At 71.1% G+C, this 57671-nt stretch carries 43 protein-coding genes (1 of these 43 running past the window's edge); 25 read left to right on the plus strand and 18 right to left on the minus strand.

Annotation, left to right across the window (positions count from 1 at the left end; all coding sequences use genetic code 11):
• Positions 1 to 400: 400 nt before the first annotated feature.
• Genes ACIBH1_RS47685 through ACIBH1_RS47700 form a run of 4 tightly spaced genes read left to right on the plus strand, consistent with a single transcriptional unit; the run spans position 401 to position 4097 of the window.
• Positions 401 to 1324: a hypothetical protein gene (locus tag ACIBH1_RS47685; protein ID WP_397320780.1), complete on the plus strand. Its 924-nt coding sequence runs from the start codon at positions 401 to 403 to the stop codon at positions 1322 to 1324.
• A gap of 52 nt (positions 1325 to 1376) precedes the next feature.
• Positions 1377 to 2777: a sugar porter family MFS transporter gene (locus ACIBH1_RS47690; protein WP_397320781.1), complete on the plus strand. Its 1401-nt coding sequence runs from the start codon at positions 1377 to 1379 to the stop codon at positions 2775 to 2777.
• 45 nt (positions 2778 to 2822) lie between these two features.
• The gene (gene mug, locus ACIBH1_RS47695) at positions 2823 to 3359 is read left to right on the plus strand and encodes a G/U mismatch-specific DNA glycosylase (protein WP_397320782.1); all 537 of its coding nucleotides are present in this window, start codon (positions 2823 to 2825) and stop codon (positions 3357 to 3359) included.
• A gap of 3 nt (positions 3360 to 3362) precedes the next feature.
• Entirely contained in the window at positions 3363 to 4097 is a 735-nt protein-coding gene (locus ACIBH1_RS47700; protein WP_397320783.1) for a HEAT repeat domain-containing protein, read from the plus strand.
• Here ACIBH1_RS47700 and ACIBH1_RS47705 read toward each other — a convergent pair.
• Together ACIBH1_RS47705 and ACIBH1_RS47710 are read right to left on the minus strand one after the other, a co-directional pair.
• Complete coding sequence (locus ACIBH1_RS47705; protein ID WP_397320784.1) at positions 4069 to 5049, minus strand: DUF1707 domain-containing protein; 981 nt, start codon at positions 5047 to 5049, stop codon at positions 4069 to 4071. The genes ACIBH1_RS47700 and ACIBH1_RS47705 overlap by 29 nt on opposite strands.
• A gap of 7 nt (positions 5050 to 5056) precedes the next feature.
• Positions 5057 to 5818 (minus strand): PadR family transcriptional regulator, encoded by a 762-nt coding sequence (locus tag ACIBH1_RS47710; protein WP_397320785.1) that lies wholly within the window; start codon positions 5816 to 5818, stop codon positions 5057 to 5059.
• A 330-nt stretch (positions 5819 to 6148) separates the two neighbouring features.
• Between ACIBH1_RS47710 and ACIBH1_RS47715 the strand changes: the two genes are divergently transcribed.
• Positions 6149 to 6877, plus strand: coding sequence for a metal-dependent hydrolase (locus ACIBH1_RS47715; RefSeq protein ID WP_397320786.1), 729 nt, complete (start codon positions 6149 to 6151; stop codon positions 6875 to 6877).
• Here ACIBH1_RS47715 and ACIBH1_RS47720 read toward each other — a convergent pair whose 3' ends face one another.
• The 3 genes from ACIBH1_RS47720 to ACIBH1_RS47730 are packed head-to-tail and all read right to left on the minus strand — an operon-like array spanning position 6878 to position 15190.
• On the minus strand, positions 6878 to 9847 hold the full coding sequence (locus ACIBH1_RS47720; protein ID WP_397320787.1) for a glycosyl hydrolase family 95 catalytic domain-containing protein: 2970 nt from the start codon (positions 9845 to 9847) through the stop codon (positions 6878 to 6880).
• The gene (locus ACIBH1_RS47725) at positions 9844 to 12375 is read right to left on the minus strand and encodes a ThuA domain-containing protein (RefSeq protein WP_397320788.1); all 2532 of its coding nucleotides are present in this window, start codon (positions 12373 to 12375) and stop codon (positions 9844 to 9846) included. Before ACIBH1_RS47725 ends, ACIBH1_RS47720 begins: the two co-directional genes overlap by 4 nt.
• A gap of 49 nt (positions 12376 to 12424) precedes the next feature.
• Positions 12425 to 15190, minus strand: coding sequence for a carbohydrate-binding protein (locus tag ACIBH1_RS47730; protein ID WP_397320789.1), 2766 nt, complete (start codon positions 15188 to 15190; stop codon positions 12425 to 12427).
• A 308-nt stretch (positions 15191 to 15498) separates the two neighbouring features.
• On the opposite strand from ACIBH1_RS47730, the gene ACIBH1_RS47735 reads away from it, so the two are divergent.
• The 3 genes from ACIBH1_RS47735 (at position 15499) to ACIBH1_RS47745 (ending at position 22835) form a co-directional block, all read left to right on the plus strand.
• The gene (locus ACIBH1_RS47735) at positions 15499 to 19110 is read left to right on the plus strand and encodes a CARDB domain-containing protein (RefSeq protein WP_397320790.1); all 3612 of its coding nucleotides are present in this window, start codon (positions 15499 to 15501) and stop codon (positions 19108 to 19110) included.
• A gap of 197 nt (positions 19111 to 19307) precedes the next feature.
• On the plus strand, positions 19308 to 22034 hold the full coding sequence (gene acnA, locus ACIBH1_RS47740) for an aconitate hydratase AcnA (RefSeq protein ID WP_397320791.1): 2727 nt from the start codon (positions 19308 to 19310) through the stop codon (positions 22032 to 22034).
• 81 nt (positions 22035 to 22115) lie between these two features.
• Entirely contained in the window at positions 22116 to 22835 is a 720-nt protein-coding gene (locus ACIBH1_RS47745) for a TSUP family transporter (protein ID WP_397320792.1), read from the plus strand.
• Here the strand turns inward: ACIBH1_RS47745 and ACIBH1_RS47750 are convergent.
• The gene (locus ACIBH1_RS47750; protein ID WP_397320793.1) at positions 22832 to 23662 is read right to left on the minus strand and encodes a neutral zinc metallopeptidase; all 831 of its coding nucleotides are present in this window, start codon (positions 23660 to 23662) and stop codon (positions 22832 to 22834) included. The two genes, ACIBH1_RS47745 and ACIBH1_RS47750, sit on opposite strands and share 4 nt — an antisense overlap.
• A gap of 41 nt (positions 23663 to 23703) precedes the next feature.
• The gene (locus ACIBH1_RS47755) at positions 23704 to 24480 is read right to left on the minus strand and encodes a neutral zinc metallopeptidase (RefSeq protein ID WP_397320794.1); all 777 of its coding nucleotides are present in this window, start codon (positions 24478 to 24480) and stop codon (positions 23704 to 23706) included.
• A gap of 177 nt (positions 24481 to 24657) precedes the next feature.
• Between ACIBH1_RS47755 and dxs the strand changes: the two genes are divergently transcribed.
• The 9 genes from dxs (at position 24658) to ACIBH1_RS47800 (ending at position 35582) form a co-directional block, all read left to right on the plus strand.
• Positions 24658 to 26538 carry a 1-deoxy-D-xylulose-5-phosphate synthase gene (gene dxs / locus ACIBH1_RS47760; RefSeq protein WP_397320795.1) on the plus strand — a complete coding sequence of 627 codons (1881 nt, stop codon included), beginning with the start codon at positions 24658 to 24660 and terminating at the stop codon, positions 26536 to 26538.
• A 38-nt stretch (positions 26539 to 26576) separates the two neighbouring features.
• The gene (locus ACIBH1_RS47765) at positions 26577 to 27134 is read left to right on the plus strand and encodes a TetR/AcrR family transcriptional regulator (protein ID WP_397320796.1); all 558 of its coding nucleotides are present in this window, start codon (positions 26577 to 26579) and stop codon (positions 27132 to 27134) included.
• A 72-nt stretch (positions 27135 to 27206) separates the two neighbouring features.
• Positions 27207 to 28865 (plus strand): alpha/beta fold hydrolase, encoded by a 1659-nt coding sequence (locus ACIBH1_RS47770; RefSeq protein WP_397320797.1) that lies wholly within the window; start codon positions 27207 to 27209, stop codon positions 28863 to 28865.
• 28 nt (positions 28866 to 28893) lie between these two features.
• Positions 28894 to 30345 carry an amino acid permease gene (locus ACIBH1_RS47775; protein ID WP_397320798.1) on the plus strand — a complete coding sequence of 484 codons (1452 nt, stop codon included), beginning with the start codon at positions 28894 to 28896 and terminating at the stop codon, positions 30343 to 30345.
• A gap of 107 nt (positions 30346 to 30452) precedes the next feature.
• Entirely contained in the window at positions 30453 to 31583 is a 1131-nt protein-coding gene (locus ACIBH1_RS47780) for a sugar ABC transporter substrate-binding protein (protein WP_397320799.1), read from the plus strand.
• A 67-nt stretch (positions 31584 to 31650) separates the two neighbouring features.
• A complete protein-coding gene (locus ACIBH1_RS47785) occupies positions 31651 to 32418 on the plus strand; it encodes an ATP-binding cassette domain-containing protein (RefSeq protein WP_181613243.1) in 768 nt (255 codons plus the stop codon).
• A complete protein-coding gene (locus ACIBH1_RS47790; protein ID WP_397320800.1) occupies positions 32415 to 33641 on the plus strand; it encodes a sugar ABC transporter permease in 1227 nt (408 codons plus the stop codon). The genes ACIBH1_RS47785 and ACIBH1_RS47790 overlap by 4 nt, the downstream gene beginning before the upstream one ends.
• 34 nt (positions 33642 to 33675) lie before the next feature.
• On the plus strand, positions 33676 to 34881 hold the full coding sequence (locus tag ACIBH1_RS47795; protein WP_397320801.1) for an ROK family protein: 1206 nt from the start codon (positions 33676 to 33678) through the stop codon (positions 34879 to 34881).
• 44 nt (positions 34882 to 34925) lie between these two features.
• Positions 34926 to 35582, plus strand: coding sequence for a hypothetical protein (locus tag ACIBH1_RS47800; protein ID WP_397320802.1), 657 nt, complete (start codon positions 34926 to 34928; stop codon positions 35580 to 35582).
• Here the strand turns inward: ACIBH1_RS47800 and ACIBH1_RS47805 are convergent.
• The 4 genes from ACIBH1_RS47805 to ACIBH1_RS47820 form a co-directional block, all read right to left on the minus strand.
• Positions 35570 to 35956 carry an SSI family serine proteinase inhibitor gene (locus tag ACIBH1_RS47805; protein WP_397320803.1) on the minus strand — a complete coding sequence of 129 codons (387 nt, stop codon included), beginning with the start codon at positions 35954 to 35956 and terminating at the stop codon, positions 35570 to 35572. The two genes, ACIBH1_RS47800 and ACIBH1_RS47805, sit on opposite strands and share 13 nt — an antisense overlap.
• Positions 35957 to 36067: 111 nt before the next feature.
• On the minus strand, positions 36068 to 38119 hold the full coding sequence (locus tag ACIBH1_RS47810; protein ID WP_397320804.1) for a 3-hydroxyacyl-CoA dehydrogenase NAD-binding domain-containing protein: 2052 nt from the start codon (positions 38117 to 38119) through the stop codon (positions 36068 to 36070).
• A complete protein-coding gene (locus ACIBH1_RS47815; RefSeq protein ID WP_397320805.1) occupies positions 38116 to 39300 on the minus strand; it encodes a thiolase family protein in 1185 nt (394 codons plus the stop codon). Before ACIBH1_RS47815 ends, ACIBH1_RS47810 begins: the two co-directional genes overlap by 4 nt.
• Positions 39301 to 39355: 55 nt before the next feature.
• Positions 39356 to 39652 carry an ArsR/SmtB family transcription factor gene (locus ACIBH1_RS47820; protein WP_397320806.1) on the minus strand — a complete coding sequence of 99 codons (297 nt, stop codon included), beginning with the start codon at positions 39650 to 39652 and terminating at the stop codon, positions 39356 to 39358.
• Between the two features lie 80 nt (positions 39653 to 39732).
• Here ACIBH1_RS47820 and ACIBH1_RS47825 point away from each other — a divergent pair, with 80 nt between their 5' ends.
• Positions 39733 to 41124 (plus strand): MFS transporter, encoded by a 1392-nt coding sequence (locus ACIBH1_RS47825; RefSeq protein ID WP_397320807.1) that lies wholly within the window; start codon positions 39733 to 39735, stop codon positions 41122 to 41124.
• Positions 41121 to 42605 carry an FAD-dependent monooxygenase gene (locus ACIBH1_RS47830; RefSeq protein WP_397320808.1) on the plus strand — a complete coding sequence of 495 codons (1485 nt, stop codon included), beginning with the start codon at positions 41121 to 41123 and terminating at the stop codon, positions 42603 to 42605. Before ACIBH1_RS47825 ends, ACIBH1_RS47830 begins: the two co-directional genes overlap by 4 nt.
• Here the strand turns inward: ACIBH1_RS47830 and ACIBH1_RS47835 are convergent.
• Positions 42572 to 45373: a TIR domain-containing protein gene (locus ACIBH1_RS47835; RefSeq protein WP_397320809.1), complete on the minus strand. Its 2802-nt coding sequence runs from the start codon at positions 45371 to 45373 to the stop codon at positions 42572 to 42574. The genes ACIBH1_RS47830 and ACIBH1_RS47835 overlap by 34 nt on opposite strands.
• 135 nt (positions 45374 to 45508) lie before the next feature.
• On the opposite strand from ACIBH1_RS47835, the gene ACIBH1_RS47840 reads away from it, so the two are divergent.
• From ACIBH1_RS47840 to ACIBH1_RS47860, 5 genes are all read left to right on the plus strand, one after another.
• Complete coding sequence (locus ACIBH1_RS47840; RefSeq protein ID WP_397320810.1) at positions 45509 to 46687, plus strand: hypothetical protein; 1179 nt, start codon at positions 45509 to 45511, stop codon at positions 46685 to 46687.
• A gap of 82 nt (positions 46688 to 46769) precedes the next feature.
• The gene (locus ACIBH1_RS47845) at positions 46770 to 47762 is read left to right on the plus strand and encodes a LacI family DNA-binding transcriptional regulator (RefSeq protein WP_397320811.1); all 993 of its coding nucleotides are present in this window, start codon (positions 46770 to 46772) and stop codon (positions 47760 to 47762) included.
• Between the two features lie 11 nt (positions 47763 to 47773).
• Entirely contained in the window at positions 47774 to 48547 is a 774-nt protein-coding gene (locus ACIBH1_RS47850; RefSeq protein WP_397320812.1) for a sugar phosphate isomerase/epimerase family protein, read from the plus strand.
• The gene (locus tag ACIBH1_RS47855) at positions 48540 to 49505 is read left to right on the plus strand and encodes an alkaline phosphatase family protein (RefSeq protein WP_397320813.1); all 966 of its coding nucleotides are present in this window, start codon (positions 48540 to 48542) and stop codon (positions 49503 to 49505) included. Before ACIBH1_RS47850 ends, ACIBH1_RS47855 begins: the two co-directional genes overlap by 8 nt.
• Positions 49506 to 49586: 81 nt before the next feature.
• On the plus strand, positions 49587 to 52223 hold the full coding sequence (locus ACIBH1_RS47860; protein WP_397320814.1) for a PEP/pyruvate-binding domain-containing protein: 2637 nt from the start codon (positions 49587 to 49589) through the stop codon (positions 52221 to 52223).
• A gap of 7 nt (positions 52224 to 52230) precedes the next feature.
• Here the strand turns inward: ACIBH1_RS47860 and ACIBH1_RS47865 are convergent, their stop codons facing one another.
• From ACIBH1_RS47865 to ACIBH1_RS47890, 6 genes are all read right to left on the minus strand, one after another.
• A complete protein-coding gene (locus ACIBH1_RS47865; protein ID WP_397320815.1) occupies positions 52231 to 53061 on the minus strand; it encodes a sugar phosphate isomerase/epimerase family protein in 831 nt (276 codons plus the stop codon).
• Positions 53058 to 54185: a dihydrodipicolinate synthase family protein gene (locus tag ACIBH1_RS47870; protein ID WP_397320819.1), complete on the minus strand. Its 1128-nt coding sequence runs from the start codon at positions 54183 to 54185 to the stop codon at positions 53058 to 53060. The genes ACIBH1_RS47865 and ACIBH1_RS47870 overlap by 4 nt, the downstream gene beginning before the upstream one ends.
• A 2-nt stretch (positions 54186 to 54187) precedes the next feature.
• The gene (locus ACIBH1_RS47875; RefSeq protein ID WP_397320816.1) at positions 54188 to 55300 is read right to left on the minus strand and encodes a Gfo/Idh/MocA family protein; all 1113 of its coding nucleotides are present in this window, start codon (positions 55298 to 55300) and stop codon (positions 54188 to 54190) included.
• A 90-nt stretch (positions 55301 to 55390) separates the two neighbouring features.
• On the minus strand, positions 55391 to 56602 hold the full coding sequence (locus ACIBH1_RS47880) for an HRDC domain-containing protein (protein WP_397320817.1): 1212 nt from the start codon (positions 56600 to 56602) through the stop codon (positions 55391 to 55393).
• Between the two features lie 12 nt (positions 56603 to 56614).
• A complete protein-coding gene (locus ACIBH1_RS47885; RefSeq protein WP_181613262.1) occupies positions 56615 to 57199 on the minus strand; it encodes a DUF3000 domain-containing protein in 585 nt (194 codons plus the stop codon).
• Between the two features lie 60 nt (positions 57200 to 57259).
• Positions 57260 to 57451: a hypothetical protein gene (locus ACIBH1_RS47890; RefSeq protein WP_397320818.1), complete on the minus strand. Its 192-nt coding sequence runs from the start codon at positions 57449 to 57451 to the stop codon at positions 57260 to 57262.
• Positions 57452 to 57644: 193 nt separating this feature from the next.
• Between ACIBH1_RS47890 and ACIBH1_RS47895 the strand changes: the two genes are divergently transcribed.
• Positions 57645 to 57671 carry part of the coding region annotated (locus tag ACIBH1_RS47895) for a uroporphyrinogen decarboxylase family protein (RefSeq protein WP_397320820.1) on the plus strand (this coding region is incomplete at its 3' end). Its footprint extends 140 nt past the window's final position, so 27 of the 167 annotated nt are shown.

The following is a 57671-nucleotide window of genomic DNA, read 5'->3' on the forward strand; positions in this document are numbered from 1 at the left end:
GGGCTCCTGCGAGCGGGCCGCGAAGCCTGACCAGCACGGGCCTCCCATGGCGGGCGCTTCGCGCCTAGCGGGGTCGGGCTCCCCTCATTGGGGGGGCCCCCCCCCCCCCACCCCCCCCGGGGGGGGGGGGGGGGGCCCCCCCCCCCCCCCCCCACCGCTCCTCGGGCACCTCGTCCTAAGCCGCCGCCCCCGGCCGCTCCCCCGGTCATCACCGCCGGTCACCGCGCCTGGTCACCGCGCCTGGTCACCGCGCCCGGTCATCGGCCCCCGGGTCATCGCCCCCGGTCATCGCGCCCGGTCATCGCGCCCCGGTCACCGCCCCCCGGTCATCGCCCCCGGGCGACGCCCCGGCTGCCGCCTCCTTGACCCTGACACCGTGGCACCCCCCAAGCTCCCACTCATGCACACGCCCTACATCGGCTCCGGCCCCTACTGCTACACCAACTCCCTGGCCATGATGCTCGGCGCCCAAGCCCCGCCCACCGCCGTGATCGAGGTCCTGACCGCCTCGCCGTACGGCATGCAGCTCATCGGCGGCCGCCTCCCCCTCTTCGACCCCCTCGGCTGGGACCCCCTCCAGGGTCTCGACGCGGCCACCGAGCTCCTCGGCTGGACCTGCGAGCAGGCCGACGGCGGCGACCCGGGTGAGGCGCTCGACCGCCTGATCCGTGCCACCCGCGAGGGCCCCGTCATGGCCGTCCCTCTGGAGCTGGGCCTGCTGACCTTCCAGCCCGGCGCGAACGGCCCTATCGGCGTCGACCACTACGTCGTCGTCCTCGAAGCCACTCCCGAGCAGGTGCTCGTGCACGACCCCGAGGGCTACCCGTACGCCACCATCCCGGCCCAAGAGTTCCTCGCCGCGTGGAAGGGGGAGAAGATCGGCTATCTGGCCAGGCCGTACGCGATGAGGTGGCGGTTCGAGCGGCACGAGCGGGTCGACGCGGGTGAGGCCCTGCGCAGGTCGTTGCCGCGCGCGGAGCGCTGGCTGGCCGGCCGTACCGACCTGCCGGTTCCGGCGGGTACGGCGGGGCAGGGCGAGGCGGCCAGGCGTACGGCGGAGCTGGTCGAAACCGGTCAGGGCGCCGCGTTCATGGACACCTGGCGGCACTTCGCGATCCGGGTGGGCGCCCGCAGGCTCAACGATCTGGCCGCCTGCCTCGACGGGATCGGCGCGAGTGAGAGTGCCCAGGTGGCGGCCGAGCAGGCGCGGCTGGTCGGCTCGCTGCAACTGCCCGCGATGCGCGGCGACGACAAGGCCCTGGTGGAAGGCCTGCTGCTCCTGGCGCCCACGTACGAGCGGCTGCTGGAGACAAAGTTTAGGTAACCAAGCATGTACATAGAGTGACAAGAGGGTACGCCCCCGGCGAGGGGGGACCATGGCGATGCAGGCGAACAATCAGGAGAACCTCGGCCACGTCGTGTTCATCACGGCGGCGGCGGCGATCGGCGGCTTCCTGTTCGGATACGACAGCTCGGTGATCAACGGCGCGGTCACCGGTATCCAGAAGTACTTCGACGTCGGCACGGTGGAGACCGGCTTCGTGGTGGCGATCGCGCTGCTGGGCTCGGCGGTGGGCGCCTGGTTCGCCGGCAGGCTGGCCGACCGGTGGGGGCGCACCAAGAGCATGCAGGCCGCCGCGCTGATCTTCGCGGTCAGCTCGATCGGGCAGATGCTGCCGTTCGCGATCTGGGACCTGGCCATCTGGCGGGCGCTGGCGGGCATCGCGATCGGCATGGCGTCGGTGCTCGGCCCGGCCTACATCGCCGAGGTGGCGCCGCCCGCCTACCGGGGCCGGCTGGGGTCGTTCCAGCAGCTCGCCATCGTGCTCGGCATCGCCGTGTCGCAGCTGGTCAACTACGGCATCGGCCAGCTGGCGGGCGGCGACGTGAACAACGAGCTGTGGGGCCTGCAGGCCTGGCAGTGGATGCTGGGCGCGTGCGTCGTCCCGGCCGTCGCCTATCTGCTGTTCGCCTCGGTCATCCCGGAATCGCCGCGGTTCCTGATCTCGGTCGGCAAGACCGAGCAGGCCAAGAAAGTGCTGTCCGAGGTCGAGGGCGACGATGTCGACCTCGACGCCCGCGTCGCCGAGATCCGGTCGGTGCTGCGCAGCGAGCACGCGCCGACCCTGCGCGACCTGCGCGGCTCGGCGCTCGGCCTGCTGCCGGTCGTGTGGATCGGCATCGCGCTCTCGGTCTTCCAGCAGTTCGTCGGCATCAACGTGATCTTCTACTACTCGTCGTCGTTGTGGCAGTCGGTCGGCATCGACCAGAGCCAGTCGCTGCTCATCAGCGTCATCAGCGCCGTCATCAACATCCTGGGCACGTTCATCGCCATCTCCCTGGTGGACAAGGTCGGACGAAAGCCGCTGCTGCTCGTCGGTTCGGCGGGCATGGCGATCTCGCTGGCGACCGCGGCGTGGGCGTTCAGCTCCGCGAGCGGCTCGGGCGCCGACGTGGCGCTGCCCGACCCGCAGGGCACCATCGCGCTGGTCGCGGCCAATGTGTTCGTGCTCTTCTTCGCCCTGTCCTGGGGTGTCGTCGTCTGGGTGCTGCTGGGCGAGATGTTCCCCAACAGGATCCGCGCCGCCGCCCTCTCGGTCGCGGCATCCGCCCAGTGGGTCGCCAACTGGGCGATCACCGTGTCGTTCCCGCGCCTGTCGGAATGGAACCTGCCGCTCACCTACCTCGGCTACGCGTTCTTCGCCGCGCTGTCGTTCCTGTTCGTCGCCCGGTTCGTCAAGGAGACGAAGGGACGGCGGCTGGAGGACATGGGCTGAGCGGCACGGCCGGAAACTGTCGCGGCCGCCGCGTACTCTCTGGGTGTGATCGACGACGTCCTGGGCCCCGACCTCGACGTGCTGTTCTGCGGCATCAACCCCGGCCTCATGTCGGAGGCCAGGGGCCAGCACTTCGCCCGCCCCGGCAACCGGTTCTGGCCCGCCCTGCACCTGTCGGGCTTCACGCCGCGCCGGCTGACGCCCGACGAGCAGCACCTGCTGCCGCTGTACGGCCTGGGCATCACCAACATCGTCGCCCGCCCCAGCGCCACCGCCGCCGAGCTCACCCCGCAGGAGTTGAGAGAGGGCGCGGTACGGCTCGCCGGACTGGTCGCCCGCACCCGGCCCAAGGCGCTGGCCGTGCTCGGCATCTCGGCGTACCGCACCGGCTTCGCCCGCCCCAAGGCCGTCATCGGGCCGCAGGACGAGCTGGTGGGTGGGGCACGGGTGTGGGCGCTGCCCAACCCGAGCGGGCTCAACGCGCACTGGTCGCTGGACCGGATCGCGGACCAGCTCGCCCAACTGCGCTCCGCCCTGGGCCTGCCGTCGCGCTCGGGCGTGGACACCGGGGGAGGCGGGTAGGCGGTGGGTGAGGCTGCGGGGAAAGCACGCGTCACGGACGGTCCTGCGGTGGCGGCGGGCGCGGCGGGTGGCGAGGTGTGCGACGCGGAGCGCGCGGCCCATGCTCGTGGTGAGGACAGGCGTCCCGCAGACGGCGGCGCCCGGATGATCGTCGGCGGGCCGAGAGGGGTGCGGATGGTGGCGGTGCGTGACGAATGGCCCGATGATCCGGGCGCTCACCCGAAGGTGCTGGTCGAGCAGGCGTGCCGGGTGTACGGCGAGGCCAGGGTCGCGGCCTGGTGTGCTGACCTGCTCGTGCGGGCCGTAGCTTACGACGATCCCGACGAGCCGCCGCTGGTGTGGGTCGGCGGGAGCCCTGCCGCCCATGGGCTCGGCGAGGGGTGGAAGGACCATTGGCCGCGGGTCTGGGGAGCCCGAGGGTTGCTCTACGCGTGGGACCCTGCTGCCGCTGCCGCCGTGGTGCGGGGGCTGGAGGACCCGTCGTGGCGGGTGCGTGAGATGTGCGCGAAGGTCGCGCGTGCCCGCGAGCTGGGGGAGGCGGCCGACGTGCTCGCCGGGCTCGTCGGTGACGAGGTGCCCAGGGTGCGGGCGGCGGCGCTGCGGGCGCTCGGGGTGACGGGGGAGGGCGAGCACGCCCCTGTGGTCAGGGGCGCGCTCGACGATCAGGAGTCCGCGGTACGGCAGGCGGCGGACAAGGCGCTGGAGCAGCTCAGAGGCCGGCTCGATCGGGACGTGTGAAGCGGCGTCCGTGCGAGATCCTGCGGACCACATGGAAGGCCATCGCGCCGATCCACAGGACGAGGATGACCTTGAAGAAGCCGAACCCGCCCACGATGAGGCCGATGACCGCGGCCAGGAGGAGGATCGGCAGGAACGGCCCGGGGCCGTGGTGGCCACGCGGGTGGGGGGAGTGCCGCATGTGCCGGCGCATGTCGTGGCGGATGCGGTGCATCTCGCGGCGGTGGGCGCGCATGGCGGCGTGCCACGCGGCGGGGTCGTGATCGGGCCAGCGCAGCCCGCGCCGCTCGGCTTCAGCTTGCCACCCGGCGAGCCACGCGCCGGGCCCGGGATTGCGGCCCATGCCGGGCCCGGGATGGGGGTCCATGCCAGGCCCGGAACCGGGGCCCGTGTGTGGGCCGGACCGGGGGCCGGGTCCGAAGCCGGGTCCGAAGCCGCGGCCTGCGGCAGGGCCGAAGCCGCGACCGAACGAGGGGCCGGGGTGGGCTGAGCGGTCGAGGTTGGGGGCGGGCTCGTGCTCGGACCGGTCGTGCTCGGACCGGTCGTGCTCGGACCGGTCGTGCTCGGACCGGTCGTGCTCGGACCGGTCGTGCTCGGACCGGTCCGGCCCCCGTCCGTCGGATCCCCACCCTCCGGGCCCCCATCCGCCAGACCCCCACCCGTCGTGACCCCATCCGCCGTGTCCTCGCCGGTGGTGGTGGCTTCTGCGTCTTGGGGTGTGTGCCGTGCCGTACCCGGACTCCGGGGAGGCCGGGTCGGCGGCGTGGCCGTACTCGTCGACCGGGAGGTCGGCGGTGACGGCCGTCAGGTCGCGAGCGGTCCTGGCCGTGAGGGCCAGGTCGAGACGCTCGTCGAGCTCCTCGCGGCTCAGGCGGCCCTGCGCGAAGTGCTCGCGCAGGACGGCCATCGCCCGGTCGCGCTCGGCGTCGCCGATGCGCAGCTCACCGCTCATGTCAGGGTCACTCCTCGTCGGAGTCGGCGTCGGTGTCGCCGTCGGCCAGGATCTGGTAGAGCTTGCGCCGCGTCTCGTTGAGGATCTTGCGAGCATCGCGGACCTGTGACGGGGAGCCGGTCTGCGCGATCTGCATCATCGCGAAGGCCGACTGGCGGGCGACGTCCCAGAGGTCGGCGGTGGTGTCGTCGACGTCGGGGCGCATCTCCTCCCAGGGGGCGCGCACCTCGTCGGTGTGCGAGTCGATGTAGGCGCGGCCGGAGTCGGTGAGGCGGAAGGTCTTGCGGCCGTCGGCCTCCTCGGAGATGACCAGGCCCTCGTCGGTCAGCTGCTGGAGCGCCGGGTAGACGGCGCCGGGGCTGGGCTTCCAGCCGCCTTCGCTGCGCTCGGCGATCTCCTGGATGATCTGGTAGCCGTTGCGGGGCTCCTCGGCCAGCAGGGCCAGGATGGCGGCGCGGACGTCGCCGCGCTTGGCCTTGCGGCCACGCCCGCCCCAGCCGCCGTGGCGAGGACCGAACGGTCCGCCGGGTCCGCCCCAGGGGCCGCGGCCGAAGTCGAAGGGGAAGGGCCCTGGGCCACGACGGCCGCGGTGGCGGTGCTCGTGGGGGCCGCCTTCCGGGCCGCCGGGATGACCGTGGTGGCCGCCTGCGGGATGTGGGCGCTCGACGCGCTCCCAGGCTTCGGCAAGGTGGCGGGCGCCTTCGCGCAGCGCCTTCTTCAGTTCGCGTGCGTCGGGCCACTGCCCGCCGGCTGCATGGGTGTAACTCATGGTGATACTCCTTCGATCGTTCTTGATGCTTCTACGATATATCGACAACATGTCGTTGGCAATCGGGCATTCCCGGAGTGAGCCAGATCACGAAAAAGTCGCGGAATTCGGGAACACATCCCCCGGAAAGGCCGTTGGATAGTTCAGACGAGGTCGTTCCGCGTCGGCAGGGCTGGGGGGTGCTGTCGCTGCGGTAACGACCTCGTCTGTGTTTTCTGGGCAGAGCGGGAAACAGCGAGGGTCGGAAGCCGTCGGCAGCGCATCGGGATGTGCGTCACACACGGGCCCGGAGGCACGCGGAAGCCCACCCCGACTAGGTACCCTGTGATCATGATGGGGCACTCGCACGCCATGACCGGAGCCATCGCCTGGTTAGGCCTGGCACCGGCGCTGGCGGCGCTTCCGCTGCTCGCCGAGGAGTCGAGGTACTTCGAGACCGGCATCATGGCCACCGCCCTGACGCCCACCGAGCTGATCGCCGGCGCGCTCGTGTGCGCGGGCGCCGCGATGCTGCCCGATCTCGACCACCCCAGCGCCACCATCGCCCAGACCTTCGGCCCCGTCACCTGGGCGCTGAGCAAGGTCGTGGCGTGGCTGACCGGCGGCCACCGGGGCATGACGCATTCGCTGGTCTTCGCCGTCCTGATGGGGTTCGGCGCGCACTGGCTGGCCGACGCCTATCCGATCGGCCGCGACATCCTGGTCATCCTGATGGTGGGCCTGGCGCTGCGGGCGATCGGCATCGGCATCCCCGGCAACAAGTGGGGCTCGATGATGGTCAACATCGGCCTCACGGCGGGCATCTATGTCGTGTTCATGTCGTTGGGCGTGGGTTACGCCTGGCTGGGCCTGGCGATCGGGCTCGGCTGCCTGATCCACGTGGTCGGCGACTGCATGACGGAGAGGGGCTGTCCGGTGTTGTGGCCGATGGGCGCCAGGTTCGTGCTGCCGTGGAAGATCGGGATCAAGACCGGCAAGAAGTTCGAGCAGAAGATCCTCGCCCCGCTGCTGTCCGTCGTCATCATCGGGCTGCTGTTCCTGCGCCTGGCGCCCATCTAGCTACGGGAAGGCGATCTCCTTCCATCGGGGGACGTCGGCCGCGGGCAGGGCTCGCGCCAGGATGGCCATGCGGTCGACCGCTCCGGAGAGCCGCTGCCAGCCGTCCTGGTCGGCGGCGAAGCGCAGCGGCCGGGTGGCGCAGCCCATGATCCCGCCCGTCCCGGTCTGCCCGCCGCCCGCGCGGGCGCCGTCGACGTAGACGGTGATCACGCCGGTGCGGCCGAGCGTGACCACGAGCTCGATGAGCCGCCCGGCGGGCAGCGCCGCGTCGGTGGTGATGTTGCGTCCGGCGCCGATGAAGCGCAGGTGGCCGGAGGGCGTGACGTCGAGGATGATCCCGTCGTCGCCGGGGTTGCCGGAGGGCTGGGAGTCGAACAGCCGCCGGTAACCGGATCCGGCGATGCGGACCTGCGCGGCGAACGTCGCCTCGGGCAGCAGCCCCAGCGTGGTGGGCGCGTTGGTGAGGTAGGTGGAGCCGTTGAGCAGGAGCGTCCCTCCCGAGTAGCCGCCGGAGCTGACGATCGTGGCGGTGCGCCCGTTTCCGGAGGAGTCGGTCACCGTGGCGCCCGAGACGGGATCCCAAGCGACGACCGGCCGGTCGGCGGGTGCGGTGGCGCACGGTCCCGGCGAGCCGGTGAGCGTGTAGGTCCTGCCCGCCTGGGCGGTGAAGGTGAGCGTGTCTCCGGCACGCGTGTACGGCACGGCGGCGCCGGAGTCGTCCTTCAGCACGGCGAGCGGGGTGCGCACCCGCAGCGTGCCGGGGCCGCCGGGCCGCAGCGTGACCCGTTCGGCCGCCCGGTTGCGCCAGGTGACGTCGACGGCGACGTTTCCGCGCGCCCGCAGCCCGGTCACCGATCCCGCGGGCCAGGCGGCGGGTACGGCGGGCGCCGGATGGATGACGCCGTGCTGCGACTGCAGCAGCATCTCGGCCACGCCCGAGGTGGCGCCGAAGTTGCCGTCGATCTGGAACGGCGGATGGGTGTCCCACAGGTTGGCCAGCGTGGAGGTGCGCAGCTGCTCGGACAGCATCTTGTGCGCGTGGTCGCCGTCGAGCAGCCGCGCCCAGAAGTTGATCTTCCAGGCCTTCGACCACCCGGTGCCGCCGTCGCCGCGCGCCGTCAGGGAGACCTTGGCCGCCTGGGCGAAGGCCGTGCCCGGCTGGATGGCGTCGCCGGGGTGCAGGGCGTACAGGTGGGAGACGTGCCGGTGGTCGTCGGTGCGCGAGTCCCAGTCGGCCTTCCACTCCTGCAGCTGACCCCACGACCCGACCCGGAGGCCGGGATCGAGCGCCGCCAGCGCCTGCCGTACCTCGGGTTCGTCGGCGCCGAGGACGGCGGCGGCGGCCAGCACGTTGCCGAACAGGTCGGCGACGATCTGCTGGGACATGGCCGCCCCGGCGGAGAAGTCGCCGTGCTCGGGGGAGTAGCTGGGCGAGACGACCTTCCTGCCGTCACGCGGGTCGGTGTGCAGGTTGTCGACCCAGAACAGGGCGGCCTCCCGCATCACCGGATAGACCGACTGCAGGAAGGCGCGGTCGCCGCTGAACCGGTAACGCTCGTACAGGTGGCGGCACAACCACGCGGCGGCTTCGGGGAACCAGAAGGAGGTCGCCCAGTTGTGCACGCCCGTGAAGCCGAACGGGTTCGTCTCGTTGTGCACCACCCAGCCGCGCGAGCCGAACATCTCCTGCGCGGTCCTGCGGCCGGGCGCCACCATCTGCTGCACGTAGCGGGTCAGCGGCGCCACCGTCTCGGGCAGCGCGGTCTGCTCGGCCGGCCAGTAGTTCATCTGGAGGTTGATGTTGACGTGGTAGTCGGCCGACCAGGGCGGATCGGTGGAGTTGTTCCACACGCCCTGCAGGTTGGCCGGCAGCGAGCCGGAGCGGGAGGAGCTGACGAGCAGATACCGCCCGTAGGCGAAGAACAGCGCCTCCAGCGCCCGGTCGTCGGCGCCGGCTCCGCCGGTGTAGGCCGAGCGCAGCCGGTCGGTCGGCACCTGCGGGGTGCCCTGGCCGAGGTCGAGCCTGACCCGGTCGTTCAGCGCGCGGTAGTCGGCTAGGTGCGCCTGCTTCAGCGCGTCGAAGCCGCGCGCCGCCGCCTGGTCGACCGCGGCGGTGACCCTGGCCTGCGGGTCGGCGCCCCGGTAGGAGGGATGGGCGTCGGCGTAGTCGGTGCCCATGGACATGACGAACGTCGCGCTGTCGGCGCCGCTGACGGTGACGCGGTCGCCGACGTCGGAGCGGCTGCCGCCGCTCGCCAGCACCTGGATCTGCCCCTCGAACCGCATGCCGTTGCCGGCGAGCGCGCCCCGGATGCGCAGCCGCCCGTTCGACACGCTGACCTGCCGGTCGTCGCGCGGCGAGGTGGTGCGCAGCGTGAAGGAGACGCGGCCGGGCTGCGAGGCGGTCAGCCTGCCGACGATCACGTTGCCGGGGAAGCTCGCGAAGTACTCGCGGGTGTACTCCACGCCGCCGGAGGTGTAGCGCACGCGGGCGATCGCCTCGGTCAGCGACAGCTCGCGCCGGTAGCCGGTGGCGCCGCCGTGCCCGGTGTCGAGCCACACGTCGCCGAAGGTCTGGTAGCTGCCGAAGCCCGTCTTGCCCTGGCCGAGCCTGGCCGCCACCGCCTCGGGCGTCATGCGGGTGTCGCGGTCGATCTGCGCCTTGACGTCGCTGATGGCGCCGGGCCTGGGGCTCCTCCAGTTGCCGAAGTCGTAGCCGGGCGAACCGGGCCCGCCGGTCCACAGGGTCTTCTCGTTGACCTGCAGCTGCTCGGTGGCGACGCCGCCGAACACGGTCGCGCCCAGGGCGCCGTTGCCGATGGGCAGGGACTGGGTCTCCCAGTCGGTGGCGGGCTGCTCATACCAGAGGGTCTGGTTGTCGGGTACGGCTGCCGCCCGCGCGGCGGGGCCGGTGCCGCCGGCCGCCACGAGGGTGGCGGCCAGCAGCACGGCGGACATCAGGAGTCTCACGACTGGGCCTCGAACTGGGTCACCCAGTGCCTGGTCCGGTCGAGATAGGCGGTCTGGGCAGCGGCGCCCGTCTTGCCGTAGGCGCCCTCGAAGCTCTGGTAGCCCGAGCGCGGCACGGCGGGCTCGATGATGCTGCCTTCGTGCCACTCGTTGAACGAGGTGATGGATACCCAGGTGGGCCGGGTGTTCAGCGCGTTGGTCCACTCCCTGTCGTAGGTGGCGCCGTTGTCGCGGCCGAGCGTCGGGGTGGTGTTGCCGGGCACCGCGCGGTCGTCGATGTAGCCGGGTCCGACCGAGGGCGCCCAGACCAGGCCGTTGGCGCGGGCGTAGTCGGCGGCCTGCTGCCAGCCGGGCGCGGTGGCCCCGGCGATGGCGTCGTAGGTGTACATGCCGCCGAAGTGGGCGATCTTGGAGGTGTCGGTGGTCTGGGCCAGGATCACGTTGCCCTGGTTGACCTGCGACAGCGCCGACCAGTCGGTGATGCGCAGGCTCTCGAAGACGTAGAAGGCGTTGCTGAAGGCCGGGTGCGTGCCGTACGTCTGGTTGATGTAGCGGATGTCGTCGACGGTCGAGGCGGCCGTACGGCCCGCGTACGGCTCCAGGTGCCAGGCGACCTTGAGTCCCTGCGCGGCGGCGGCGTCCATGACGCCGCGGGCCAGGCCGTCCTCGTAGCCGCCTCGGCCCCACCAGCTGTAGACCAGCACCCCGGCGCCGGACTGCCTGATCCACTTCATGTGCTGGGTCACGGCGCCGGCGTAGTCGCCGGAGTCGTAGGCGCCGAGCGCCGGGTAGAAGTCGGCGCCGATGTTGTCGGGAGGGTTCTGGCCGCCCTGCTGCCAGTGCCGCCACGGGTTCGCGTCGTACCAGGGGTAGTAGAAGATGTGCGTCTTGGCCGAGACCGGAGCGGTCACGGGGGCGGTGTCGAGGGTCAGGGTGTCGACGTCGAACAGCGAGCCGCCACCGCCGGTGAAGGTGAGGAACAGCGGCCCGGACCCGGAGGTCAGCGAGGTGGAGACGGTCTGGAAGTTCTCCCAGCCGCCGGTCTGCGGCACCGCGACGGTGCCGAGCACCGGCCCGGTCTGCGAGCCGGAGCGGACCTGGATGGCGCCGCCCGCGCCGCCCGAGGAGATGCGGGCGGTGAAGCGGGTCGCCCCCGACACGTTGACCTGGGAGTATCCGGCCCAGTCTCCGTTGTCGATGTAGCCGGCGGTCTTGCCGCCGCTGGCGGGCGCGTGGTTGGCGACCTGCACGCCGCCGGTCGAGGTGTAGGCCTCGCCCTCGACGGTCGTGGTGCCGCCCGCCGACAGCTCCTTGATGCGGATGTTGCGGAAGGCGACCTGGTCGGAGGCGCTGTGGTTCTGGATGCCGACGTGTCCCTGGCGCAGCGAGCGGGCGGGGTCGGTGTTGGTGAAGTCGTTGATCTTCCTGCCGTTCAGGAAGACCTGCAGCCGCTCGCCCTCCACGAGCAGCTCGTAGGTGTTCCACTCGCCCGGCGGGTTGAGCGCGGCGTCGCGGGCGGCCTGGTCGGCGGCCTTGAAGCCGTAGATCGAGCCGGTGGTGCGGTCGGGGGTGTCGGAGGCGTCGATCTGGACCTCGTAGCCGTTGTTGACGGCCGAGTTGGGGTCGCCCGAGGGCGGGAAGCCGACGAAGACGCCGGAGTTGCCGTCACCGGTGATCTTCCAGTCGAGCTTGAGCGAGTAGGAGGCGAACTCGCGGGCCTGGTACCACAGCAGGCCCATGCCTCCCTGCGAGGTCAGGGTGGCGTCGGCGTTGGCGAACGAGCCGGGGCCGGCCTGCGACCAGCCGGTGGTCGAGCCGTTGTAGAGCGGCGTGTAGCTGGTCTCTGGACGGCAGTCGGCCTTGGCGAAGCCCGCCGCGTAGCGGATGCCGCCCAGCAGCAGGCGGCGGAAGTTCTGGTCGGCGTAGGACTCGATGGTGTGGCCGAGCCCGGTGTAGAACGAGCGCCCGCTGCCCTGCGGGTGGCACCAGGTGATCGGGTGGTCGCCCATGTCGCCGCCGCTGTAGCTCGACTCGTCGAGCGTCTGCAGCACCTTCACGCCGGGCCGCGGGTTGGTGCGGTAGTTGTACCACTCGTCGGTGCGGCTCCAGGCCTGGCCCAGGTGGGCGGTGGCCGCGTGGGCGCGGTCCTCGCTCCTGACGGTGGCCTGCTGGATGTGGGGATGGCTCTTGAAGTAGGCGCCGGCGAGCTTCTCGTAGTACGGCCAGCCGTACTCGGTGTCGGCGGCGGCGTGGATACCCACGTAGCCGCCTCCGCCGTCGACGTAGGACTGGAAGGCGGCCTGCTGGCTGTCGTTGAGCACGTCGCCGGTGGTGCTGAGGAAGACGACGGCCTTGTAGGGGGAGAGGTTGGAGAAGACCGAGGCGTCCTCGGTGGCGGTGACGGTGAAGTTGTTGGCCGCGCCGAGGTCGCGGATGGCCTGGATGCCTGCCGGGATGGAGTCGTGACGGAACCCGGCCGTCTTCGAGAAGACCAGGACCTGGTAGGCGGGATCTGGAGCAATGGTCATGAATCCTGCTAAGAGTGCCAGGGGAAGGATCTTGTTCAGCATGGCCCGCCTACCGCGTGATCGTGAAGGTGTCGACGTCGAACAGGAAGCCCCCACCGCCGGTGAAGGTCAGGAACAGCGGCCCGGAACCGGAGGTCAGGGTCGTGGAGACGGTCTGGAAGCTCTCCCAGCCGCCCGTCACGGGGACGGCGACGGAGCCGAGCACGGTGCCGGTCTGCGAGCCGGAGCGGATCTGGATGGTGCCGCCCGAGCCGGCCGATGACACGCGGGCGCTGAAGCCCTTCGCGCCCGCCGTGCTGACCTGCGAGTAGCCGGCCCAGTCGCCGTTCTCGATGTAGCCGGCGGTCTTGCCGCCGCTGGCAGGACCGTGGTCGGCGACCTGCACGCCGCCGGTGGAGGTGTACGACTCGCCCTCGGCCGTGGTCGGGGCGGCCGAGCGGCCGAAGGTGAAGGCGTCGACGTCGAACAGGTTGCCCTGGCCGGTCGGGCCCTTGAAGACGAGGAAGAGCTTGGTGGTGCCCGAGGGCGCGCCCGACAACGGCGCGGTGACGTCGACGAAGGTGTCCCAGCCGCCGGTCACCGGCACGGTCACCGTGCCGAGCAGGGTGCCGGTGGCCGAGCCGGCGCGCACCTCGATGGTGCCGCCGGTGCCGCCGGAGGAGACCCGCGCGGTGATGGACGACGCTCCTGCCAGCACGTACGGCTCGAAGGAGATCCAGTCGCCGTTGTCGGTGAAGCCGACGGTCCTGCCGCCCTCCGCGCCGCCGTGGTCGGCCGGCTGGATGCCCTGCATGGCGCCGTAGTGCTCGGCCTGGCGGTGCACCGGCTGAAGGGTGCGCACGCTGTGCGTGGTCAGCCCGCCCTTGTCGGTGTACTCGGCGTCGAAGACCCCGTACAGGTTGGCCGCGGCGTCGTGCTCGCCGTCGGCCGGGATGGTGATCGAGCCGGTGCAGCCGGTCTTGGAGGTGATGGCGTGGGTGTGGCTGTCGTGACCGACGAGGTAGGTGACCTTGACCTTGGTGCAGTCGACGGCGCCGTCCTCGGGGTCGCTGACGGTGACCTGGAAGGGTACGGCGTCGCCGTACGCGAACAGGCGGCCGTTGGGGGGACTGGCGAGCGTGACCGTGGGGGCGGTGTTGCCGACGGTCACCACCAGGCTGGCGGTGCCGGTCAGGCCCTCGGAGTCGCGCACGGTCAGCGTCGGGGTGAAGGTGCCGTTGGCGGTGTAGGTGTGGCTGGGGTTGGCCTGGGTGGAGGTGGAGCCGTCGCCGAAGGCCCAGGAGTAGGTCAGCGGCCCGCCCTCGGGGTCGGCGCTGCCCGCCGAGGAGAAGGCGACGGCCAGCGGCGCCGCTCCCGATGTCGGGCTGGCCGCGACCTTCGCGACCGGGCTGCGGTTGCCGCCGCCGATGTACTCGATGCGCCACAGCGCCTGGTTGCCGCCGCCGGTGCCGTAGTCGAGCACGTAGAGCGCGCCGTCGGGGCCGAAGCCCGAGTCGATGATCTGGGTGCCGGTCCAGGGGAAGGTGTCGATGACGCCGTAGGCGCCGTCGGACTTGACCTCGACCGCCTTGATCCACTTCCTGCCGAACTCGGTGGCGAAGTAGCGGCCGTCGAGCGACTGCGGGAACTTGACCGGCGAGTTGAGCGCGGCGTTGTAGCGGTAGACCTCGCCGCCCATGGGCGACTCCGAGCCGCTGCCGAACTCCGGCGGCGAGCCCGCGTCACCGGCGTAGCGGATCCAGGCGGGCTTGGCCGGGGGCAGGGTGGCCTGGCCGGTGTTGCGGAAGGAGTTGTTGGCCGCTCCGGCGGCGCAGGCGTACTTGGCGGCGGAGGGCCCGCCGGGGAAGGTGTACTCGTTGTAGGTCTCGGCCGCGGTGTTGGTCCCCGTGCAGTACGGCCAGCCGTAGTTGCCGGGCGCGGTGATGCGGTTGAACTCCACCTGCCCGCTGGGACCCCGGTTGGGATCGGTCACGCCCGCGTCGGGGCCGTAGTCGCCCAGGTAGACGATGCCCGTGGGCCTGTCGACCGACATGCGGAAGGGGTTGCGGAAGCCCATCGCGTAGATCTCGGGCCTGGTGTTCGGCGTGCCCTGCGGGAACAGGTTGCCGCTGGGGATCGTGTAGGTGCCGTCGGGCTGGACCTTGATGCGCAGCAGCTTGCCGCGCAGGTCATTGGTGTTGCCCGAGGAGCGCTGGGCGTCGAACTGGGGGTTGCGGTCGGTGCGCTCGTCGATGGGGGTGTAGCCGGCCGACTCGAAGGGGTTGGTGTCGTCGCCGGTGGTCAGGTAGAGGTTGCCCTGGGCGTCGAAGTCGATGTCGCCGCCCACGTGGCAGCACTGCCCGCGGTCGTTGGCCACCTGGAGCACGACCTTCTCGGTGGCCGGGTCGAGGGTGTTGTCCGCCTTGAGGGTGAAGCGCGAGAGGTTGAGGTGGCCCTTCCACGCCGTCCAGTCGGTGCCGGTGGCCGGCGCGTCTCCTGCCGGGGTGTTGAGCTTGGGCGAGTAGTACAGGTAGACGAAGCGGTTGGTGGCGAAGCCGGGGTCGGCGGCCACGCCCTGCAGCCCCTCCTCGTCGTGGGTGTAGACGTCGAGCTTGCCGGCGACCTTGGTGTTCCCGGCGGCGTCGGTGTGGCGCAGCGTGCCGTCCCGGGCGGTGTGCAGCACCGACCGGTCGGGCAGGACGGCCATGCCGATGGGCTCGCCCAGCTCGGCCGGGCCGACGGCCAGCTGGACCTGTTGGTAGTCAGCGGAGGGAATGTCCGCCACGGCGACGCCGGATAACACCAGCGACGCCGCGGCGAGCAGCCTGGACCACATGAGCTTCCTTCCTGACCTGGGGGGGTGTGTCAGGCAAGGCGCGCGATGCCATGTAGTGCCGTGTTTACCCACCCTCACGGAAGCTGTCAATACAGTCGCTGCAAGGGCTTCTTAACGTTTTGCGCGGGAGCTGGGCGTTTCGCGCGGATTTTCCCGTCGTTGACGCCCCTGTAGCCCGTATGTAACATTCGGCCAGCGGTACGCAAAAAATCAACAAGAACTTGTTGATTAGACGGCACCACCTCGCAACTCTCCATCTGTGCACCTGCCATCCACCCCCTGTCGTGCTCCGACGAGAGAAGAAGCGCATGAGAAAGCCCTTACGGCTGGTGGCGACCGTGCTCGCCGCAGCCCTGCTCACCTTCGGCTGGGGCGTGCCGGCCTCGGCCGCGGGCGGGCCCAACCTGTCGCCGGGCAAGGCGACCCAGGCGAGCAGCGCCGTCTCCGGATACCCGGTCTCGGCCATCAACGACGGCGACCAGGCCAGTTACTGGGAGAGCGCCAACAACAGCTTCCCGCAGTGGGCCAGGGTCGACCTCGGCAGCCCGACGAGCGTGGACCAGATCGTGCTGAAGGTGCCCGCCCCCAGCGCGTGGCAGACCCGCACCCAGACGCTCAGCATCCAGGGCAGCAACGACGGCACCACCTTCACCACGGTCGTGGCCTCCGCGGGATACACGTTCAACCCCGCGACCGGCAACCGGGTGACGATCGACTTCACGGCCGCCACCTACCGCTACTGGCGGGCCCACATCACCGCCAACACCGGATGGCCCGCCGGGCAGATCTCGGAGTTCGAGATCTACGGCGCCTCCACCGGCGGCGACACCCAGGACCCGACCGCTCCGGGCAACCTCGCCTACACCCAGCCGGCCGCTGGGCAGATCAGGCTGACCTGGACGGCCTCCAGCGACAACGTCGGCGTGGCCGGCTACGACGTCTACGCCAACGACCAGTTCAGGGCGAGCGTGGCGGGCAACGTCCTGACCTACACCGACACCCAGCCGGCCAACGCCACCGTCACCTACGTCGTCAGGGCCAAGGACGCGGCGGGCAACGAGTCGCCCAACAGCAACGCCGTCACCCGCCAGGGCAGCGGCGACCCGGGCACCAACCTGGCCATCGGCAAGGAGATGGCCGAGTCGGGCCACGTGCACACCTTCGTCGCGGCCAACGCCAACGACAACAACGCCGCCACCTACTGGGAGAGCAACGGCTTCCCCGGCACCCTGACCGTCAAGCTCGGCTCCAACGCCAGCGTGACCTCGGTGGTCGTCAAGCTCAACCCCGACCCGATCTGGGGCCCCCGTACCCAGAACATCCAGGTCCTGGGCCGCGAGCAGAGCGCGAGCGGCTACACCTCGCTCAAGGCCGCCGCGAACCACGACTTCCACCCCAGCAGCGGCAACTCGGTGACGATCCCGGTCTCGGGGACGGTCGCCGACGTGCAGCTGAGGTTCACCTCCAACACCGGCGCCCCCGGCGGCCAGGTGGCGGAGTTCCAGGTGTTCGGCACCCCGGCGCCCAACCCCGACCTGACGGTCACCGACCTGTCGTGGACCCCCGCCACGCCCAGCGAGACCCAGGCGATCACCCTGTCGGCCACGGTCAGGAACGCCGGCACCGCCGCCTCCCCGGCCGACAACCTCACCTTCACCGTCGGCGGCACGCCCGCCGGCACGGTCGCCGTCCCCGCGCTGGCCGCGGGCGCCACGACGACGGTGACGCAGAACATCGGCACCCGCGGCCAGGGCACCCACCAGGTGACCGCGACCGCCGACCCCGACAACACGCTGGTCGAGCAAAGCGAGACCAACAACGCCGCGAGCGGCAGCCTGACCGTCAGCCAGGCGCCGGGGCCCGACCTGCAGGTCACCGGCATCACCACCACCCCGCCGAACCCGGCGGTCGGCGCGCCGGTCTCCTTCACCGTCGCGGTCAACAACCGCGGCATCAGCCCGGCGCCCGCCTCGGTGACCCGCGTGACCGTCGGCTCCGCCACGCTGAACGGCAACGCCCCCGCGATCGCCGCGGGCGCCACCGCCAACGTCGCCATCAGCGGCACCTGGACCGCCACCAGCGGAGGCGCGACCATCCTGGCCGCCGCCGACGCCACGAACGTGGTCGCGGAGACCAACGAGACCAACAACACCCGCACCCAGTCGATCGTCGTCGGGCGCGGCGCCGCGGTGCCGTACACCTCCTACGAGGCGGAGGCGGCCGGCCACAACGGCACGCTGCTGGAGACCGACGCGCTGCGCACCTTCGGGCACACCAACTTCGCCACCGAGTCGTCGGGACGCAAGTCGGTGAGGCTCAACAGCACCGGCCAGTACGTCGAGTTCACCTCGGTCAACCAGGCCAACTCGATCGTGGTGCGCAACTCCATCCCCGACGCGGCGGGCGGCGGCGGCATCGACGCCACCATCAGCCTCTACGTCAACGGCACCTTCGCCCAGAAGCTCAACCTGACCAGCAAATACAGCTGGCTGTACGGCACGACGGACGATCCCGAGGGGCTGACGCAGACGCCGCAGGCCGACGCGCGCAGGCTCTTCGACGAGTCGCACGCGCTGCTGGCGCAGAGCTACCCGCCGGGCACGAAGTTCAAGCTGCAGCGCGACGCGGGTGACACCGCCTCGTTCTACATCATCGACATGATCGACCTGGAGCAGGTGGCCCCGGCCGCCTCGCAGCCCGCGGGCTGCGTGTCGATCACGCAGTACGGCGCGGTGGCCAACGACGGCATCGACGACACCTCCGCCATCCAGCGGGCGGTCACCGACGACCAGAACGGCGTGATCGGCTGCGTCTGGATCCCGCCGGGCCAGTGGCGCCAGGAGCAGAAGATCCTCACCGACGACCCGCTGAACCGGGGCACGCACAACCAGGTGGGCATCCGCAACGTCACCATCCGCGGCGCGGGCATGTGGCACTCCCAGCTCTACACGCTGACCGAGCCGCACCTGGTTCAGGGCGGCATCAACCACCCGCACGAGGGCAACTTCGGCTTCGACATCGACGACAACACGCAGATCTCCGACATCGCGATCTTCGGCTCCGGCCGGATCCGCGGCGGACCCGGCGGCGCCGAGGGCGGCGTGGGGCTCAACGGCCGCTTCGGCAAGAACACCAAGATCACCAACGTCTGGATCGAGCACGCCAACGTCGGCGCCTGGGTAGGCCGCGACTACAGCAACATCCCCGAGTTGTGGAACCCGGGCGACGGCCTGGAGTTCAGCGGGGTGCGCATCCGCAACACCTACGCGGACGGCGTCAACTTCGCCAACGGCACGCGCAACTCCAAGGTGTTCAACTCCTCCTTCCGCAACACCGGGGACGACGCCCTGGCGGTCTGGGCCAGCCAGTACGTCAAGGACACCTCGGTCGACATCGGCCACAGCAACCAGTTCGTCAACAACACCATCCAGCTGCCCTGGCGGGCCAACGGCATCGCGATCTACGGCGGCTACGGCAACAAGATCGAGAACAACCTCATCTACGACACGATGAACTACCCCGGCATCATGCTGGCGACCGACCACGATCCGCTGCCCTTCTCCGGGCAGACCCTCATCGCCAACAACGCGCTCCACCGCACCGGCGGCGCGTTCTGGAACGAGGACCAGGAGTTCGGCGCCATCACGATCTTCGCGCAGGGACGGGACATCCCGGGCGTCGTCATCCGCGACACCGAGATCCATGACTCGACCTACGACGGGATCCAGTTCAAGACGGGCGGCGGCAACGTGCCCAACGTCCAGATCACCAACGTCCGCATCGACAAGTCGAACAACGGCGCGGGCATCCTGGCCATGAGTGGGGCCAGGGGCAGTGCGACGTTGACGAACGTCACGATCACCAACTCGGCCGACGGCGACATCGTCCGCCAGCCGGGCACGCAGTTCACCATCAGCTGACCCCTGGCCCGGGTGGCCGGTCGCGTCCTGCCGCGGCCGGCCATTCGGCATTTAGCTTGATGTCGAGATATATTGGAGATATCTTGACGTCGAGACATCCGCTGCAACCTGTGGGTTAGGGTTACCTAACGTCGTATCGCCTCCCGAGGTGCGGCAGGATTTGACTGAGCAATGGTCCACCGAGGAGGCGATTCCCCGTGTCCGCGAACAGCTTCGGCAGCCGTGACACGCTGCGCGTTGGCGACGCGTCATATGAGATTTTCCGGCTCGACGCCGTCGAGGGCAGTCAGCGCCTGCCGTACAGCCTGAAAATCCTGCTGGAGAACCTCCTGCGCACCGAGGACGGCGCGAACATCACCGCCGACCACATCAACGCGCTCGGCCAGTGGGACCCCAGCGCGACGCCGAGCGTGGAGATCCAGTTCACGCCCGCGCGCGTGATCATGCAGGACTTCACCGGCGTGCCCTGCGTGGTCGACCTGGCCACCATGCGCGAGGCCGTGCGCGACCTGGGCGGCGACCCGGCCAAGGTCAACCCGCTGGCCCCGGCCGAGCTGGTCATCGACCACTCGGTCATCGTCGACTACTTCGGCCACCCCGACTCCTTCCAGCGCAACGTCGAGCGCGAATACGAGCGCAACCGCGAGCGCTACCAGTTCCTGCGCTGGGGCCAGACCGCCTTCGACGAGTTCAAGGTCGTCCCGCCCGGCACCGGCATCGTGCACCAGGTCAACATCGAGCACCTGGCCCGCGTCGTCATGGTCCGCGACGGCAAGGCCTACCCCGACACCTGCGTCGGCACCGACTCCCACACCACGATGGAGAACGGCATCGGCGTTCTCGGCTGGGGCGTCGGCGGCATCGAGGCCGAGGCCGCGATGCTCGGCCAGCCGATCTCCATGCTCATCCCGCGCGTCGTCGGCTTCAAGCTGACCGGCCAGCTCCCGGCCGGCGCCACCGCGACCGACCTGGTGCTCACCGTCACCGAGATGCTGCGCAAGCACGGCGTCGTCGGCAAGTTCGTCGAGTTCTACGGCGAGGGCGTCGCCTCCGTGCCGCTGGCCAACCGCGCCACGATCGGCAACATGAGCCCCGAGTTCGGCTCCACCTGCGCGATCTTCCCGATCGACTCGCAGACCACTGACTACCTTCGCCTGACCGGCCGCAGCGAGGAGCAGATCGCCCTCGTCGAGGCCTACGCCAAGGCCCAGGGCATGTGGCTCGACAGCGACAACGAGCCGGTCTTCTCCGAGTACCTCGAGCTCGACCTCGGCACCGTCGTGCCGTCGATCGCCGGCCCGAAGCGCCCGCAGGACCGCATCGCCCTGACCGACGCCAAGGAGGCCTGGCGCCGCGACGTGCAGGTCTTCGTGCCCGACGCGCTCGACGAGGAGGGCGAGGAGTCCTTCCCGGCCTCCGACGCTCCCGCGTCCAACGCCACGGCCAACGGCTTCCGGCCGCACAAGCCGGTCGAGGTCACCATGGCCGACGGCACCTCGTTCGAGATCGACCACGGCATCGTGTCGATCGCGGCCATCACCTCGTGCACCAACACCTCCAACCCGTACGTGATGCTGGGCGCCGCGCTCCTGGCACGCAACGCGGTCGAGAAGGGCCTGACCCGCAAGCCGTGGGTCAAGACCTCCCTCGCCCCCGGCTCCCAGGTCGTCACCGGCTACTTCGAGCGCAGCGGCCTGCAGCCCTACCTCGACAAGATCGGCTTCAACCTGGTCGGCTACGGCTGCACCACCTGCATCGGCAACTCGGGCCCGCTCCCCGAGGAGATCTCGGCCGCGATCCAGCAGCACGACCTCGCGGTCACCGCCGTGCTGTCGGGCAACCGCAACTTCGAGGGCCGCATCAACCCCGACGTGAAGATGAACTACCTGGCCTCGCCGCCGCTGGTGGTCGCCTACGCGCTCGCGGGCACGATGGACATCGACCTCGACACCGAGCCCCTGGGCGTCGGCGCCGACGGCGAGCCGGTCTTCCTCAAGGACATCTGGCCCTCCCCGCAGGAGGTCTCGGAGGTCGTCGGCAGCTCGATCGACCGCGAGATGTTCGCGCGTGACTACGCCGACGTCTTCAAGGGCGACGAGACCTGGCGCTCGCTGCCCATCCCGACCGGCGACACCTTCGAGTGGGACGCGGCCTCCACCTACGTCCGCAAGCCCCCGTACTTCGAGGGCATGCCAGAGAAGCCGGAGCCCGTCACCGACATCCCCGGCGCGCGCGTGCTGGTCAAGGTGGGCGACTCGGTCACCACCGACCACATCTCGCCCGCGGGCTCGATCAAGGTCGGCACCCCGGCCGCCGACTACCTCAAGGCCAACGGCGTCGAGGTCAAGGACTTCAACTCCTACGGCTCGCGCCGCGGCAACCACGAGGTCATGATCCGCGGCACGTTCGCCAACATCCGCCTGCGCAACCAGATCGCGCCGGGCACCGAGGGCGGCTACACCCGCGACTTCACCCAGGACGAGGGCCCGGTGTCGTTCATCTACGACGCCAGCGTCAACTACCAGGCCCAGGGCACCCCGCTCGTGGTCCTGGCGGGCAAGGAGTACGGCTCCGGCTCCTCGCGCGACTGGGCGGCCAAGGGCACCGCGCTGCTGGGCGTGCGCGCCGTCATCGCCGAGAGCTACGAGCGCATCCACCGCTCCAACCTCATCGGCATGGGCGTGCTCCCGCTGCAGTTCCCCGAGGGCCAGACGGCCGCGTCGCTGGGGCTGACCGGCGAGGAGGTCTTCGACATCACCGGCGTCGAGGAGCTCAACACCGGCTCCATCCCGCAGACCGTCAAGGTCAAGGCGGGCGGTGTGGAGTTCGACGCGGTCGTCCGCATCGACACCCCGGGCGAGGCCGACTACTACCGGCACGGCGGCATCATGCAGTACGTCCTGCGCTCGCTGCTGGCCAAGTAATCACCGCAGGTAAAGGCCGCCTCCGTTCCCTTGGAGGCGGCCTTTACCCATGGGAAAAGTGGTGTTCTAGGGTTCCCGCCCATGGAGTGGACAGTCCTGCTCGTGGCAGGTACGGCGGTGCTCGTCGGGGCGATCGTCCAGGGCGGGGTCGGCTTCGGGCTGGGCCTGGTGGCGGCGCCCGTGGTGACGATGCTCGACCCCGGACTGATGCCCGGAGCGATCCAGGTCGTCAACGTCACGCTGCCGCTGTTCACCCTGGCCGCCGAGTGGCGGCGCATCGACTGGCGCGGCCTCGGCTGGGCGCTGCTGGGCCGGCTGCCGGGCAGCGCGATCGGCGCCCTCATCGTCGTCTACGTCTCGGCGAGCACGCTCGGCGTGATGGTGGGCGTCATGGTCCTCATCGCGGTCGGCCTGACGGCACGTGCGCTGTCGGTGCCGCGCAACGGCCTCACCCTCACCGGCGCCGGATTCGTCTCGGGCATCACCGGCACCGCCACCGGCATCGGCGGCCCGCCCATCGCGCTGGTCTACCAGAGCGCCAAGGGCCCCCAGATCCGGGCCACGCTGGCGGGCTTCTTCTTCCTCAGCGCCGCCCAGTCACTGGTCATCCTGTGGGCGGTCGACCGGCTGCCCGCCAGGGCGGTGACGTCGGGGCTGGCGCTCATCCCGTGCCTGATCGCCGGGTTCCTGCTGTCGGGCCCGCTGCGCCGCTACCTCGACGGAGGGCGCGTGCGGGCCGCGATCCTGCTGGTGGCCGCCGTGTCGGCGGCCACCCTCATCGGACAGAGCCTGTACGGCTAGGCGGTGCGCTTGGCCGAGGCGGTGAAGGTGTTGCACACCTGCGGGCCCTTGCCGCTGAAGCCGCGCGTCAGCCAGTAGCGCTGGTTGGTGGGCTTGCCGTGGGTGGGGGAGGTGATCTCCAGGTCGGGGGAGTCGCCGCCGCCCTGGATGCCGTCGGTGGTGCCGCCGAGCTCGTGCTCGGTCAGGTCCTTGAACTCCGCCTTGGTCCGGCCGAGCGTGGACCACACGCTGCCGATGAACGCCCCGGCCAGGCAGTCGGCCTGCAGCTCGATCCGGCGGTGCATCGCGTAGTGGGCGTCGTCGCTCTTGAACTTCATCCTGTCGTAGACGGGGATGATCCCGGTGATCTGCTGGATGTGGTGACCGTACTCGTGGGCCATCACGCCGAGGTGGATCATGCTGGTCGGGTCGTCGAGCGCGTCACCGTCGACCAGCATGTAGAAGTTCTCGTTGTCCGGGCAGTAGAGGGCCAGCACGCCGGGACCGGGGAACTTTCCGCAGGCGCCGATCGGGTCGCCGATGTTGTTGACCACCTCGAAGTCGGGCGCGCGGAATTTCATCCCGGCCTTCTTGAAGTGGGCCTTCCACGAGGTGTTGAGGCAGCCCATGACGACTTCCAGGTATTCGCGGGCGGCCGCCATGTCACCCCGCTCCCAGTGGGTCTCGGTGCACTTCTTGGCGGGCAGTTTCCCGCTCTTGTAGAGGGCGTTGTTCGCCAGGGTCTTGGGGGGTGCGGCGGAGACAGCGGCCTGAGCCGTACCGGGCAAGAGACCGGCGGTGAGCGCGAGAGCCGCGCTGCAAACCAGCGCCTTCAGGGTGATACGCATGGCAGGTGACCTTATAGCAAGGCAAAGCGGAGGCAAAGAAACTATTGCACCGCTCCGGCTTTCACCGACCAGGTGTCGCAGGCCCACGGCGCCGCCTCGGCGAATCCGCGCCTCATCCACGTCGCCTGGGTCTTGCCCCGGCCGTGGTCGTTCTCGGCCCAGCCCTTGTCGCCGTTGCGCTGGAACCAGTTGACCGCGTAGTTCCATTCGGCCTCGTCCACCGGGAAACTGCGCTTGATGGTGGACATGAACACCGCCGACAGGCATTCGGCCTGCAATTCCGAGCGGCGGGTGAGTTCGAGCTTCCGCGCCTTGGTGCGGGCGGCGGCGCGGGTGCTCCAGTAGAAGCGCCAGATGCCGGCCATCTCCTGCACGTGGTGACCGTACTCATGGGCCAGCAGGCGGGCGATGCCGAGCCCGAACGGGCGGCGGACGGCGGCGGCGTTGACGACCATGTAGATGCTGCGGTCCTTGGAGCAGTAGACGCCGTCGGCCCCGGGGGTCCAGGCCCCGCACGGCGTGGTGGCCTGCGCGGCGACGAAGGTCAGCTTGGGCGGGGCGAAGCTGAGGCCCGCCTGCCGGAACTCCGCCGCCCAGGCGATGTCGAGGCAGGCCTTCAGGTGCTGCAGGAAGCGCGCGTAGCCCGCCTGGTCGTTCTTGGTCAGGGGTCCGGGGCCGCAGTTGGTGCCCGCGAGCTTGCCCGTGCGGTAGAGCGCGCTGTCGGTCGCCACCTTGCTCTCCGCCGACTGCTTCTTCTGGGGCACCGCCACGGGATCGGCGAAGCTCGCCGGAGCGTGCGCGGTTCCCGCACCGGCCACGGAAAACACCACCAGGAGGGCAACCAGTGACGAAGCTCGACTGAAGGGGCGAGTGTTCATCTTGGGGGAAAGACTAGGTCAAGATCGGGCATAGGCCGGGATTGTCCATGCAAGTGAGGCGGCACCTCCCTCACGAACTAGACTCGGTTCGAACGGCTAGCAGAGGGGACTGACTTCGTGGGCAAGCTGCTTGCTTCGATCAGGGGGCCGGAAGATCTGAAGAGGCTCGACGTCGGAGAGCTGCCAGGGCTGGCGGGGGAGATCCGTGACCTGCTGGTCGACTCCTGCGCCAAGACGGGCGGCCACCTGGGCCCGAACCTGGGCGTGGTGGAGCTGACCATCGCGCTCCACCGCGTGTTCGACTCGCCCGACGATCCGATCATCTGGGACACCGGCCACCAGTCGTACGTCCACAAGATGCTCACCGGGCGCGCCGAGGGCTTCAAGGCGCTCAAGCAGGAGGGCGGCCTGTCCGGCTACCCTTCGCAGGGCGAGTCCGGCCATGACTTCGTGGAGAACTCCCACGCCTCGACCGCGCTGTCGTACGGCGAGGGCATGTCCAAGGCCTTCAAGCTGCGCGGCGAGCGCGACCGCACGGTGGTCGCGGTCATCGGCGACGGCGCGCTGACCGGCGGCATGGCCTGGGAGGCGCTCAACAACGTCGCCGAGCACGACGACCTGCGCCTGGTCATCGTCGTCAACGACAACGGCCGCTCCTACAGCCCGACCATCGGCGGCCTGGGCCGCCACCTCGCCTCGCTGCGGGTCACCCGGCGCTACGAGGAGATGCTCGACTTCTTCAAGGGCAAGCTCGAGAGCGTCCCGCTCGTCTACGACGCGCTCCACGGCTTCAAGAAGGGCGTCAAGGACATCGTCGCCCCGCAGGTCATGTTCGAGGACCTGGGCCTGAAGTACGTCGGGCCCATCGACGGCCACGACGAGCAGGCCATGGAGGCGGCGCTGCGCAAGGCGCGCGACTTCGGCGGGCCGGTCATCGTCCACTGCGTGACCCAGAAGGGCCGCGGTTACGCCCCGGCCGAGAACCACGAAGAGGACCAGTTCCACTCGCCCGGCGCCTTCGACCGCGCCACCGGCCTCGAGAAGCCCAAGGGCCGCATCTGGACCAACGTCTTCGCCGAGGAGCTCGTGCGCCTGGGCGGCGAGCGCGACGACCTGGTCGCCATCACCGCGGCCATGCTGCACCCGACCGGGCTCAATGAGTTCGCCGAGGCCTTCCCGACGCGCACGTTCGACGTCGGCATCGCCGAGCAGCACGCTCTCACCAGCGCCGCCGGGCTGGCGCTCGGCGGCCTGCACCCGGTGGTGGCCGTCTACGCGACCTTCCTCAACCGGGCCTTCGACCAGTTGCTGATGGACGTGGCGCTGCACAAGCTGCCGGTCACCGTGGTGCTCGACCGCGCCGGCGTCACCGGCGACGACGGCGCCTCCCACAACGGCATGTGGGACCTGTCGATCCTGCAGGTCGTGCCCGGCCTGCGCGTGGCCGTGCCCCGCGACGGCGAGCGCCTGGAGGAGCTCCTGCGCGAGGCGGTGGCCGTCTCCGACGCCCCCACCGTCCTGCGCTTCCCGAAGGGCCCGGTCGCCGCCTCGGTCGAGGCGGTCGGCAAGCTCGGCGAGATGGACGTGCTGCGCGCGGGCGACCCCGACGTGCTGCTCGTGGCGGTCGGGCCGATGGCCCAGGTCGCCCTCGACGCCGCCGTGCTGCTCGACGCCCAGGGCATCTCCGCCACGGTCGTCGACCCGCGCTGGGTCAAGCCGCTCGACGAGGCGCTGGTGCTGGCGGCGGCGGCGCACAAGCTCGTCGCGGTGGTCGAGGACAACGGCAGGGTCGGCGGCGTCGGCGACGCCGTCTCCCGCCTGCTGCGCGACAACGACGTCGACGTGCCCGTGCGCACCTTCGGCATCCCGCAGCGTTTCCTCGACCACGCCAAGCGGGCGGCGATCCTCGGGCAGATCGGGCTCACGGGCCAGGACCTGTCCCGTGAGATCACCGAGGCCGTCGCCAAGCGCAGCACTCCCATCGACGCGCCGCACTAGCCCTTCCATAAATATATAGATCGGTCTATTATCTCCTTGTGGGACACAAGGGGACGGAAACGCGCGAGCGGATTCTCGACGCGTCGGAGAAGCTGATCGAGTCCGGCGGATACTTCAACGCCGGGCTCAATCAGGTGATCGCGGCCAGCGGCGCGCCCCGCGGCTCGCTCTACTTCCATTTCCCGGAGGGGAAGGACCAGATCGTCGGCGAATCCCTGCGGCGGGCGGGTGCCACGATCGGCGGCGTCCTGGAGGGGATGGCCGACTCCGGCGGCTCCGCCGAGGAGTTCGTCGAGGCGGTCATCGTCTACCTGGGCGATCGGCTCGAGGAGTCGGGCTGGGCCAGGGGGTGTCCGGTGGCCACCGTCGCGCTGGAGATGGCGGCCGTCAACGACGACTTGCAGCGAGCCTGCTCGGATGTGTACACCGCGTGGACGGCCGCACTGGCTTCCCGTCTCGACGGGCGCCTCGATGCCGACGACCTCGCGGTCACCCTGCTCGCGCTAATCGAGGGTGGGCTGGTGCTCGCCAAGGCGCATCGGAGCAGGGAGCCGCTGGAGCGTGTGAAGCGCCAGGTCGCCACGCTGCTGCGCTGACGAAGAGCCCGCCCATCCGGCGGGCTCTTTTGTGAGCATGAAATATGTAGACCAGTCTATATGGAGGTTGTCATGGACGCGATCGTCTTCGGCGCGACCGGCTTCATCGGCCGATCGCTCGTCGCGGAACTGCTCGGCAGGGGCCAGAAGGTCGCGGCAGCCGTACGCAAGGACACCCTCACACCCTGGCTGGAGGGACGCGGCGTCGACACCCGCGGCTTGACGCTGGTCCACGCCGACGTCACCCGGCCACTCGATCACGTGCCGGCCGCGCGCGACGTCTACAACACCGCCGCCCGCTTCGCCTTCGGACTCGGTGTCCGGGAAGCGCGGGCCGTCAACGTGACGGGCGCGCTCGGCGTCGTCGACTGGGCGGCGACGCTGCCGGAGCTGCGACGGCTCGTGCACGTCAGCGGTTACCGGGTCAGCGGGGCCCGGGTCGACTACGCGGGACTGGGCGCCTACGAGGCCTCCAAGGTCGAGGCCGATCACGCGGTCCGCGCGAGAGCGGCGGAACTGGGAGTCCCGCTGTCGATCGCCAACCCCAGCACGGTGATCGGGCCCGGCCAGTACCTCGGCCTGGCCTCGCTCATCGAGAACCTGTGGAACGGGCGGCTGCCGGCCCTCCCCGGCGGCGCCGACGTCTTCCTACCGGTCGTCACGAGCGACTTCTTCGCCGCCTTCCTGGCCGAGATCCCCGCCGAGCCCGAGGGCGAGGCCTACTGGGTGCTGGACGACAGCACCCCGAACCTGCCCGGTCTGATCGCCGCGGTCGCCAGCCACCTGGGGATGGGCGCCCCTCGCCGGCACGTTCCGGTCGGCCTGCTACGCCGGCTGCCGCGACGGCTCACCGGGGCCGATCCCGAGACGCTCTCGTTCCTGTCGTCCGACAGGTACCCGACGGCCTCGGCCCGCGCCCTCGCCGACCGGGCGGGCCTGCGATGGCCGCCCGTCAGCGACGCGCTGCGCACGTGGGCCGATGATCTCGTGGCCTCCCGCTTCGGCCGGGACACGCCCCGGATCACACCGTACGGCTTCCGCGATCGCACGTGGGTCGCCGGCGAGCCGGACCGGCCCGCCCACGTGCTGCTGCACGGACTGCCGATGAACGCCGATGTGTGGGCGCCGCTCGCCGCGCATCTGCGGGCTCCCCTGCTCGCCCCCGACCTGCCCGGACTGGGCCGTTCCGCGCCAGGCGAGCAGCCCACGCACGAATGGCTGGACCGGCTGATGGAGCCGGTGCGAACCCGGCCGGTGATGGTCGCCCACTCCCTGGCCTGCCTTCCCGCCCTGCGTTTCGCGATCGAGCACCCCGATCGCATCGACAGGCTCGTGCTCGTCGCCCCGGCCTTCCTCCAGGCGCCCGGCCCTCGGCTGCACCGATCGTTCCTGGCGGCGCCCCTGATGAGGCGGATGACCGCCGAGCGCCTGGCCGGCGCCCTCGGCCTGCCGGACGGGCCGGAAGTGGGCAGCGCGGCGGCCGATCTGCGCCGCCCCGGGGTGGCACGGCGTGTGGCCGCGGCGGCGCGCACGGCTCACGCCGAACGGCCGGTCGCGCGGGACCTCCTGGAGCGGGTGCGGGTACCCGTCGAGATCATCGTGGGCTCGGCCGACCCGCTGGTCGTGGAGACCCGCCATCCCGTGACGGTGGTGGCAGGGGCGGGGCACTACCCCCAGCTCACCCATCCGGCCGCGGTCGCCGGTCGTCTACTGCCCACAGGGGGCGTGTGATCACCTATTGTGTGGGCAACATCACAACGTGGAGATCTTTCGCACCAAGAGCGTTGAGCAGTCCATCCAGGACACCGAGGCACCCGAGCATCAGCTCAGGAAGCGTCTGAACGCCGTCGACCTCACGGTTTTCGGCATCGGCGTGATCATCGGTACCGGCATCTTCGTGCTGACCGGCCAGGTGGCCAAGAACACCGCGGGACCCGCGGTGGCCCTGTCCTTCGTCGTCGCGGGCATCGTCTGCGGTCTGGCCGCGCTGTGTTACGCGGAGTTCGCCTCGACGGTGCCGGTGGCGGGCAGCGCCTACACCTTCGCCTTCGCCACGCTGGGGGAGTTCCCCGCGTGGATCATCGGCTGGGACCTGATGCTGGAGCTGGCCCTGGCGGCGGCGGTGGTGGCGGTCGGCTGGTCGCAGTACTTCGTGTCGCTGATGAGCAGTATCGGGGTGGAGATCCCGTCGCTCGTCCTGTTCGGCAAGGATCTCAACGTGCCCGCGATGATCATCATCGCGCTGCTCACCGCGGTGCTGATCGCGGGCATCAAGCTCTCCTCGCGGCTCAACCTGGTGATCGTCATCATCAAGGTCAGCGTCGTGCTCCTGGTGATCGTCGCCGGCCTCTTCTACATCAACGGCGACAACTACACCCCGTTCATCCCGCCCGCGGAGTCGACGCCGGGTGTCGAGGGGCTCAAGGCGCCGCTGATCCAGGTGATGTTCGGCATCACCCCGGTGGCCTTCGGCGTGATCGGCATCTTCTCCGCTGCCGCGCTCGTCTTCTTCGCCTACATCGGCTTCGACATCGTGGCCACCGCCGCGGAGGAGACGGTCAACCCGCAGCGCAACCTGCCGCGCGGCATCCTCGGCTCGCTGCTCATCTGCACCATCCTCTATGTCGCGGTCTCGCTGGTCGTGGTGGGCATGCAGCCCTACAACGAGCTCAACGAGGAAGCCCCGCTGGCCGAGGCCTTCCGGGCGGTGAACCAGCCGTGGATCGCCTCGCTGATCAGCATCGGCGCGATCATCGGCCTGCTGGCGGTGGTGATGATCCTGCTGCTGGGCCAGACCCGGGTGCTGTTCGCCATGTGCCGCGACGGGCTGCTGCCCAGGGGCCTGGCCAAGGTGCACCCCAAGTACGGCACGCCCGCCAGGGTCACGCTGCTCGTGGGAGTGGTCTCGCTGATCCTGGCCTCGTTCATCCCGCTCAGCGCGCTGGCCGAGCTGGTCAACATCGGCACGCTCTTCGCGTTCGTGGTGGTCTCGATCGGCGTCGTGCTGCTCCGCCGTACGCGGCCCGACCTGCCCCGCGCCTTCCGCACCCCGCTGGTTCCGCTGGTCCCGATCCTGTCGGTGCTGTCGTGCATCTACCTGATGCTCAACCTGCCGGTGGAGACGTGGCTGCGTTTCCTCGTCTGGATGGTGATCGGGCTCGTCGTCTACTTCGGCTACGGATACTGGCACAGCAGGGCAGCTCGTAGGTAAGTTCTCGCGGACAACAAATGTTACCGTCCTGTGTCTGGCGCCTCTCATGGGCGGGGATTACGTTGTGCCAAACAACATTCACCCCCCCATGAGAAAGGCCCACGCGCATGCGCAAGGGGATTTTCACGATCGGCGCCGCCATGGTGGCGCTCTCCCTCGGTCTCACCGCCTGCGGGGGCGAAAGCGGTGAAACCTCCGCCGGGACCGGCGCCTCCGCCTCGCCCGGTGCTTCGTCGGCGGCCCCGGCCGCCAAGGGCAAGGTCGGCGTGATCCTGCCCGACAGCAAGTCCTCGGTCCGCTGGGAGACGGCCGACCGCAAGTACCTGGAAGAGGCCTTCAAGGCCGCGGGCGTCGAGTACGACATCCAGAACGCCCAGGGCGACAAGGCCGCCTTCCAGACGATCGCCGACCAGATGATCACCAGTGGCGTCACCGTGCTCGCCATCGTCAACCTCGACAGCGGCACCGGCAAGGCCGTCCTCGACAAGGCCAAGGCCCAGGGCATCGCCACGATCGACTACGACCGCCTCACCCTCGGCGGCAACGCCGACTACTACGTCAGCTTCGACAACACCGCCGTCGGCAAGCTGCAGGGCGAGGGCCTGGTCAAGTGCCTGACCGAGCAGAAGGCCGAGAAGCCGGTGATCGCGCGCCTGAACGGCTCGCCCACCGACAACAACGCCACCCTCTTCAAGCAGGGCTACGACGGCGTGCTGCAGCCCAAGTTCGACGCCGGTGAGTACGTCGCCGGACCGGACGACTCCGTGCCCGACTGGGACAACGCCCAGGCCGGCACCATCTTCGAGCAGCAGCTCACCAAGGAGCCGAAGATCGCCGGCGTGCTCGCCGCCAACGACGGCCTCGGCAACGCCGCCATCACCGTGCTGAAGAAGAACAACCTCAACGGCAAGGTCCCGGTCACCGGCCAGGACGCCACCGTTCAGGGCCTGCAGAACATCCTCAACGGCGACCAGTGCATGACCGTCTACAAGGCCGTCAAGCAGGAGGCCGACGCGACCGCCAAGCTCGCGATCGCGCTCGCCAACGGCGAGAAGCCGGCCGCGACCGGCACCGTCAAGGACACCGAGACCAACGCGGACGTCCCCGCCGTGCTGCTGACCCCCGTCGCCATCTTCAAGGACAACGTCAAGGACGTCGTCGCCGACAACTTCGTCACCAAGGAAGAGCTGTGCGCCGGCGAGTTCGCCGCCAAGTGCACCGAGGCAGGAATCAGCTAGTTCCCCCGCGTACGGCTACCGCCCGCCAGGGCGGTAGCCGTATCCCCTCTTCCAAGGAGCACCCACAGTGACCACCCCGGTCCTGGAGCTGCGCGGGATCGACAAGAGCTTCGGTCCCGTCCAGGTCCTTCACGACGTCGCCTTCTCGGCCTATCCCGGCGAGGTGACCGCCCTCGTCGGTGACAACGGCGCGGGCAAGTCCACGCTGGTCAAGTGCATCGGCGGCATCTATTCGATCGACTCTGGCGAGTACTACTTCGAGGGCAACTCCGTCACGGTGAGCAGCCCGCGCGAGGCCGCCGCGCTCGGAGTGGAGATCGTCTACCAGGACCTGGCGCTCTGCGACAACCTGGACATCGTGCAGAACATGTTCCTGGGCCGGGAGCGCAAGAGCGGCCTGGTCCTCGACGAGGCCACCATGGAGGAGATGGCCGCCAAGACCCTGGCGGGCCTGTCGGTCCGCACGGTCAAGTCGCTGCGCCAGCACGTCTCCAGCCTGTCCGGCGGCCAGCGCCAGACCGTGGCGATCGCCAAGGCGGTGCTCTGGAACAGCAAGGTCGTCATCCTCGACGAGCCCACCGCCGCGCTCGGCGTCGCCCAGACCGCTCAGGTGCTGGAACTGGTGCGCCAGCTGGCCGACAAGGGCCTGGCCGTGGTGCTCATCTCGCACAACCTCAACGACGTCTTCGCCGTCTCCGACCGGATCGCGGCGCTCTACCTCGGCCGCATGGCGGCCCAGGTCAAGGCCTCCGAGGTCACTCACTCGCAGGTCGTCGAACTGATCACCTCCGGCCGCAGCGGCACGCTCGGCCTGACGAACGGCAGTGGCTCATGAGCGTCGACACCCTGCCCCAGAAAGTCGAGTCGCAGGCCATCGTCAAGGAGTACGTCCAGCGGGTGCGCGGCGGCGACCTGGGCGCCCTGCCGGCCATCTTCGGGCTGGTCGTGCTCGTCGGCGTCTTCTCGGTGCTGCGGCCGATCTTCTTCTCGCCCGGCAACTTCGCCAACCTGCTCACCCAGGGCGCGGTCTACGTCGTCATCGCGATGGGCCTGATCTTCGTCCTCCTGCTCGGCGAGATCGACCTGTCGGCCGGCTTCGCCAGCGGCGTCTGCGCGGTCGTCATGTCGGTCACGCTGGTGAACGTGGGCGTGCCCTGGTACGTCGCGATCCTCGCGGCCATGGCCACGGGCGTCGTGATCGGCCTGATCCTCGGCTCGCTCGTGGCCAAGCTCGGCATCCCGTCGTTCGTGGTGACGCTGGCCGCCTTCATCGCCTTCCAGGGCGTCGTGCTGCTGATCCTGGGCCAGGGCAACATCATCTCGGTGCGCGACCAGACCATCTTCGCCATCTCCAACAAGAACCTGCCGCCGTGGCTGGGCTGGGCCCTGGCCGCCGCGGCCGTGGCGGGCTACGCCGCGGTGCAGCTCGTCCAGGCGCGCAACCGCAGCAAGCGCGGGCTGGCCATCGCGCCCCCGCTGGTCATCGGCGGTCGCGTCGCGGCCGTGGCGCTGGTCATCGGCCTGGCCGTCTACGTGCTCAACCTCGACCGCGGCCGGGCGATCCCGCTCATGGGCGTGCCGATCGTGGTGCCGGTCATCCTGTTCTTCCTGCTGCTGTGGACGTTCGTGCTGCGCCGTACCGCCTTCGGACGGCACATCTACGCGGTCGGCGGCAACGCCGAGGCCGCCCGGCGGGCGGGCATCCCCGTCGACCGGATCAAGATCGCCTGCTTCGTGATCTGCTCCTTCATGGCGTCGGTCGGCGGCGTGCTCGCCGTCTCGCGCGCCGCGTCGGTCGACCCGAACACCGGAGGCAGCAACGTCCTGCTCTTCTCGGTCGGCGCCGCCGTCATCGGCGGCACCAGCCTCTTCGGCGGCAAGGGGCGGGCGCTGGACGCGATCCTGGGCGGCGCGGTCGTGGCCGTCGTCGAGAACGGCATGGGTCTGATGGGATACGGATCCGGCCAGAAGTTCGTCGTGACCGGCTCGGTTCTGCTGCTCGCGGCCAGCGTGGACGCCCTTTCGCGCAAGCGGGCCGCGGCCACGGGCCACCGATAGGGTGGATCTCTCCCACCCGAAGGATGGAACGACGATGCGTGCTGGTCCCTCTCAGGAGGAGATCCGCAGGTACAACCTGGGCACCCTGCTCCGCCACGTGCATCTCGGCGGTCCCACGTCACGAGCCGAGCTCACCAGCCGGATGGGACTCAACCGCAGCACGATCATGGCGCTCACCGCCGACCTGGCCGCCGCCGGGCTCGTGCGCGAGGAGCTGCCCAGGGAGACCGGGCGCGCCGGCCGTCCTTCGCTCGTCGTGCGGCCGGAATCGGCCCGCATCTACGTGCTCGCGTTCGACGTGGGCGTCGACCGGCTGGTCGCCGCCCGCGTCGGGCTGGGCGGGGTCATCCTCGACCGCCGCGAGTCCGTACGGGAGCGCGGCACCTTCGACCTGGCCGAGGTGATCTCCACGCTGGCCGGGTTCGCCCGCCAGATGGTGCGCAAGACCCGCCCCGACACGGTCTGCGTGGGCGCGGCCGCGGCGTTCTGCGGCGCGGTGCGCGAGAGCGACGGCAGCGTGCACTTCAGCCCTAACCTGGTCGGCCCGATCGCCGAGCTGCCCTTCGGCGAGGAGCTGAGCCGCAAGCTCGCCATGGGCCTGCCCGTGCCCGTCGGCAACGACGCCAACCTGGGCGCGCTGGCCGAGCACACCAGGGGCGTGGCGCCCGGCTGCCGCAACCTCATCTACCTGCACGGCGACGTCGGCATCGGCGGCGGCATCATCGCCGGAGGCCACCTGCTCGGCGGCCACGAGGGCTACTTCGGCGAGGTCGGCCACATGATCGTCAACCCGGGCGGGCGGCCGTGCGGCTGCGGCTCACGCGGCTGCCTGGAGGCTGAGGTGGGGGAGCGGGCGCTCATCGACCACGCCGGCATGTACGGCAGGATCGGGCGCGAGGCCGTGCGCACCCTCGTCGAGGCGGCCGACCGCGGCGACATCGCCGCCCGCGACTCGGTGCACCGCGCCGGCGACTGGCTGGGCATCGGCGTGGCCAACCTCGTCAACATCTTCAACCCCGAGGTCGTCGTCTTCGGCGGCACCCTGCGCGAGCTCTACCTGGGCTCCGCGGCGCAGGTGCGCACCCAGATCAACACCAGCAGCCTGCCGGCCGCCCGTGCCAACCTGCGGCTGCGCACCACCGCGCTCGGCGACGACGTCACCCTCGTCGGCGCCGCCGAACTGGCCTTCACCCAGATGCTGGCCGACCCGCTGGAGATGCTCGCCCGGGTCAGCCCCTGACGCTCCCCGGGGAACCCTCCAGCCCCGGGCGGTGTATCCGGGGCATGAAACGCATTCTGCTCATCCTCGGCCTGCTGCTCCCCGCTCTGGTGGTGGCCACGCCCGCCAGGGCAGGGGGCTGGGCGGTGACCTACCTCGACCCGGTGCCCGCCGCTTTCCAGCCGGGCACCTCCTACACCATCGGCTCCTGGCTGCTGCAGCACGGCAACCACCCCTACCACGGCAACGAGAAGGACCTGAAGGTCGGGCTGAGCTTCTCCGACGGCAAGCGCACCCTGGCCTTCGACGCCGTACGGCTGCGCGAGCCCGCGCACTACGCCACCGCCGTCGCCCTGCCGGCCGGGAACTGGCGGGTCACGGCGATCCAGGAATGGTTCGCCCCCCACGAGCTCGGCACCCTCAAGGTCCCCGGCGCCTTCACCGCCCTGCCGCAGACGGCCGAGGCCAAGTCGTCGGCCGCCGACTGGCTCAACGGCAACGGCGGCAAGGACCCCTGGGGCGAGATCAGGCCGCCCGGGATCGGCAAGACGGCGACCGCCCCCGTGGCAGCCGCCGCCGTGCCCATCGCCCCCGCCTCGGCGTCCGTCGCCGCGGTCGCGTCACCGTGGTGGCGCTCGCCGTACACCGCCCTCGCCGTCGTGCTCGCCTGCGCGACACTCGGGCTGCTGGCGGTACGGCGGAGCAGGCGTCAGAACCTGTAGAGCGCGCCGCCCTCGGAGACCATCAGGCAGTTGTTGCCGAAGGTCCTGGTGAAGTCGACCCGCTTGCCGTACCAGCGGCCCTTCACCGTGACCTTGTGCGGCCTGAACTCCTTGGTGCAGATCGCGCCGGGGTTGGAGAGCCTGGCCGGGTTGCCCTTGACCTTGTTCAGGACGCGGCAGGCCGCGCGCGGGGTCGGGTGGCTGCCACCCGGCCATCCGCAGGTCAGCCGGACCGACTCGGCCGCGGCGCCCTCGGCGGCGATCGTGATCTTGAGGGAGGCCTTCGGGCGGTGTTGCCCCTCGGCCGCCATCGCCGGGGTCGCCGCCGCCGTCAGGAGGAGGCCGGCGGTGAGGAGGATCTTGAGCGCTTTCATCGAAATGGTGCCCCCGTACTCGGTTGGATGAGTGTCCTTTCTCTCAGAGGACGGGGCGGGCCCGCCGGAGGTTCACTCCGGCGGGCCAGGTGTACCGATCCGCTCTGGCGGTCAGGCGGGCACGGAGGCCACGCCGGGCGCCAGGAAGCGGGGCGAGGAGACGCCCAGCCGGTCCAGGTAGGGCGTGATGCCGCCCAGGTGGAACGGCCAGCCCGCGCCGAGGATCATGCACAGGTCGATGTCCTGCGCGGCGGCGACCACGCCCTCGTCGAGCATGATCCGGATCTCCTCCGCGAGAGCCGCGAGCACACGCTCGCGCACCTGCTCGGCGGTCGACGGGGCGGCGCCGCCGGAGAAGAGGGCGACGGCCTCCTCGTCGAGCGTGAAGTCGGGCCTGTAGACGCCGGGCTTGCCGGAGGCGACGAGCTTGGCCATGTTCTCCGAGACGCCGAAGCGCTCGGGGAAGGCGGCGTGCAGCGTCTCCGACACGTGGTGGCCGACGGCGGGGCCGACGAGCTGCAGCAGCGCGAAGGGCGTCATGGGCAGCCCCATGGAGTCGAGCGCGCGCTCGGCCACCTGGAGGGGCGTGCCCTCGTCGACGGCGGCGAAGACCTCGCCCATGAAACGGGTGAGCAGCCGGTTGACGACGAACGCGGGCGCGTCCTTGACCAGGACCGACGACTTGCGCAGCGACTTGCCGACGGCGAAGGCGGTGGCCAGGGTCTCGTCGGAGGTGGCCGAGCCGCGGACGATCTCCAGCAGCGGCATGACGGCCACGGGGTTGAAGAAGTGGAAGCCGACCAGGCGCTCGGGGTGCTTCAGGTTGGAGCCCATCTCGCTGACCGACAGCGAGGAGGTGTTGGTCGCCAGCACGCACTCGGCGCTGACGTGCTCCTCGACCTCGGCGAAGACCTTCTTCTTGACCGCCATGTCCTCGAAGACGGCCTCGATGACGAAGTCGGCGTCGGCGAAGGCGTCCTTGGTGAGCGAGCCGCCGACCAGCGCCTTGAGGCGGTTGGCCTCGTCGGCGGAGATCCGGCCCTTGGCGGCCAGCTTGTCGACCTCGCCGTGCACGTAGCCGACGCCCTTGTCGAGGCGGGCCTGGTCGAGGTCGGTCAGGACGACCGGCACCTGGAGGCGGCGGGCGAACAGCAGCGCCATCTGGGAGGCCATGAGGCCCGCGCCGACGACGCCGACCTTGGTGACCTTGCGGGCCAGCTCGCGGGCGGGCGCTCCCGCCGGCTTCTTGGCCCGGCGCTGCACCAGGTCGAAGGCGTACAGCCCGGCCCGCAGCTCGTCGCCCATGAGGAGGTCGGCCAGGGCCTCGTCCTCGGCGGCGAATCCCTCGTCGGCGGAGGCCGTACGGCTGAGCAGGATCAGGTCGAGCGCCCGGTAGGGCGCGGGGGCCGCGCCGTGCAGCTTCATGTCGACGAGGAAACGCGCGTCGCCGACGATCTTGTCCCAGTCGTCGCCGTCGAAGCTCGGGCGATCGACAGCGACGTCGCCGGACAGCACGCGCGAGGCCCAGCGCAGCGACTCCTCCAGGAAGTCGGCCGAGTCGAACATGGCGTCCGCGACCCCGAGCGAGAACGCGTCGGCGCCCTTGAGCATGCGGTTCTGCGCGAGAGGGTTCTCGATGATCAGCTTGATCGCCTTGGCCGGGCCGATCAGGCGCGGCAGCAGCTGGGTGCCGCCCCAGCCCGGCACCAGGCCGAGGAAGCACTCCGGCAGCGACACGGCGGGCACGTTCGCGGCGATGGTCCGGTAGGTGCAGTGCAGCGCGATCTCCAGGCCGCCGCCCATGGCCGCGCCGTTGACGAAGGCGAAGGCGGGCACGCCGAGCGAGCCGAGCCGGCGGAAGACGCGGTGGCCGAGCCGCCCGATCTCCAGGGCCTCCGAACGCGAGGACACGGTGGCCGCGCCCTTGAGGTCGGCGCCGACGGCGAAGATGAACGGCTTGCCGATGACGCCGACGGCCGCCAGGTCGGGGCGCGCGGCGATGCCGTCGAGCGCCTCGTCGAGGGAGGCCAGGCCGAGGGGGCCGAAGGTGTTCGGCTTGGTGTGGTCGAAGCCGTTGTCGAGGGTGATCAGGGCCATCGTGCCCGCGCCGTACGGAAGCTCGACGTCGCGCACGATCGCCTTGGTGACTACTTCTTCGCTCATGCCAGGTTCTCCCAGATCACGGTGCCGCCCATGCCCATGCCGACGCACATGGTGGTGATGCCGTAGCGCACGTCGGGGCGCTCGGCGAACTGGCGGGCCAGCTGCGTCATCAGCCGCACGCCGGAGGAGGCGAGCGGGTGACCGAAGGCGATGGCCCCGCCGTACGGGTTGACCTTGTCGGAGTCCTCGGGAATGCCGAAGTGGTCGAGGAAGGCCAGGACCTGGACGGCGAAGGCCTCGTTGATCTCGAACAGCCCGATGTCGTCGATCGAGAGCCCGGCCAGGCGCAGGGCGCGCTCGGTGGAGGGGATCGGGCCGACGCCCATGACCTCGGGGTCGACGCCGGCGAAGGCGTAGGAGACCAGGCGCATCTTGGGCCGCAGGCCAAGCTCGTCGGCGACGTCGCGGGCGGCGACGATGCAGCCGGTGGCGCCGTCGTTGATGCCGGAGGAGTTGCCCGCGGTGACGTTGCCGTGCGGGCGGAAGGGGGTCTTCAGCGAGGCCAGACCCTCCAGGGTGGTGCCGGGACGCGGCGCCTCGTCGGCGGTGGCCAGGCCCCAGCCCTTCTCGGCGGTCCTGATGCCCATCTCGACGAGGTCGGGCTGGATCTTGCCGTCGGCGTAGGCCTTGGCGACCTTCTCCTGGCTCAGGACGGCGTAGGCGTCGGCACGCTGCTTGGAGACGGCCGGGTAGCGGTCGTGCAGGTTCTCGGCGGTCATGCCCATGGACAGGGCGCTCGCGTCGACCAGCTTGTCGGCCAGGAAGCGCGGGTTCGGGTCGACGCCCTCGCCCATGGGGTGGCGGCCCATGTGCTCCACGCCGCCCGCGATGGCCACGTCGTAGGCGCCGAAGGCGATGCCGCCGGCGACGCTGGTGACGGCGGTCATCGCGCCCGCGCACATGCGGTCGATGGCGTAGCCGGGCACGGTCTTGGGCAGGCCGGCCAGGATCGCGGCGCTGCGGCCGATGGTCAGGCCCTGGTCGCCGATCTGCGTGGTGGCCGCGACGGCGACCTCGTCCACCCGCTCAGGAGGCAGGTTGGGATTGCGCCGGATCAGCTCGCGGATGACGCGGACGACCAGGTCGTCCGCGCGGGTCTCCGCGTACAGCCCCTTGGGGCCCGACCTGCCGAAAGGCGTGCGAACGCCGTCGACGAAGACGACGTCACGGGAGGAAGGCACTCTTACGCTCCTCGCTGAGGGTGGAAGCTTGCCCGTCCATATTACTCGCCAGTAACTAGTCCTCCTTGAACACCAGGTCCAGCAGGCCGGGGAAGCGGGCGTCGACGTCGTCGCGGCGCAGCGTCTTGAAGCTGTTGCGCCCGGCCTGACGCTCGCGCACCAGGCCGCTCTCGCGCAGGACTCGCCAGTGCCCGGTCTGGGTGGACTTGGGTACGGCCGGCAGGACCTCGCCGCACACCTTCTCCTCTCCCGACGAGAGATTGCGCACCATCTGCAGGCGGATCGGGTGGCCCAGCGCGGCGAGCACGTCGACCAGGCGGATCTGCTCGCGAGTGGGGTGGAGCGCTGTCATGTCCCCACTTTACAAAACAGTTCGATTGTACGAGTATCTCGTACTGTTCGTCCTTCCCGAACTATCGAAGGATTGTTGTCATGCGTAACTGGGCCCTCGCCCTGCTGGCGTTGTCGCAGCTCATCACCGCCTTGGACTTCTACATCGTGATCGTCGCCCTGCCCGACATCGCGGCCGATCTCGGATTCACCCCCCAGAACCTGCAATGGGTGGCCAGCGCCTACGCGGTGATCTACGGAGGCTTCCTGATGCTCGGCGGGCGCGCCGCCGACCTGCTCGGCCGCCGCAGGGTCTTCGTGGCCGCGATGGCGTTGTTCGCCCTGAGCTCGCTCGCCGGAGGCCTGGCCACCTCGCAAGAGCTGCTCATCGCCGCCCGCGCGGTGCAGGGCGTCGGCGGCGCGCTCCTCTTCCCCGCCACGCTCTCCCTGGTGAACACCCTGTTCGAGGAAGGACCCGCCAGAAACAGGGCGCTGTCGGTGTGGAGCGGCGTCGGAGCCTCCGGCCTGGCCATCGGCTCCCTGGCCGGAGGCCTGCTGACCGGCTGGATCGGCTGGGAGGCCGTCTTCTACGTCAACGTGCCGCTGGCGGTCGTCGGCATGATCGCCGCCTTCCGCGTGATCCCCGCCGACGGCCCCCGCGAGCGCGGCCGCCGCTTCGACCTGACCGGCGCCGTCCTCGTCACCGCCGGCGTCACCCTGCTCGCCTTCGCCCTCATCCAGGGACCGGAATCCGGCTGGGGCACGCCGCTCATCGTCGGGTCCTTCATCGTGGCGGCGATCCTGCTGGGCGCCTTCGTCGCGGTCGAGCGCATGAGCCGCGACCCGCTCATGCCGCTGCGCCTGTTCCGCAACCGCAGCCTCACCTCGGCCATCCTCATCATCCTGATCTTCGGCGCGACCTTCATGGCCCAGCCGTACTTCCTGACCGTCTACTTCGGCCAGGCCCTCGGCTACGGCGCCATCGCCACCGGCCTCGCCTTCGTCGTGCCCTCCCTGATGATCGCCATCGGCACCCAGCTCTCCGGCCGCCTGGCCGCCCGCCTCGGCTCCCGCACCCTGCTGCTGGCCGGCACCCTCGGCGGCGCCCTCGGCACCGCGGCCCTCGCCCTCGGCGTGAGCGCCGACGGCAGCTACTGGGCCATCCTGCCCGGCATCGCGATCATGGGCGTCAGCCAGGGCTTCACCTGGAACGGCATGTGGATCGCCTCCGCCACCGGCGTCGCCGCGGGCCAGCAGGGCGTCGCCTCCGGCATGGCCTCCACCGCGCTGCAGGTCGGCTCCGCCCTCGGCCTGGCCATCCTCGTCGCGGCCGCGGGCCTCGGCTCCGCCACCGGGGCGCAGCTGGCCGGGGGCGTGCGCACCGCGCTCTTCATCACCGCCGGCGGCATCCTGCTCGGCAGCCTCGTCTCGCTGAGCTTCACCCGCAAGAGCCCCACCACCCAGACGGGCGAGCCCGTGCTGGTGGCGGCATGATCGACGTCGCGATCGCCGGGGGCGGCCCCGTGGGCATGCTCCTGGCGGCCGAACTCGCCCTCCAGGGGGTGCGGCCGGTGGTCTTCGAGAAGCTGGCCGCCCCCTCCGGGGAGTCGAAGGCGGGCACGCTCCACGCCCGCGTCGGCCAGCTCCTCCAACGGCGCGGCCTGCTCGACGAGGCCGGCCGCGCCACCTACGGCACCGTGGGCTTCCACTTCTCCGGCATGTTCGGCCTGCGCCTGTCGGCCGCCGACGGCCCGGCGATCGTCGGCAGCCCCCAGGCCTGGGCCGAGCAGGTCTTCGCAGGCCGCGCCGCCGCCCTCGGCGCGCAGATCCGGCGCGGCCACGAGATCACCGGCCTCGTCCAGCACGCCGGCCACGTCACCCTCACCGCGGGCGGCCGGCAGGTGGACGCCCGGTACGTCGTCGGCGCCGACGGCGCCCGCAGCGCCGTACGGCGGGCCGCCGGGATCGCCTTCGAAGGCACCGGCGCGCGCGTGGCCGCCCTCATGGGAGAGGTACGGCTCGGCCCCGGCGTGCCGGGAGGCTGGCATCGCACCCCGCGCGGCTGGCTCCTCATCTGGCCCGACCCCCACGGCCACTCCCGCGTCACCACCTACGACTTCCGCGGCCCCCACCCCGACCGCGAAGCGCCCGTCACCCTGGACGAACTACGCGAGGCCGCCTCCCGCATCGCCGGACGGCCCATCGAGATGAGCGACGCCCGCTCACTGTCCAGGTACGGCGACGCGGCACTGCAGGCCGCCACCTACCGCGACCGGCGCGTCCTGCTCGCCGGGGACGCCGCGCACGTGCACTTCCCCTGGGGCGGCCAAGGGCTCAACACCGGCCTCGAGGACGCGATGAACCTCGGATGGAAACTCGCCGCCGTGGTGCACGGCCACGCACCCGAGCACCTGCTCGACAGCTACCACACCGAACGCCACCCCGTCGCCGCGCGCGTGTTGTGGAACGTACGCGCCCAGAACGCCCTGGCCCACCCCGACCCGGCGCTCGACCCCCTGCGCGAGCTGTTCGCCGAGCTGATGGAGATGGAACCCGTCAACGACTACCTGACCGGGATGATCAGCGGCCAGGACATCCGCTACGACGTCGGCGTCCAAGGCGCCGGATGGATGGCGCCCGACCTGCGGATCAAGACCGACGACGGCGACGTACGGCTCGCCGAGCTGCTGTGGCCGGGCCGGGCGTGCTTCGTCGACCTGGCCGGGCGCGACGACCTCGTCGCGGTCGTGGGGGAGCGGGTGCCCGTCGTGCGCGGCGTCGCCGAGAGCGAGCACGAGGCGCTGCTCGTCCGCCCGGACGGGTACGTCGCCTGGGCGGCCCCTTCGTCGGTGCGGTCGTCGGCCCCCTCGTCGGCCCCCTCGTCGGCCCCCTCGTCGGCCCGGGAGCTGGGCGCGGCGATCGACCGGTGGTTCGTCGCCCCTCAGTCCTCGCGGACGAGCACCCTCCTGAGGTAGCCGGGCAGCTTCGGGGCCGTGTTGGTGACCCTGATCAGACCCTGGAGCACGGGCTGCGGCAGCGAGGTGAACGCGCGGGCGATGTAACTGCGCAGCATGTCGTCATGCAACGGGCCGAAATGCTGCCGCAGCCCCTCCTGGGCCCGGGCGATACGCTCACGCGGCTCGGGCCCGGCACGAAGGCAGGCGCCCGCTATGCCGTACTGCAGGAGCGCGAGAAGCGTGTCGGGATGCCGATCGCCCAGCGCGGTCCGCAGCCCCTCGTACGCCTGCCCGGCCAGCTCCTCGGCCTGGCCGAAATCCTCCAGGAGCATCGCCACGCCGCTCAGGCAGTAGCTGATGCGCAGGTGGATCGGATGATCGTCGGCGTAGGCCGAGCGGGCGTCCTCGGCCACGGCCACCAGGATCGCGCGGCCCGCACCCGGGTCGTGCCATCCGGCCAGCTGGACGCCGTAGCCCGCCCTGATCACCAGGGTCAGGGGGTTGGTGGCGCCGAGGGTGCGCTCGTAGGTGTCACGTAATCGCGCCAGCTCGGCCAGCTGCTCCTTGTCCGTCCCGCCGCCGAAGGGATAGGGGCGCCGCGCGTAGGCCGCCAGCTCCGCACCCGCCAGCAGGATCGCCGCCTCCAGCGCCCGGGGATGCCCGGCCGATCCCGCGCGCTCGAACTCCTCCAGCGCGCGGCGGGCCGCGGCCGCCGATCGCCTGGGCTGGCCCAGGAGCAGCTGGAGGTGGCCCTGCTCCAGGTAAAACCCGGGCAGGCCGGTGGGCGCCATGCCCGCCAGGAGCCGCTCGGCCTCCTTCGGCAGGCCGCGCTGGCGCAACGCCCGAGCCCGGTCGACCCGCACGGCGTCACCGGGGCCCAGGGCCATCAGCTCGGTCCAGCACCGTTCGGCGTCGGGGAAGCGCGCCTGCCCGTCGAACGCCATGGCGAGCACGTGCAGGGCCTCGGGGGCGCCGGCGGTCTCGGACCCCGCCCCATCCGTCCTGGTTACCGCGGACCCGGCCAGCACGGACCCGGCCAGCTCGGCCGCCCCCTCGTAGTCGCCGTCCGTCAGCAGCCGCCTCGCCGCGATCAGGATCACGTGCGGGTCGACGTCACCGGTTCGCCGGAGCTGTTCCATCAGGCGCTTCAGCCGGGCAATAGCCAGATGGTCGACTGATCGTTCGTCAACGACGATCAACCGCCGGAGCAGTCGCACCGTGCTACTCTGCGCCAGCTCCTCGCACTCCACCAGCCGCCGCGCATGCGCCACCAGCGGATCGGTCGGCCCGGTCAGCTCCGTAAGCAGCTCGGCCACCGCGTGTCCCGCCGCGTCCAGGCAACCGCGCCGGGCCCGCTCCGGCACCGACCGCGCCACCCTAGGGTGCACCGCGACCGCGTCACCCTCCCCGACCACCAGCGACAGCCGAGCGAGCACCCCGAGCGCGGGAAGCAGCCGCTCCCTGGCCTCCTCCTCGCTCCAGCCACGCAACGACGCGACACCACGAAGCAGTACGGCACGCGGGATCGGCGTCTGCTGCGCCAGACCGCACGCCAGCCCCAGGACATCCATGGCCGTCTCGTCGAGCCGGCTCAGCGTGTCGTGCAGGATGTCGCCCTCGGCCCGCCGCAGATACTCCAGCGGCGACAGCACCCCCAGCGACGCCCGCAACTGGGAGTCGGCCACCCGCAGATCCTGCGGATGCCCGCCCAACTCCCGCACGAGCTCCTCGGCCTCCTCCCGGTGCCGTGGCTCGTAGGCGCCGTCGAGCATCGCCAGCGCCTCGTCCGCGGCGAGCCCGGTCAGGTGCACGGAGCCCCCGAGGTCGTCGAGACGCCTCTCACGGCTGATCAGGATCGTGCGCACCTGACGGAAGGGCACGACCAGCCGCCGCACGGCCTCGTCGGGCCACGACTCGGGAACGCGGTCGACGATCCACAACGCGGGCTCCCTGATCCGGCGCGTGAGGTGTAGGAGCAGCTGCTCGTCGTCGACTCCGTCCAGCGGGATGTCCCGCTCTGCGCCCAGCAGCCGCAGCTGGCGCAGGTACTCGTGCTCGCCGTCCCGATCGGTGAGGGTGAAGCGGTGCACGCCGCCGGGGAAGGCTGCGGAGAACTCCCACGCGTACTGCGTGACGAGGCTCGTCTTGCCCGCTCCCGGCATCCCAGAGACCACGGCCACCCCGACGGGGGGCGCCTGATCCACGAGCCGGAACTCACCCGCGTGGAGGGCGGAGTGCAGCGACCACAACTCCCGGAACCGGTGCACCGCCTTCCGATCGAGCAACGGATCGGCCGGCCACCAGCGCCCCGGCGAACCGGCGCGCACGGCGCCCAGCGGTCCCGCCAGAGCCGCCACCCGCCGCGCGACCGCCTCGGCTAGCGTCCGCCTCCCGCCGGGGGTCGCGGCAGGGCGACGGTACCTGAGGTCGCGCAGTTCCACGGGCTCGATGTGGTCGCCACCATCCTCGGGGTTGACGACGAGGACGCGCTTCTCCACGGACCCGGCCCGCTGGGCGAGCAGGAAGGCGAAGGTCAGCTCCAGTCGGCAGGCGGGGCGCTTGGGATAGGCGCGCGAGTAGTAGGCGAGCAGGACCGTGGAGTTGAGGAGCGCCTCGTTGATCGTGCCGGTGATGCTCTCGTGGTAGCCGATGGAGCGCTCGTCACGAAACACGCGCAGCCGCCTGCCGTTGACCTTGGTCCTGAGCAGGGCCGTCTCAAGCGCCTGGACCTCGGATCGGTCGTCACCGGCGTAGCTGAGGAAGACGTCGTACGCGTCAGGGTCCATGAGGCTACACAACACGATTCCGGCGAGGCCTGCCGGAGATCTCTGCCCGCGTATTTGTGTGAAATTTCCTGACAGAGTGGGTCGGACTCTGTTAGGAAAGATCGCGATCCACCATCTGCTGCGGAAAGGTTCACCGTGGAGCGCGACGACCGGACGCTGGACCCGGCGACGACGGGCGACGTGCTGTCGCCGCGTGGCGGGGCCGAGGGCGCGGACACCGCCGAGCAGGAGGCCGCCACCCTGGACGACCCGCCCGGCGGCCACCTCACCGATCCGGGGCCGATGGCGGGGCCGATGGCGGGATCGATGGCGGGGCCGATGGCCGGCCAGCCCTGGGGCCCGGGCGTCTCGGCGCTGCCGGGATCCGAGGCCAGCGGCCTGGGTGCGATGTCGACGGGGGCGTACTACCTGGGCGGGACCACCAAGGAGCCCGCCCCCGAGCCCGCCGCACCGCCTTCGGCCGGCCCTTCCGCCGGCCTCTCCGCCGGGTCCACCGCCGGGTCCACCGCCGGGTCCACCGCCGGGTCCACCGCCGGGCCGGCCACCGCGCCTGCCGCGACGCCTGGCATGGCGTCCACCACGGCGCCTGGCACGTGGTCCTCCGCCGAGGCCGATGTTCCGGCCGAGGAGGTGCCCGTCTCGGTGGAGCGCCAGGATCGGCCCCCCACCGCCGAGGAGAGCGACCTGGCCTTCTGGTCGTCCGACGTCTCGCCCCGCCACCTCCCCCTGGAGCAGGGCTACGACCTCACCGAGCCCGTCGAGCCCGTCCTGGTGCCGCCGCCGCCCGACCCCGAGCAGGAGGTGCGCCGCCGTACTCGCATCCTTGTCGCCGCCGCCGTGGCCGTGGTGCTGGTGGGCGGCAGTGCGGGCTGGTTGCTGAGCTCGGCCGGTCCGGAGGAGCGTTGCGAGGGCGGCACGTGCGTCACCGTGGAGCGGCTCGACGTCCCGCCGTCGGCGACGGTGGAGATCCCCGCCGTGCGTACGAGTCCCGCGGCCGTGCCGAGCCAGACGCCGAGTCGGACGAAGCCCACCGAGGCGGCCTCGGCCCCGCGCACCACGCGGCCGCAGACGGTGCGGCCGACGCGCGAGCCGCAGGCGAGTGACACCGAGCCAACGCAGGACGAGACGGGCGAGGGGGCGAAGGAGCAGGTCAGCACCTACGACAAGTCGGTGGAGTCGACCCCGGAGCCGGCGTCGCAGCAGGAGCCGGAGCAGAGCACGACCCCGGAGGCTAGCCAGCCGACGCCGGAAGAGCAGACGCAGCCGGACAAGAAGGACTGTAACCTGCTCGAGGCGCTCTTCGGCTGCCGGTGAGGCGGCCCGCGGGGGCGTAGCCGGAGGATGCGCGGGGCCACCTGGTTCTGGCAGACTGGGAAATCGCTTTCCGGGAGGTCTCGTGGTCACGCTGGAGGATGTCGCCAAGCTCGCCGGCGTCTCGCTCGCGACCGCCTCGCGCGTGCTGAACGGCAGCACCCGCCAGGTCGGCGCGGGCCTGCGCAGCCGCGTCGAACAGGCGGCCGACCAGCTCGGCTACCGCACGAACTTCGCCGCCCAGACCCTCGCCAAGGGCGCCAGCAACGTCATCGGCCTGGTGGTGCACGACCTGACCGACCCCTACTTCGCCGCGCTCGCCGACGGCGTCATGCGGGCGGCGGCCGGTCAGGGCCTGCTGGTCATGGTCGGCACCACGCACCGCGATCCGGAGCAGGAGATCGCCTACGTCGCGACCCTGCACGCCCAGCGTGTGCGCGCGGTGCTGCTGGCCGGATCCCGTGTGAGCGACGCGGCCGTCACCAAGCGGCTGCGCGACGAGCTCAAGCGTTACCTCGACACCGGCGGCCGGGTGGCCTGCGTGGGCCAGGACCTGCTCGGCGTCGACACCGTGGCCCCGGCCAACCGCGAGGGCGCCGCCGCGCTGGCCCGCTCGCTGGCAGAGCTGGGTCACACCCGCTTCGCCGTCCTGGCGGGTCCCGAGCACCTGGTGACCGCCAGGGACCGCGCGGAGGGTTTCGCCGACGCCCTGGCCGACCTGGGGCTGCCCGCGCCGAAGGTGATCCATGGGCGGTTCGACCGCGACGGCGGCCACGCGGCGGCCCGCGAGACGGGCGAGGCGACCTGTGTGTTCGCCGTCAACGACGTGATGGCCGTGGGCGCGCTGGCCTCCTACCGCGAGCGCGGCATCCAGGTGCCGGGCCAGGTGTCGGTGGCGGGGTTCGACGACATCTCGACGCTGCGCGACCACGTTCCCGCCCTGACGACGGTACGGCTGCCGCTGGCCGACATGGGGTCGCGGGCGTTCGAGCTGGCTCTCGGCGACGAGGGCGACACCCGCGTGGAGTCGGTGGCGGGGCAGGTCGTGTTGCGCGAGAGCGTGCGATCACTCGTCTGAAGGGACGTTGCGTGAAACTGGCGATGAGTACCCTCGGCATGCCGGGACAGGGCCTCGACGACGCCATTGCGGTGGCCGTCGCCCATCGGTGCGGCGGGCTGGAGTTGCGCCTGCATCCCGACACGGGGGTGCATGCCGGGCTCGACGACGGCGAGCGGGCCGGGGTGAGGGCGCGGATCGAGGCGGCGGGCCTGGAGGTCGCCGCTTTGGCTGGATATATCAGGATCTGCGGTCCGGCTCCCGATGACGAGGTCGTCGAAGGGCTGCTGCGCGACCTGCGCCTCGCCTCCGACCTGGGAGCGCCCGGCGTGCGGGTCTTCCCCGGCGGCGCCGACCCCGAGGTGGGCGCGCGGCGCCTGAAGGCTGTGGCGGCCGAGGCCGCGGGCCTGGGCGTGAAGGTGTTCGTCGAGACGCACGACCACATGGCGCTCGGCGAGGCGGTGGCCGAACTGCTCGACGCGGCGGGCACGCCCGAGACAACGGGGGCGATCTGGGACCTGCTGCACCCGTGGCGTCACGGCGAGCCGCCGGCCCGGACCCTCCGCCACCTGGCCCCGCACCTGGCGCTCGTCCAGGTGAAGGACTCCGTCTCGGCCACCGACACCACGCCGGTGCCGATGGGGTCGGGCTCGGTGCCGCTGGAGGAGTGCGGCGAGCTGCTGCGTGCCGCCGGGTTCTCCGGCTGGGTGTCGCTGGAGTGGGAGCGCACCTGGTATCCGCACGTCGCCCCGGTGGAGGAGATCCTGCCCGGAGCGCTGGCATGGGTGGAGAAGTTCGGTGAATAAGGTCCTGGTCGTCGGCATGGACGGGCTGCGCATCGACCGCGTGCACGCCGTACGCCCGCCCGTCCTGCTCGGGCTGATGTCCTCCGGGGCGTACGGCACCAGCAGGCTGCCGTACGGCGAGGCCGCGGCGCCGAGAACGGAGTCGCCCGGCGAGATCGTGGAATCGGCCGAGAACGACGGGAACGACGGGAACGACGGGAACGACGGGAACGACGGGAACGACGTGGGCGGGGCGGTCGCCGAGCCGGTCGGCCGGCGCATCACGGCCCGCACCGACTCCGGGCCCGGCTGGTCGTCCATCGCCACCGGCGTCTGGCCCGACAAGCACGGCGTGGCCGACAACGGCTTCGCCGGGGCCGACTACGCGAACTATCCCGACTTCCTGACCCGCGCCAAGCGCGCCGACCCCTTGCTCACCACCTACGCGATCTTCTCGTGGGCGGCCCTGGCCGAGCACGGCGCGTTCGGCGCGGGGATCGACGAGCGGGTGGTCCACGACGGCTACGCCGACGGTTTCGGGGCCTGCGACAAGAAGATCGCCGACGCCGCTGAGCGTCACCTGCTGCACGAGGATCCCGACGCGAGCTTCGTCTACTTCGGCGACACCGACGAGATCGCCCACGACCTGGGCCCGCTGTGCGAGGGGTACACCGCGGCCCTGCTGCTGCAGGACGAGTTCCTCGGCCGCCTGCTGACCTCGGTCCGCAGCCGCCCGTCGTACGCGGGGGAGCGGTGGACCGTGGTGGTCACCACCGACCACGGCCACGTCGACGCGGGCGGGCACGGCGGCACCTCCGACGAGGAGCGCACCGTCTTCGTGATCGTCGCCGAGCTCGACCGTGACCGTCCCGCCGACCTGGGGGAGCCCCGCCTGGTCGACGTCGCGCCGACGGTGCTGCAGCGCCTGGGCGTGGCGATCGATCCCTCGTGGGGCCTGGACGGGCGACCTTTGGGGTAACTTTTTCATCACCTGATGAATTAATCGATCCTTCCGGGTGCACACTGGTGAACAGCAGGCATCCCGGAGGGAAACGGCGCCATGACGCTCGCTTACAGCTTCCACGAGATCGACGCATCGATGCTGGCCGAGGTCGGTGGCAAGGCCGCCAACCTGGGCCTGCTGACCACGGCCGGGCTGCCGGTGCCGCCGGGAGGCTGCCTGTCGACCGAGGCCTACGGTCTGGTGGCCACCGGCCTCGACGAGCTCATCGCGCGGGTGCCCGCCGGCGAGCTGGCCGCCCGCGCCCGCGAGCTGCTGCTGGCCGCGCCGGTGCCCGAGAGCGTGCGCAAGGCCGTCGCGGGGATCTACCCGGGCGGTCCCGTGGCGGTGCGCTCCTCCGCCACCGCCGAGGACCTGCCGCACGCCAGCTTCGCCGGCCAGCAGGACACCTACCTCAACGTCATCGGCGAGGACGCTGTCCTGGAGGCGGTCAGGCACTGCTGGGCCTCGCTCTGGACCGACAGGGCGGTGGCCTACCGCGAGGCCAACGACATCGACCACGGCACGGTCCGGCTGGCCGTGGTCATCCAGCGGATGGTCGACTCGGCCGTCGCGGGCGTGATGTTCACCGCCAACCCGGTCACCGGCCGCCGCCACGAGGCCGTCATCGACGCCAGCCCCGGCCTGGGCGAGGCGGTGGTGTCGGGAGCGGTCAACCCCGACAGGTTCGTCGTCCACGAGGGCGAGATCCTGGAGCGGCACGCAGGCGACAAGCGCCTGGCCATCCGCTCGCTGCCCGGCGGCGGCACCGAGCGCGTGGAGCTCGACCACGGGGAGCTCCACCACGGTGAGCTCCACCACGGTGAGCTCCACCACGGGGAGCTCCACCACGGGGGGTTCTGCCTCACCGACGAGCAGGTCCTGGAGCTGGCCGCGCTGGGCCGTCGCGTCGAGGACCACTACGGCGCCCCGCAGGACACCGAGTGGGCGATCGACGCCGACGGCACGCTCTGGCTCACCCAGGCGCGCCCGATCACCACGCTCTACCCGCTTCCGGCGCACAAGGCCGAGGGGCTGCGCGCCTACTTCTCCTTCAACGTCGCCCAGGGCGTCTTCGGGCCGCTCACCCCGCTGGGACTCTCGGGCCTGAAGGTGATCACCTCGGGCGCCGCCGGCATGTTCGGCTTCCCGGTCGCCGACCGCCACGCGGGCGCCCCGCCCGTCGGCGAGTCCGGCCAGCGGCTGTGGATCGACATCACCCCGGCGCTGCGCAGCCGGGTCGGCCGTGCCGTGCTGCCGCGCATGTTGTCGGTCGGCGAGGCCCGCGCCGGCGTGATCTTCGAGCGGCTCACCGAGAACCCCGCCTTCTCGGTCACCCAGCACTCGCGCAGGCCGTTCCTCCGCCGCGTGGGCGGCTTCGCCCGCCGCATGCGCGTGCCCTCCCGCGTACGGCTCGCGCTCACGCACCCGGCGCGGGCGATCGCCCTGTCGAAGCGGATCGGCACCGAACTCGACGCCAGGCTGCGCATCGCCGGCACCGCGACCCCGCTGGAGCGCCTGGACCACGCCGAGCGGGTCCTGTACGCCATGCCGCCGGTCATCGCCTCGATCATGCCCATGGCCCTGACCGGATACGGGATGCTGGGCCTGGCCTCCAAGCTGTCGGGGATGACGTTGTCGCAGCTGCAGGACGTGCTGCGCAGCGTGCCCAACAACCCCACCACCGAGATGGACCTGGAGTTGTGGCACCTGGCCACCCGGATCGAGCCCTTCCCCGACGTGCCGGTGGCGGAGCTGGTCGCCGCCTACCACGCGGGCACGCTGCCGCAGCGCGAGCAGATCGCCGCCTTCCTCGACGTCTACGGCCATCGCGGGGTCGCCGAGATCGATCTCGGGGTGCCCCGCTGGTCCGACGACCCGACCCACATCATCGGCGTGCTGGCCAACTACCTGCGCATGGACACCACGGGGCCCACTCCCGACGTGCTGTTCGCCCGGGGCGCCGCCGAGGCGCAGGCGCTCGTCGACCGTGCCGCCGCCCGCGCGGGCCGGGTGAAGGGCCGGGTCGTGCGCTTCGCGCTGGGCCGTGCCCGCACGCTCGTCGGGCTGCGCGAGGTGCCCAAGTACTACATCGTCGTCACCCTCACGGTCGTACGGCGCAGCATGGCGGTCGTCGGCGAGCACCTGGCCTCCCTCGGCCTGCTGGACAAGGCCGACGACGTCTACTTCCTCACCCTGCCCGAGATCCGGCGGGCCGTGGAGGGCGTGGAGGGCGTGAACGGCGCGGAGCCGGACCGGTGGCGCTCGCTGGTGGCCGAGCGCCGCGCCGCCTACGCCCAGGAGCGGCGCCGCAGGCACGTGCCCCGCATGCTGCTGTCCGACGGCACCGAGCCGGAGGCCCTGGCCGTGGCCGCGGCCGAGGGCGACCTGGTGGGCACGCCCGCCTCCGCGGGCACCGTCACCGGCCCGGCGAGGGTGGTGCTCGACCCGCTCGGCGCCCACCTCGAACCCGGCGAGATCCTCGTCTGCCCCTCCACCGACCCCGGCTGGACGCCGCTGTTCCTGACCGCGGGCGGGCTCGTCATGGAGATGGGCGGCGCGATGTCGCACGGGGCCGTGGTGGCCAGGGAGTACGGCATCCCGGCGGTGGTGGGCGTGCCCGAGGCCACCCACCGCATCGCCACCGGCGAGGTGATCACGGTGGACGGCGCCACGGGCACCGTCACCCTGCCGTGAGCGGCGGTCAGAAGCCGCACACGCTCGCGTAACGCTCCTTCATGGTGGCGACCACCTCGTCGGGGTCGGCGGCCCACACGTCGGCGTTGAAGATCTCCACCTCGACGTCGCCGGTGTAGCCGGCCGCGAGGACGGCGCGCGTGATCGGCGCGAAGTCGATCACGCCGTCGCCCATCATGCCGCGCCCCAGCAGCACGTCGGCCGGGAGCGGGTGCAGGTAGTCGCAGACCTGGTAGGAGAAGATGCGCTCGCCCGCGCGGGCGATCTGCTCGAACACCTGCGGGTCCCACCAGACGTGGAAGGTGTCGACGACGACGCCCACCTGCTCGGCGGGCAGCCGCTCGGCGATGTCGAGCGCCTGGCCGAGCGTGGAGACGACGGCGCGGTCCGCGCAGTACATGGGGTGCAGCGGCTCGATGGCCAGCTTCACGCCGCGCTCGCCCGCGTAGGGCGCGAGCACGGCGAGGGACTCGGCCACCCGCTCGCGCGCGCCGCCCAGGTCACGGGAGAAGGGCCCGAGCGGCTCGCCGGGCGTCACTCCGGGCAGGCCGCCGACGACCAGCACGAGGCAGGCGGCCTCCAGCTCGGCCGCCTCGTCGATGGCCCGGCGGTTGTCGTCGAGCGACTCGGCCGAGCCGGTGGTCAGGAAGCCGCCGCGGCACAGCGAGGAAACGCGCAGCCCTGCCTCGCGCACGAGCTTGACCGACTCGGCCAGGCCCTGCTCGGCGACGTTCTGGCGCCACAGGCCCACGGCTTGCAGGCCGTGCCGTACGCAGCCGTCGACGGCCTCGGCGACGCTCCACCGCTTGGTGGTCCACTGGTTGAGTGACAGGCTCATCGGCCGTGCACCGCCAGGAAGGAGGTCATGCGGCTGACGGCCAGGTCGGGGTCGGCGAGCAGGCCGGCTTGGTCGGCCAGGCGGAAGACCTCCGACAGGTGGGTCAGGGAGCGGGCCGACTGGGCGCCGTTGACCATGGTGAAGGCGTCCTGGTGGCCGTTGAGCCAGGCCAGGAAGACGATGCCGGTCTTGTAGTTGTACGTCGGCGCCTCGAAGATCTTGCGGGACAGCGCCACGGTGGGCTCGAAGATCTCGTCGTAACGCGCCAGGTCACCGGTGTCGAGAGCGCGCAGCGCCGCCGCGGCGGCCGGGGCGATGGCGTCGAAGATGCCCAGCAGGGCGTGCGAGCCCGACTTGATCAGCGACGGGTAGTTGAAGTCGTCGCCGGTGTAGAGCTTGACGCCCTCGGGCAGCGCGGCGCGCAGCCGTACCTCGTGCTCCTCGTCCAGGAGCGAGACCTTGACGCCGTCGACCATGCCGGCGTGGGCGTGGACGAGCTCCAGGAACGACCGCGTGGCCGCCTCGACGTCTCGCGAGCCCCAGTATCCGGCGAGGTTGGGGTCGAACATCTCGCCCAGCCAGTGCAGGATCACCGGGCGGTCGGCGACGGACAACAGCTTGCCGTACACCGCGTGGTAGTCGGCGGGGCCGGAGGCCAGGCGCGCGAGCTGGCGGGAGGCCATGACGATGACGCCCGCGCCCGCCTCCTGGACGGTCTCGATCTGCTCGGTGTAGGCGGCGACGACCTCGTCGACGGAGGCCGCGTCGGGGCGGTGGTCGGTGCCGGCGCCGAAGGAGACCAGCTCGACGGGGTCGCCGAAGGAGCGGGCCTCGTCGGCGCTGCTCCGGATGAGCTGCTTGCAGGCGGCCCAGTCCAGGCCCATGTTGCGCTGGGCGGTGTCCATGGCGTCGGCGATGCGCAGGCCGTACGACCACAGGTGGCGGCGGAAGCGCAGGGTGGCGTCCCAGTCGACGACGGCGGGGGAGCCGGGGGTGTTGTCGCCGAGCGGGTCGGCCACCACATGGGCGGCGGCGTAGACGATGCGGCTCCGGGCGGGCCCGGCGGGCTTGCCCCAGGAGACGGGTTCGCGCAGGGTGTAGGCGCCGCCGGGCAGGTCGATCATCGTCACAGCGAGGTCACCTCGACCCTGCGGCCCTCGGCGGACGACTGCAGGCCGAGCTGGGCGAGCTGCACGCCGCGCGCGCCCGCGGCGAAGTCGTAGGGGAAGGGCGCGTCCTCCAGCACGTGGCGCAGGAACATCTCCCACTGGATCTTGAAGCCGTTGTCGAACTCACCGTTGTCGGGCACGTACTGCCAGTCGTCGACGAAGCGGTGGGTGACGGGCAGGTCGGGGTTCCAGACCGGCTTGGGCGTGCCCGCGCGCGACTGGAAGCGGCAGTTGCGCAGCCCGGCGACGGCGCTGCCGTGGGTGCCGTCGACCTGGAACTCCACGAGCTCCTCGCGGTTCACGCGCACGGCCCAGGAGGAGTTGATCTGCGCGACGATCCCGCCGGACAGCTCGAAGATGCCGTAGGCGGCGTCGTCGGCGGTGGCCTCGTAGGAGTTGCCCTGCTCGTCGACGCGGGTGGGGATGTGCGTGACGGCCTTGGCGTAGACGGACTCGACGGAGCCGAACAGGTTCTCCAGCACGTAGTGCCAGTGCGGGAACATGTCGAGGATGATGCCGCCGCCGTCCTGGCTGCGGTAGTTCCACGACGGCCGCTGCGCTTCCTGCCAGTCGCCCTCGAAGACCCAGTAGCCGAACTCCCCGCGCACCGACAGGATCCGGCCGAAGAAGCCGCCGTCGATGAGGCGCTTGAGCTTGAGCAGGCCCGGCAGGAACAGCTTGTCCTGCACGACGCCGTTCTTGACGCCCGCGGCGGTGGCGGCGTTGGCCAGGGTGACCGCCTCCTCGACCGTCTCGGCGGTGGGCTTCTCTGCGTAGACGTGCTTGCCCGCCTCGATCGCCTTGAGCACGGCCTTGACGCGGGCCTGGGTGACCTGGGCGTCGAAGTAGACGTCGGCCTCGGCGATGGCGGCGTCCAGGTCGGTGGTGTAGTCGGGAATGTCGTGCTTGGCGGCCAGATCGGCGAGCTTGGCCTCGCTGCGGCCGACCAGGATGGGCCGCAGCTTCACGCGGGAGCCGTCGGCGAGGGTCAGGCCACCCTGCTCGTTGATGGCCAGGACGGACCGGAGCAGGTGTTGCCGGTAGCCCATGCGCCCGGTGACACCGTTCATGGCAATGATCACAACGACTCCTCAGCAAGGGGGTGGGGAAAGCGCTTTCCCAGACGGTACGGCGAGGCGGGCACGGTCGTCAAGACGAGCTCAGCCCTTGGTCTCCAGACGCGTCAGCGCCTTGGCGATCGGATGGGCGGTCAGCTCGACCTGCCATTCGCGCGCGCCCAGCGAGCGCAGGCGCTCGGCCACGGTCAGGTCGTCGATCTCGGTGGGCGGCTGCCAGGTGAGGCGGCGCACGGCGTCGGGCTGCAGGAGGTTCTCGGTCGGCATGCGGTGCTCGTCGGCCAGCGCGGCCACCACGGCACGGGCCGCGGCCAGGCGTTTGGCCGCCACCGGATCGCGGTCGGCCCACCGGTTGGCGGGTGGCGGCCCGTCGCCGGGAGCGCTCGGCACCGGCAGTTCGGAGTCGGGCAGCGCGCGCGCCCGGCCGATGGCCGCCAGCCAGTCGTTGATGTGACGACGGGCCGAGCGGGCCGTGAACGCCGTGATCTCGGTCAGCGCCTTGCGGGTGCGCGGCGCCTCCAGCGCGGCGGCGACGATGGCCCCGTCGGGCAGCACCCGTCCGGGCGCGATGTCGCCGTCTCTGGCGATCTGGTCGCGCATGGTCCACAACTCGCGCACCACCGCCAGCGCCCGCGCGTTGCGCACCTTGTGGATACCGGAGGTGCGCCGCCACGGGTCGTTGCGCGGCTCGGGGGTGGGGGCGTGGAGCACGGAATCGAACTCCTGCATCGCCCAGCCGAGCTTGCCGCTCTGCGAGAGCTCTGCGTGGAGCACGTCGCGCAGCTCCACCAGCACCTCGACGTCGAGCGCGGCGTAGCGCAGCCAGTCTTCGGGCAGCGGCCTGGTGGACCAGTCGGCGGCCGAATGCCCCTTCTCCAGCCGCAGCCCCAGCACGGTCTCGACCATCGTGCCCAGGCCGACCCGCTCGTAGCCGAGCAGGCGCCCGGCCAGCTCGGTGTCGAACATCTGGCGCGGCTTGAACCCCACCTCGGACAGGCACGGAAGATCCTGCGACGCGGCGTGCAGCACCACCTCGGCCGGGCCCACCGCCGCGTCGAGCTCGGACAGGTCGGGGCAGGCGATCGGATCGATCAGGGCGGTGCCCGCGCCGGCCCTGCGCAGCTGCACCAGGTAGGCGCGCCCGCCGTAGCGGTAGCCGGAGGCGCGCTCGGCGTCGACGGCGACCGGCCCGCTGCCGCCCGCGAAGGCCGCGACGACGTCGGCCAGCGCGCGGGCGTCGGCGATCACCGGAGGGATGCCCTCGCGGGGTTCGAGCAGCGGGACGACGTCGTTCATCACTTAATCTTACTAACGACGATCATCCTCGCGTCGACGTGGCAGGGCCGCCACGTCGGGAGGCAACGGGGGAATGCCCGCGGCCAGGCACATCAGGTCGCACCAGGCCGCTACATGAGCGGACATGTCCTCTTCCAGCGGAGACCACGACGCCCGCAGCTCCAGCTCGGTCGTCACCGGATCCTCGGCCTTGTTGCCGAAGCCCTCGGAGACCGCCCTGGTCACCGTGCCGCCCGCCGCGCTGTAGGCGGCCAGCCGGGTGTCGAGCGCCTCGGTCAGCCAGCTCCACGCGACCGGCCCGAGCAGCGGATCGGAGGTGATCTCCGGTTCCATGTCGGCCCGCACGTAGGCCACCAGCCGGAAGGGTCCCTCCCAGCCGCGCTGGCCGTCGGGGTCGAACAGCAGGATCAGCCGTCCCACCGCCAGCTCGTCGTCGTCGCGGTAGACCGAGGCGCCGATGGCGGCCGAGAACGGCGCCAGCCGCTGCGGCGCCGGCAGGTCCTCCAGCTCGATCTCCGGCCTGACCTCCGCCGCCCGCAGGGTCTCGACCGCGCGCGCGAACTCCGGCGGGGCCGGCGGTCGCTCACCGAGGGTCATGGGGGAAGCGTAGGTCGCGGCGGGCCGGAAGGGGACCACGGGGGTAGTCGTCACGTGACGTCAAGCCGCGGTCCGCACGAGCAGGGCGAGCTTGGGCCCGGTGTGCAGCACGGTGGCAGGCAGGCCCAGGAGCACGGCGTGGCCGCAGTCGACGCACGCCCACTCGGGGCACGTGTCCGGCTCGTGTCCGTCGAGGCAGGGCGGCTGCTCGAACAGCCGCTCCACGGCACAGGTGGCACAGAACCTGTTCATCGCTCGCATGGCCTTTCGTCGGGTAGAGCACCGACGTTGGCACGGCTCAACGACAATTCCCCGCATCGTGCTCGGCGTGTCCCGAAAGTGGTCCTGAATCGATGCCGCGCGGCGGGTTTAAGTAGTTTTGGCCAAGAATTGAGGTTGACCGACCGGTGGGGCGACCGCTGACCCCGCGTGGGACCCTTGACGGGTGAGTTCAGCCTTCCTCGCCGCCTGC

It is taken from the genome of Nonomuraea sp. NPDC050663, assembly GCF_044456985.1.
Taxonomy (GTDB): Bacteria; Actinomycetota; Actinomycetes; order Streptosporangiales; family Streptosporangiaceae; genus Nonomuraea.

Bases quoted from the DNA above. Each gene is read 5' to 3' on its own strand.
- ACIBH1_RS47685 (WP_397320780.1), top strand. From the start codon at position 401: ATGCACACGCCCTACATCGGCTCCGGCCCCTACTGCTACACCAACTCC.
- ACIBH1_RS47690 (WP_397320781.1), top strand. From the start codon at position 1,377: ATGGCGATGCAGGCGAACAATCAGGAGAACCTCGGCCACGTCGTGTTC.
- ACIBH1_RS47705 (WP_397320784.1), bottom strand. From the start codon at position 5,049: ATGAGCGGTGAGCTGCGCATCGGCGACGCCGAGCGCGACCGGGCGATG.
- ACIBH1_RS47710 (WP_397320785.1), bottom strand. From the start codon at position 5,818: ATGAGTTACACCCATGCAGCCGGCGGGCAGTGGCCCGACGCACGCGAA.
- ACIBH1_RS47715 (WP_397320786.1), top strand. From the start codon at position 6,149: ATGATGGGGCACTCGCACGCCATGACCGGAGCCATCGCCTGGTTAGGC.
- ACIBH1_RS47725 (WP_397320788.1), bottom strand. From the start codon at position 12,375: ATGACCATTGCTCCAGATCCCGCCTACCAGGTCCTGGTCTTCTCGAAG.
- ACIBH1_RS47730 (WP_397320789.1), bottom strand. From the start codon at position 15,190: ATGTGGTCCAGGCTGCTCGCCGCGGCGTCGCTGGTGTTATCCGGCGTC.
- ACIBH1_RS47735 (WP_397320790.1), top strand. From the start codon at position 15,499: ATGAGAAAGCCCTTACGGCTGGTGGCGACCGTGCTCGCCGCAGCCCTG.
- ACIBH1_RS47745 (WP_397320792.1), top strand. From the start codon at position 22,116: ATGGAGTGGACAGTCCTGCTCGTGGCAGGTACGGCGGTGCTCGTCGGG.
- ACIBH1_RS47750 (WP_397320793.1), bottom strand. From the start codon at position 23,662: ATGCGTATCACCCTGAAGGCGCTGGTTTGCAGCGCGGCTCTCGCGCTC.
- ACIBH1_RS47770 (WP_397320797.1), top strand. From the start codon at position 27,207: ATGGACGCGATCGTCTTCGGCGCGACCGGCTTCATCGGCCGATCGCTC.
- ACIBH1_RS47780 (WP_397320799.1), top strand. From the start codon at position 30,453: ATGCGCAAGGGGATTTTCACGATCGGCGCCGCCATGGTGGCGCTCTCC.
- ACIBH1_RS47790 (WP_397320800.1), top strand. From the start codon at position 32,415: ATGAGCGTCGACACCCTGCCCCAGAAAGTCGAGTCGCAGGCCATCGTC.
- ACIBH1_RS47795 (WP_397320801.1), top strand. From the start codon at position 33,676: ATGCGTGCTGGTCCCTCTCAGGAGGAGATCCGCAGGTACAACCTGGGC.
- ACIBH1_RS47800 (WP_397320802.1), top strand. From the start codon at position 34,926: ATGAAACGCATTCTGCTCATCCTCGGCCTGCTGCTCCCCGCTCTGGTG.
- ACIBH1_RS47805 (WP_397320803.1), bottom strand. From the start codon at position 35,956: ATGAAAGCGCTCAAGATCCTCCTCACCGCCGGCCTCCTCCTGACGGCG.
- ACIBH1_RS47810 (WP_397320804.1), bottom strand. From the start codon at position 38,119: ATGAGCGAAGAAGTAGTCACCAAGGCGATCGTGCGCGACGTCGAGCTT.
- ACIBH1_RS47820 (WP_397320806.1), bottom strand. From the start codon at position 39,652: ATGACAGCGCTCCACCCCACTCGCGAGCAGATCCGCCTGGTCGACGTG.
- ACIBH1_RS47825 (WP_397320807.1), top strand. From the start codon at position 39,733: ATGCGTAACTGGGCCCTCGCCCTGCTGGCGTTGTCGCAGCTCATCACC.
- ACIBH1_RS47830 (WP_397320808.1), top strand. From the start codon at position 41,121: ATGATCGACGTCGCGATCGCCGGGGGCGGCCCCGTGGGCATGCTCCTG.
- ACIBH1_RS47835 (WP_397320809.1), bottom strand. From the start codon at position 45,373: ATGGACCCTGACGCGTACGACGTCTTCCTCAGCTACGCCGGTGACGAC.
- ACIBH1_RS47860 (WP_397320814.1), top strand. From the start codon at position 49,587: ATGACGCTCGCTTACAGCTTCCACGAGATCGACGCATCGATGCTGGCC.
- ACIBH1_RS47865 (WP_397320815.1), bottom strand. From the start codon at position 53,061: ATGAGCCTGTCACTCAACCAGTGGACCACCAAGCGGTGGAGCGTCGCC.
- ACIBH1_RS47870 (WP_397320819.1), bottom strand. From the start codon at position 54,185: ATGATCGACCTGCCCGGCGGCGCCTACACCCTGCGCGAACCCGTCTCC.
- ACIBH1_RS47875 (WP_397320816.1), bottom strand. From the start codon at position 55,300: ATGAACGGTGTCACCGGGCGCATGGGCTACCGGCAACACCTGCTCCGG.
- ACIBH1_RS47880 (WP_397320817.1), bottom strand. From the start codon at position 56,602: ATGAACGACGTCGTCCCGCTGCTCGAACCCCGCGAGGGCATCCCTCCG.
- ACIBH1_RS47885 (WP_181613262.1), bottom strand. From the start codon at position 57,199: ATGACCCTCGGTGAGCGACCGCCGGCCCCGCCGGAGTTCGCGCGCGCG.
- ACIBH1_RS47890 (WP_397320818.1), bottom strand. From the start codon at position 57,451: ATGAACAGGTTCTGTGCCACCTGTGCCGTGGAGCGGCTGTTCGAGCAG.